Source organism: Kitasatospora sp. NPDC056731 (assembly GCF_040687675.1).
GTDB lineage: Bacteria > Actinomycetota > Actinomycetes > Streptomycetales > Streptomycetaceae > Kitasatospora.
In genome coordinates this window covers 1-56,669 of the sequence record NZ_JBFBNR010000045.1, presented here as the reverse complement: position 1 = coordinate 56,669, position 56,669 = coordinate 1, and the positions used below count along the sequence as shown (strand labels likewise).

Annotated in this window: 47 protein-coding genes and 1 pseudogene (1 of these 48 running past the window's edge); 18 read left to right on the top strand and 30 right to left on the bottom strand. The window is 73.9% G+C overall.

The window, feature by feature from the left end; genetic code table 11:
• Positions 1-943, bottom strand: the 5' portion of a protein-coding gene (locus tag AB0R04_RS32060) for a DUF885 domain-containing protein (RefSeq protein ID WP_363377152.1). It extends 749 nt beyond the left edge of the window; the window shows 943 of its 1,692 coding nt (coding positions 1-943); its start codon is at positions 941-943; its stop codon lies beyond the left edge, outside the window.
• A 411-nt stretch (positions 944-1,354) separates the two neighbouring features.
• Between AB0R04_RS32060 and AB0R04_RS32055 the strand changes: the two genes are divergently transcribed.
• Both AB0R04_RS32055 and AB0R04_RS32050 read left to right on the top strand, forming a co-directional pair.
• On the top strand, positions 1,355-2,482 hold the full coding sequence (locus AB0R04_RS32055) for an NADH:flavin oxidoreductase (protein ID WP_363377151.1): 1,128 nt from the start codon (positions 1,355-1,357) through the stop codon (positions 2,480-2,482).
• Between the two features lie 312 nt (positions 2,483-2,794).
• The gene (locus AB0R04_RS32050; protein ID WP_363377150.1) at positions 2,795-3,820 is read left to right on the top strand and encodes an alcohol dehydrogenase catalytic domain-containing protein; all 1,026 of its coding nucleotides are present in this window, start codon (positions 2,795-2,797) and stop codon (positions 3,818-3,820) included.
• Positions 3,821-3,881: 61 nt separating this feature from the next.
• Here the strand turns inward: AB0R04_RS32050 and AB0R04_RS32045 are convergent, their stop codons facing one another.
• From AB0R04_RS32045 to AB0R04_RS32035, 3 genes are all read right to left on the bottom strand, one after another.
• A complete protein-coding gene (locus tag AB0R04_RS32045; protein WP_363377149.1) occupies positions 3,882-6,539 on the bottom strand; it encodes a SpoIIE family protein phosphatase in 2,658 nt (885 codons plus the stop codon).
• 300 nt (positions 6,540-6,839) lie between these two features.
• Positions 6,840-7,823: an alpha/beta hydrolase gene (locus tag AB0R04_RS32040; RefSeq protein WP_363377148.1), complete on the bottom strand. Its 984-nt coding sequence runs from the start codon at positions 7,821-7,823 to the stop codon at positions 6,840-6,842.
• A gap of 53 nt (positions 7,824-7,876) precedes the next feature.
• Positions 7,877-8,944 (bottom strand): alcohol dehydrogenase catalytic domain-containing protein, encoded by a 1,068-nt coding sequence (locus AB0R04_RS32035; RefSeq protein WP_363377147.1) that lies wholly within the window; start codon positions 8,942-8,944, stop codon positions 7,877-7,879.
• A 128-nt stretch (positions 8,945-9,072) separates the two neighbouring features.
• Between AB0R04_RS32035 and AB0R04_RS32030 the strand changes: the two genes are divergently transcribed.
• Together AB0R04_RS32030 and AB0R04_RS32025 are read left to right on the top strand one after the other, a co-directional pair.
• Entirely contained in the window at positions 9,073-9,693 is a 621-nt protein-coding gene (locus tag AB0R04_RS32030; protein WP_363377146.1) for an ABATE domain-containing protein, read from the top strand.
• A gap of 93 nt (positions 9,694-9,786) precedes the next feature.
• Positions 9,787-9,975: a hypothetical protein gene (locus AB0R04_RS32025; protein WP_363377145.1), complete on the top strand. Its 189-nt coding sequence runs from the start codon at positions 9,787-9,789 to the stop codon at positions 9,973-9,975.
• 196 nt (positions 9,976-10,171) lie between these two features.
• On the opposite strand, the gene AB0R04_RS32020 is transcribed toward AB0R04_RS32025, so the two are convergent.
• Both AB0R04_RS32020 and AB0R04_RS32015 read right to left on the bottom strand, forming a co-directional pair.
• Positions 10,172-10,663 (bottom strand): hypothetical protein, encoded by a 492-nt coding sequence (locus AB0R04_RS32020; protein ID WP_363377144.1) that lies wholly within the window; start codon positions 10,661-10,663, stop codon positions 10,172-10,174.
• Positions 10,664-10,993: 330 nt separating this feature from the next.
• Complete coding sequence (locus AB0R04_RS32015; RefSeq protein ID WP_363377143.1) at positions 10,994-12,334, bottom strand: GH1 family beta-glucosidase; 1,341 nt, start codon at positions 12,332-12,334, stop codon at positions 10,994-10,996.
• A gap of 210 nt (positions 12,335-12,544) precedes the next feature.
• Here AB0R04_RS32015 and AB0R04_RS32010 point away from each other — a divergent pair, with 210 nt between their 5' ends.
• Entirely contained in the window at positions 12,545-12,769 is a 225-nt protein-coding gene (locus tag AB0R04_RS32010; RefSeq protein WP_363377142.1) for a hypothetical protein, read from the top strand.
• Positions 12,770-12,934: 165 nt separating this feature from the next.
• On the opposite strand, the gene AB0R04_RS32005 is transcribed toward AB0R04_RS32010, so the two are convergent.
• From AB0R04_RS32005 to AB0R04_RS31995, 3 genes are read right to left on the bottom strand one after another with little or no spacing between them, the layout of a single operon-like run.
• Entirely contained in the window at positions 12,935-14,332 is a 1,398-nt protein-coding gene (locus AB0R04_RS32005) for an FAD-binding protein (RefSeq protein WP_063350413.1), read from the bottom strand.
• Positions 14,329-15,744 (bottom strand): cytochrome P450, encoded by a 1,416-nt coding sequence (locus AB0R04_RS32000; RefSeq protein WP_363377141.1) that lies wholly within the window; start codon positions 15,742-15,744, stop codon positions 14,329-14,331. Before AB0R04_RS32000 ends, AB0R04_RS32005 begins: the two co-directional genes overlap by 4 nt.
• Complete coding sequence (locus AB0R04_RS31995; RefSeq protein ID WP_363377140.1) at positions 15,741-16,907, bottom strand: terpene synthase family protein; 1,167 nt, start codon at positions 16,905-16,907, stop codon at positions 15,741-15,743. The genes AB0R04_RS32000 and AB0R04_RS31995 overlap by 4 nt, the downstream gene beginning before the upstream one ends.
• A 262-nt stretch (positions 16,908-17,169) precedes the next feature.
• Between AB0R04_RS31995 and cpt the strand changes: the two genes are divergently transcribed.
• Complete coding sequence (gene cpt, locus AB0R04_RS31990; protein ID WP_363377139.1) at positions 17,170-17,736, top strand: chloramphenicol phosphotransferase CPT; 567 nt, start codon at positions 17,170-17,172, stop codon at positions 17,734-17,736.
• Positions 17,737-17,812: 76 nt separating this feature from the next.
• Here the strand turns inward: cpt and AB0R04_RS31985 are convergent, their stop codons facing one another.
• From AB0R04_RS31985 to AB0R04_RS31955, 7 genes are all read right to left on the bottom strand, one after another.
• Positions 17,813-18,577, bottom strand: coding sequence for a methyltransferase domain-containing protein (locus AB0R04_RS31985; protein WP_363377138.1), 765 nt, complete (start codon positions 18,575-18,577; stop codon positions 17,813-17,815).
• A 3-nt stretch (positions 18,578-18,580) separates the two neighbouring features.
• On the bottom strand, positions 18,581-19,351 hold the full coding sequence (locus AB0R04_RS31980) for an SDR family oxidoreductase (protein ID WP_363377137.1): 771 nt from the start codon (positions 19,349-19,351) through the stop codon (positions 18,581-18,583).
• Entirely contained in the window at positions 19,348-20,208 is an 861-nt protein-coding gene (locus AB0R04_RS31975) for a TauD/TfdA family dioxygenase (RefSeq protein WP_363377136.1), read from the bottom strand. The genes AB0R04_RS31980 and AB0R04_RS31975 overlap by 4 nt, the downstream gene beginning before the upstream one ends.
• A gap of 18 nt (positions 20,209-20,226) precedes the next feature.
• Entirely contained in the window at positions 20,227-21,501 is a 1,275-nt protein-coding gene (locus AB0R04_RS31970) for an aminotransferase class III-fold pyridoxal phosphate-dependent enzyme (protein ID WP_363377135.1), read from the bottom strand.
• Positions 21,502-21,629: 128 nt separating this feature from the next.
• On the bottom strand, positions 21,630-25,964 hold the full coding sequence (locus AB0R04_RS31965; protein WP_363377134.1) for an amino acid adenylation domain-containing protein: 4,335 nt from the start codon (positions 25,962-25,964) through the stop codon (positions 21,630-21,632).
• On the bottom strand, positions 25,961-26,551 hold the full coding sequence (locus AB0R04_RS31960; protein ID WP_363377133.1) for a DUF6309 family protein: 591 nt from the start codon (positions 26,549-26,551) through the stop codon (positions 25,961-25,963). Before AB0R04_RS31960 ends, AB0R04_RS31965 begins: the two co-directional genes overlap by 4 nt.
• Before the next feature lie 80 nt (positions 26,552-26,631).
• Positions 26,632-27,429 carry a phytanoyl-CoA dioxygenase gene (locus AB0R04_RS31955; RefSeq protein ID WP_363377132.1) on the bottom strand — a complete coding sequence of 266 codons (798 nt, stop codon included), beginning with the start codon at positions 27,427-27,429 and terminating at the stop codon, positions 26,632-26,634.
• Between the two features lie 369 nt (positions 27,430-27,798).
• Between AB0R04_RS31955 and AB0R04_RS31950 the strand changes: the two genes are divergently transcribed.
• Positions 27,799-28,476 (top strand): TetR/AcrR family transcriptional regulator, encoded by a 678-nt coding sequence (locus AB0R04_RS31950; RefSeq protein WP_363377131.1) that lies wholly within the window; start codon positions 27,799-27,801, stop codon positions 28,474-28,476.
• Positions 28,477-28,616: 140 nt separating this feature from the next.
• The gene (locus AB0R04_RS31945) at positions 28,617-28,811 is read left to right on the top strand and encodes a DUF1918 domain-containing protein (RefSeq protein WP_363377130.1); all 195 of its coding nucleotides are present in this window, start codon (positions 28,617-28,619) and stop codon (positions 28,809-28,811) included.
• A 283-nt stretch (positions 28,812-29,094) separates the two neighbouring features.
• Here AB0R04_RS31945 and AB0R04_RS31940 read toward each other — a convergent pair whose 3' ends face one another.
• Positions 29,095-29,835 (bottom strand): PIG-L family deacetylase, encoded by a 741-nt coding sequence (locus AB0R04_RS31940; protein ID WP_363377129.1) that lies wholly within the window; start codon positions 29,833-29,835, stop codon positions 29,095-29,097.
• Positions 29,836-30,036: 201 nt separating this feature from the next.
• Between AB0R04_RS31940 and AB0R04_RS31935 the strand changes: the two genes are divergently transcribed.
• Together AB0R04_RS31935 and AB0R04_RS31930 are read left to right on the top strand one after the other, a co-directional pair.
• On the top strand, positions 30,037-31,059 hold the full coding sequence (locus AB0R04_RS31935) for an NADP-dependent oxidoreductase (protein WP_363377128.1): 1,023 nt from the start codon (positions 30,037-30,039) through the stop codon (positions 31,057-31,059).
• A 182-nt stretch (positions 31,060-31,241) separates the two neighbouring features.
• Positions 31,242-31,628 carry a MerR family transcriptional regulator gene (locus tag AB0R04_RS31930; protein WP_063350400.1) on the top strand — a complete coding sequence of 129 codons (387 nt, stop codon included), beginning with the start codon at positions 31,242-31,244 and terminating at the stop codon, positions 31,626-31,628.
• An 83-nt stretch (positions 31,629-31,711) separates the two neighbouring features.
• On the opposite strand, the gene AB0R04_RS31925 is transcribed toward AB0R04_RS31930, so the two are convergent.
• From AB0R04_RS31925 to AB0R04_RS31905, 5 genes are all read right to left on the bottom strand, one after another.
• Entirely contained in the window at positions 31,712-32,986 is a 1,275-nt protein-coding gene (locus AB0R04_RS31925) for an MFS transporter (protein ID WP_363377127.1), read from the bottom strand.
• A gap of 5 nt (positions 32,987-32,991) precedes the next feature.
• Positions 32,992-33,606, bottom strand: coding sequence for a GNAT family N-acetyltransferase (locus tag AB0R04_RS31920; protein WP_363377126.1), 615 nt, complete (start codon positions 33,604-33,606; stop codon positions 32,992-32,994).
• On the bottom strand, positions 33,603-34,745 hold the full coding sequence (locus tag AB0R04_RS31915; protein ID WP_363377154.1) for a type III PLP-dependent enzyme: 1,143 nt from the start codon (positions 34,743-34,745) through the stop codon (positions 33,603-33,605). Before AB0R04_RS31915 ends, AB0R04_RS31920 begins: the two co-directional genes overlap by 4 nt.
• A 150-nt stretch (positions 34,746-34,895) precedes the next feature.
• Entirely contained in the window at positions 34,896-36,272 is a 1,377-nt protein-coding gene (locus AB0R04_RS31910; protein ID WP_363377125.1) for a DUF6271 family protein, read from the bottom strand.
• The gene (locus AB0R04_RS31905; protein ID WP_363377124.1) at positions 36,254-37,345 is read right to left on the bottom strand and encodes a YbiU family protein; all 1,092 of its coding nucleotides are present in this window, start codon (positions 37,343-37,345) and stop codon (positions 36,254-36,256) included. The genes AB0R04_RS31910 and AB0R04_RS31905 overlap by 19 nt, the downstream gene beginning before the upstream one ends.
• A gap of 453 nt (positions 37,346-37,798) precedes the next feature.
• Between AB0R04_RS31905 and AB0R04_RS31900 the strand changes: the two genes are divergently transcribed.
• Positions 37,799-39,748 carry an FUSC family protein gene (locus tag AB0R04_RS31900; RefSeq protein ID WP_363377123.1) on the top strand — a complete coding sequence of 650 codons (1,950 nt, stop codon included), beginning with the start codon at positions 37,799-37,801 and terminating at the stop codon, positions 39,746-39,748.
• 91 nt (positions 39,749-39,839) lie between these two features.
• On the opposite strand, the gene AB0R04_RS31895 is transcribed toward AB0R04_RS31900, so the two are convergent.
• Positions 39,840-41,243, bottom strand: coding sequence for an amidase (locus AB0R04_RS31895; protein ID WP_363377122.1), 1,404 nt, complete (start codon positions 41,241-41,243; stop codon positions 39,840-39,842).
• Positions 41,244-41,483: 240 nt separating this feature from the next.
• Here AB0R04_RS31895 and AB0R04_RS31890 point away from each other — a divergent pair, with 240 nt between their 5' ends.
• Entirely contained in the window at positions 41,484-42,815 is a 1,332-nt protein-coding gene (locus tag AB0R04_RS31890) for a cytochrome P450 (protein ID WP_363377121.1), read from the top strand.
• A 53-nt stretch (positions 42,816-42,868) separates the two neighbouring features.
• On the opposite strand, the gene AB0R04_RS31885 is transcribed toward AB0R04_RS31890, so the two are convergent.
• The 3 genes from AB0R04_RS31885 to AB0R04_RS31875 form a co-directional block, all read right to left on the bottom strand.
• Positions 42,869-43,327, bottom strand: coding sequence for a hypothetical protein (locus tag AB0R04_RS31885; RefSeq protein WP_363377120.1), 459 nt, complete (start codon positions 43,325-43,327; stop codon positions 42,869-42,871).
• Positions 43,328-43,440: 113 nt separating this feature from the next.
• The gene (locus AB0R04_RS31880) at positions 43,441-44,022 is read right to left on the bottom strand and encodes a YetF domain-containing protein (protein ID WP_363377119.1); all 582 of its coding nucleotides are present in this window, start codon (positions 44,020-44,022) and stop codon (positions 43,441-43,443) included.
• 311 nt (positions 44,023-44,333) lie between these two features.
• Positions 44,334-45,128, bottom strand: a complete 795-nt coding sequence (locus AB0R04_RS31875) for a LysR family substrate-binding domain-containing protein (RefSeq protein ID WP_363377118.1) — start codon at positions 45,126-45,128, stop codon at positions 44,334-44,336.
• Positions 45,129-45,186: 58 nt separating this feature from the next.
• Between AB0R04_RS31875 and AB0R04_RS31870 the strand changes: the two genes are divergently transcribed.
• From AB0R04_RS31870 to AB0R04_RS31860, 3 genes and pseudogenes are all read left to right on the top strand, one after another.
• Complete coding sequence (locus AB0R04_RS31870; protein WP_363377117.1) at positions 45,187-45,615, top strand: DUF5997 family protein; 429 nt, start codon at positions 45,187-45,189, stop codon at positions 45,613-45,615.
• A gap of 137 nt (positions 45,616-45,752) precedes the next feature.
• Positions 45,753-45,872 (top strand): annotated as a pseudogene (locus AB0R04_RS31865) (short-chain dehydrogenase); the annotation flags it as partial.
• Between the two features lie 154 nt (positions 45,873-46,026).
• Entirely contained in the window at positions 46,027-47,727 is a 1,701-nt protein-coding gene (locus tag AB0R04_RS31860) for a DUF885 domain-containing protein (RefSeq protein ID WP_363377116.1), read from the top strand.
• A 62-nt stretch (positions 47,728-47,789) separates the two neighbouring features.
• Here the strand turns inward: AB0R04_RS31860 and nadE are convergent, their stop codons facing one another.
• The 4 genes from nadE to AB0R04_RS31840 all read right to left on the bottom strand — a co-directional run bounded on the left by nadE (position 47,790) and on the right by AB0R04_RS31840 (position 53,028).
• Positions 47,790-48,623 (bottom strand): ammonia-dependent NAD(+) synthetase, encoded by an 834-nt coding sequence (gene nadE / locus AB0R04_RS31855; RefSeq protein WP_363377115.1) that lies wholly within the window; start codon positions 48,621-48,623, stop codon positions 47,790-47,792.
• Between the two features lie 110 nt (positions 48,624-48,733).
• Positions 48,734-50,650 carry an ATP-dependent zinc metalloprotease FtsH gene (gene ftsH / locus AB0R04_RS31850; RefSeq protein WP_363377114.1) on the bottom strand — a complete coding sequence of 639 codons (1,917 nt, stop codon included), beginning with the start codon at positions 50,648-50,650 and terminating at the stop codon, positions 48,734-48,736.
• 115 nt (positions 50,651-50,765) lie between these two features.
• Positions 50,766-51,425 carry a DsbA family protein gene (locus AB0R04_RS31845; protein WP_063350385.1) on the bottom strand — a complete coding sequence of 220 codons (660 nt, stop codon included), beginning with the start codon at positions 51,423-51,425 and terminating at the stop codon, positions 50,766-50,768.
• 16 nt (positions 51,426-51,441) lie between these two features.
• Complete coding sequence (locus AB0R04_RS31840) at positions 51,442-53,028, bottom strand: alpha/beta hydrolase (protein WP_363377113.1); 1,587 nt, start codon at positions 53,026-53,028, stop codon at positions 51,442-51,444.
• Between the two features lie 215 nt (positions 53,029-53,243).
• Between AB0R04_RS31840 and AB0R04_RS31835 the strand changes: the two genes are divergently transcribed.
• The 3 genes from AB0R04_RS31835 to AB0R04_RS31825 all read left to right on the top strand — a co-directional run bounded on the left by AB0R04_RS31835 (position 53,244) and on the right by AB0R04_RS31825 (position 56,541).
• Entirely contained in the window at positions 53,244-53,624 is a 381-nt protein-coding gene (locus tag AB0R04_RS31835; RefSeq protein WP_363377112.1) for a PadR family transcriptional regulator, read from the top strand.
• Positions 53,621-54,226, top strand: coding sequence for a hypothetical protein (locus AB0R04_RS31830; protein ID WP_063350383.1), 606 nt, complete (start codon positions 53,621-53,623; stop codon positions 54,224-54,226). Before AB0R04_RS31835 ends, AB0R04_RS31830 begins: the two co-directional genes overlap by 4 nt.
• A 488-nt stretch (positions 54,227-54,714) precedes the next feature.
• Complete coding sequence (locus AB0R04_RS31825; RefSeq protein ID WP_363377111.1) at positions 54,715-56,541, top strand: putative Ig domain-containing protein; 1,827 nt, start codon at positions 54,715-54,717, stop codon at positions 56,539-56,541.
• The last annotated feature ends 128 nt before the right edge of the window (positions 56,542-56,669 follow it).

Below are 56,669 nucleotides of genomic sequence, written 5' to 3'. Positions count from 1 at the left end.
CCTCGATCGCGTCGTCCGTGATCTGCTGCAGCCAGCCGCGCATCCGCTCGGCGCCGTGCACGGTGTGTCCGTGCTCGTCCAGGTGGGCCCGGGCTTCCCGGACGGTGGCGCCGGGCAGCACCCGTTCGGCCTCTGTGCGCAGCTCGGCCCAGACCCGGTGGAACTCCTCCCAGGCCCAGTCGTAGGTCTCGTCCAGGTCCAGGTCGGCGCCGGTGTACCGGCGGGCCCCGAGCAGGTAGCGCTCGCGGCCGACGGCGTCCGGCGTGCCTTTCGCAGCGGACCGGTAGCTGTCGCGGAGCCAGTCCCGGAACGCGGCCACGGCGGCCGTCGCCTCGTTCGCGGCGGTGTCCAGTTCGGGGCGGAGCCGCTGCGGCGCGGGGGCGACGAACTCGGCGAACCAGCCGGGGCCCCCGGCCGTCTCGCCGGTCCACGCGGTGAGCTGCGCGCACAGCACGTCGGCCTGGCGGGGCGCGGCGAGCAGTTTGCGGGCGACGCCCTCCGCCAGCGTGGCCCGGTAACCGTCCAGCGCGGCGGGCAGGTTGCGCAGTCGGCCCAGGACCGGGGCCCAGTCGTCGTCGGTGGCGGTGGGCATCATCGTGAAGATGCCCCGGAGCTGGTGCACCGGTGTGTGCAGGTTCCGCACGGCGCGGAAGTTCTCGCCGGCCTCGTGCACCCGCACCTCGGCGTGGAGCCGCTCGCGCAGCAGCCGCGCGCACACGAGCTCCGCCGGATCCCCGTCGGGCCCGGCCTCGGGGACGGTCTCGGGGACGGCGTCCAGACGCGCCAGCGCCTCCCGCGCGAGCCGGACCGTCTCCTCGACGCCGTCCGGCGACAGGTCGGGCATCCGGTCGTCGCCCGGAGCCAGTCCCAGGGACGTGGAGGTGACGGGATCGTGTGCGGCGACCCGGGCCACGTAGTCGTCGGCGATCTGTCGTGGAGTCATCGTCAGCTCCTTCGGTCGGCGATCGGTCGCGGTACCAGGCGTAGGAGGCCTTCGGGGTGCGCCGCTGCGCCGCGAAGTCGCTACGCCGGAAAGCCGCTACGCCGCGAAGTCACTGCGCCGCGAAGTCGACGTGGACGATTCCGGAGCGCCGGCGGAAGCCCTCAGGCCGTCGAACACGTCGTGATTGTAGCCAGGGTCCGCCGGCCCGTCCCGGACGGCCGCCAAGTCCGCACCGCAGCAGACGGGTTGGGCCACGGCCGGGCGCGACGAGCCGGCCGCCCCCTCCGGCGCGCAGTGGCGCTGATCACAGCAGGTTTCGCGCAGTCGGCGAAATGCGGGGGCCACCCGGGTTGTTTGCACAGGCAACCAATTCCGCCCCGGCGCACACCACCGGCACCCCCGAGGGATCCCATGACCGTCACCGAGCCCGCAGCCTCCCGCGCGGCCGAAATCCTGTCCCGGCCCGTCACGCTCAACGGGCTGACCGTTCCCAACCGCATCGCGATGGCGCCGATGACGCGCAGGTTCTCCCCGGGCGGCGTGCCCGGCGAGGACGTGCGCTCGTACTACGCCCGCCGGGCCGCCGCGGGCGTCGGCCTGATCATCACCGAGGGGACGTACGTCGGCCACGAGTCCGCCGGCCAGAGTGACGACATCCCGCGCTTCCACGGCGAGGAGCAGCTGGCCGGGTGGGCCCGCGTCGCCGAGGACGTCCACGCGGCGGGCGGCACCATCGTGCCGCAGCTCTGGCACATCGGCATGGTGCGCCAGCAGGGCGACCCGCCGTTCGCCGACGCGCCCGCCGTCGGCCCGTCCGGGATCCGCCTGGACGGCACCGAGGGGACGGGCCGGGCGATGACCCGGACCGATCTGGACGCCGTCATCGGCGCGTTCGCCGAGGCCGCCGCGGCCGCCGAGCGGATCGGCTTCGACGGCGTCGAGCTGCACGGCGCCCACGGCTACCTGCTCGACCAGTTCCTGTGGGCGGGCACCAACCGCCGCACCGACGCCTACGGCGGCGACCCGGCGGCCCGGACGAAGTTCACGGCCGAGCTCGTCGCCGCGGTGCGAGCGGCCGTCTCCCCGGAATTCCCGGTGATCTTCCGCTACTCGCAGTGGAAGTCGGAGAACTACGAGGCCCGCCTCGCCGAGACCCCCCAGGAGCTGGAGGCGATCCTCACCCCGCTCGCCGAGGCCGGCGTCGACGCCTTCCACGCCTCGACCCGCCGCTACTGGGTCCCCGAGTTCGACGGCTCGGACCTCAACCTGGCCGGCTGGACCAAGAAGCTCACCGGCCGGCCCGCCATCACCGTCGGCTCGGTCGGCCTCGACGGCGACTTCGTCGGCGCCTTCAGGGGCGAGGGCTCCCCGGTCCAGGCCATCGACAACCTGCTCGACCGGCTGGAGCGCGACGAGTTCGACCTGGTCGCCGTCGGCCGCGCCCTCCTCCAGGACCCGCAGTGGGCCGCCAAGGTCCTCTCCGGCCGCCACGCCGACCTGCGCCCCTACGACGCCGACGCGCTCCGCACCCTCAGCTGACCACCAACCCCGAGGACCCGGCCGCGCGGCGAGCACGGCGGGGCCGGGTCCCTTCGGACTCCCGCAGGACCGCTCCGGCCGAACGAGGTGTCAACAAGCTTGCGTGAGCGGTGATTTCGGACGAAGTCGACACGGACGAGGCCGTGACGCCGGTGGTGGTCCTCGGCCTGCTGCCCCCACTGCCCTGCGCAGTGGCCCGTGCGGCCTTATGGTGAAGAAAACGCCCCCCGGATGAACCCCTGAGCAGCCTGCCGACGCACGGCGACGACTTCCCGGAGGAGCGCCGATCATCTTCCCGGAGGAGCGCTGACCATGAGTACCTATCGAGTGGCACAGGCGACCGCCCCGGGCGGTGCGCTCCACCCGGCCGAGCGAGAGGTGCCGCAGCCAGGACCCGGCCACGTGCGGATCGCCGTGGAGGCGTGCGGCGTCTGCCACTCCGACACACTCTTCGTGAACGCGGCGCTACCGGGTGTGTCGTTCCCCGTGGTGCCCGGACACGAGATCGCCGGGCACATCGAGGAGTTCGGCGAGGGCACTCGGGACCGTGGATGGCAGATCGGCGACCGGGTGGCGGTCGGCTGGTTCGGCGGCAGCTGCGGCCACTGCAAGCCGTGCCGCCAGGGCGACTTCATCGTGTGCCGGAACCTGAAGGTCCCGGGATGGACGTATGACGGAGGCTTCGCCGAGAAGGTGATCGCGCCCGCCGACGCACTGGCCCGGATCCCCGACGAACTGGCGGCGGGCGATGCCGGGCCGATGGCCTGCGCGGGCGTGACCACGTACAACGGGCTGCGGCGCAGCACCGCCCGGCCCGGCGATCTGGTCGCAGTGCTCGGGCTCGGCGGACTCGGGCACCTCGGGGTTCAGTACGCGGTCGCGATGGGATTCGAGACGGTGGCGATCGCCCGGGGAGCCGAGAAGGCCGGCTTCGCCGAGCAACTGGGCGCCCACCACTACGTCGACAGCACCGCCGGCACCCCGGTCGCCGAGGCGCTGCAGTCCTTCGGCGGTGCCAGGGCCGTGCTGGCCACTGCCGGGAACTCCGAGGCCATCGCGTCCACCCTGGACGGCCTGGCCCCGCGCGGGGAGCTGGTGGTGATCGGGGCGGACGCCGCTCCGATGGCGATCAGTCCGGCCGGACTGCTCATGGGTGCCAACGTCGTCCGGGGCCACCCCTCCGGCACCGCGCAGGATGTGGAGGACACGATGGCGTTCAGCGCCCTGCACGGCATCCGCCCGATGACCGAGACCGTGCCGCTGGACCACGCCGAGGAGGCGTACCAGAAGATGCTCGCCGGGAAAGCCCGCTTCCGGATGGTGCTCACCACCGGCTGACCCGGATCGACCACCACGGGCCTGCCCCGGCTACGCGGTCCCACCCGCGGGCCTCCCCCGGCTACTCGAGCATGGGCCAGGCCATCGAGGCGCTCGGCTGCAGCGACTGCTCGGCCCAGATGATCTTTCCCCAGGGGGTGTAGCGCACGCCCCAGCGCTCGGCGAGCCGGGCGACGAGGAACAGGCCGCGGCCACCCTCGTCCTCGGCGGCCGCGTAGCGCAGGTGCGGGGCGGTGCTGCTGGTGTCGGCGACCTCGCAGATCAGCGTGCGGTCGTACAGCAGCCGCACCTTGATCGGTTCGGTCCCGTGGCGAATGGCATTGGTCACCAGCTCGCTGAGCACCAGTTCGGTGACGAACACGGCCTCCTCAAGGCCCCACTCGGTGAGCTGTCGGGTCGCCTCGGCCCTCGCCCGGCCCACGGCCTCGGGGGTCGCGGTCACTTCCCACTCGCTGGTCCGATCGGGTGCCAGCACCCGGGTGCGGGCGACGAGCAGGGCGATGTCGTCGGTCTGGCGGACGGGCAGCAGGGCGTCGAGCACGGCGTCGCAGACCTCCTGGGGCGACCGGTCGGCGCGGCCCAGGGTGGCGGTGAGGACGTCCAGGCCGACACCGATGTCGCGGGTGCGGTCCTCGATGAGGCCGTCGGTGTAGAGGACCAGGTTGCTGCCCTGTGGCACCCGTACCTCCGTGGCCTCGAAGGGCATCCCGCCCAGGCCGAGCGGCGGACCGGCGGGAAGGCTGAGGACCTCCACCGTGCCGTCCGGGTGGACGAGGGCGGGCGGCGGGTGGCCCGCCCGGGCCAGGGCGCAGGTGGCGGTGGTGGGGTCGTAGATGGCGTAGAGGCAGGTGGCGCCGGTGATCGCGAGCTCGTCCTCGGCTGCCGCCGTCTCCTGGTCGATGTGGGCGACCAGTTCGTCCAGGTGCCCGAGGAGCTCGTCCGGCGGCAGGTCGAGGGTGGAGAAGTTCTGGACCGCGGTGCGCAGGCGGCCCATGGTCGCGGCCGCGTGCAGGCCGTGGCCGACCACGTCCCCGACGACGAGCGCGACCCGGGTGCCCGACAGCGGGATGACGTCGAACCAGTCGCCGCCGACCCCCGCCTGGGCGGGGAGGTAGCGGTAGGCGATGTCGAGGGCGCTCTGCTCGGGCAGCGCGCGCGGCAACAGGCTGTGCTGAAGGGTGACGGCCATCATGTGCTCGCGCGTGTAGCGGCGGGCGTTGTCGATGGACACGGCGGCCCGGGCCGCCAGCTCCTCGGCCAGGGACAGGTCCTCCTCCTCGAAGGGACCTCTGTCACGGCTGCGCCAGAAGCAGGCGATGCCCATCAGCACACCCCGCGCCGACAGCGGAACGGCGATCAGCGATGCCAGGCCGAACTCCAGCACCGCCTGCGTACGCTCGGTGTCCTGCATGCGCCAGCCGGCGTCGGTCGCCAGCTCGGTGACCAGCGTGGGACGCCCCCCGACGAAACCCGCCGCCTGCGGGGTGCCCCGGTCCCACCTGACCAGTTCCCCTCGGGGGTACAGCGGCGAATCGTCCCGGGCGCCCGCGACCGCCACCCGCCGCAGCTCCACCGGGGCATCGACCACCAGGACCCGTGGTTCCTCGCCGTCCAGGACCGCCTCGGCGAGGTCGACAGTGGCGTAGTCGCAGAATTCGTGGGCGGCCGTCCGGACGAGCTCCTCCGCGGTGCGCCGGACGTCCAGGGTCGTGCCGATGGCCAGGCTCGCTTCGTACAGCAGCCTGAGCCGGCTGCGGGCGACCTCCGCCCTCCCCGCGAGGGCGCGCAGCTCGGTGGAGTCGCGCAGGGTGGTGACGCTGCCCGACGGGCCTCCCCCGCTGTCGGTGGGGCGGCTGTTGACGGCCAGCAGGCGGTCTCCGACGGGGAGCACCTCGTCGGTGACCGCACGGTCGGAGAGCAGCAGTTCGGCCGTGCGGGGGGCGAGGCCGAGGTCGGCGACGGTGCACCCCTCCACGTCGGGCGGCAGGTCGAGCAGGCGGCGCGCCTCGTCGTTGGCGAGCAGGACCCGGCCGTCGCCGCTGACGATGGCCACGCCCTCGCGCACCGCGTGCAGCACCGCGTCGTGGTGCTCGTACATCCGGGTCATCTCTTCCGGCCCCAGGCCGCGCGTCTGCCGCAGCAGACGCCTGCCCACCAGCGCCGTGCCGGCCGTGGCCAGGCCCAGCGCCAAGGCGCCGACGCCCAGGACGACCGGCAGCTGGCGGTTGAACGCGCTGCTCACGTTGGAGACCTTCATCCCGGACGAGACGATGCCCACGACCGCCCCGTGGGAGTCCTCCACCGGGACGACCACCTGGTACTCGGAGCCGAGTGGGCCGTTCACGTCCTCGATGGTGACCTGTCCGTGCAGCGACGGCCCGATGGTGCCGATGAACATCTTGCCGATCAGCTCCGGATCGGGGTGGGTGTAGCGGATGCCGTTGCGGTCGGTCACCACGATGAAGTCGACCCCGGCAGCCGTGCGGGCCGCTTCGGTCAGCGGCTGGAGCACCGCGCTGGGGTCGGGGCCCTGCATCGTCGCCACCAGACCGGGACCGTGGGCGAACGCCTGGGCCGCGGCGAGCGTGCGGCCGTGCGCCGCTTCGAACCGGTCGCTGCGGGACTGGACCAGCAGCACGACGACGGCCGTCACCACGAGCAACAGCACGATCAGCACCTGCAGGACGAACATCTGACCGGCGACACTCCGGATGCTCATCACCGACCACAGGCGATGCGCCGACTGCTCCCGCGGGGCTGAGCGTGGGTGTCGCCGCTCACGACGGCTACCCGATCGACGCAGGGGCAGCCAGGAGGAGCGGCCCGTGTCTCTGGCCATACACCCATGATCCACCGCACCCCGGTCACGAGCGGGCCACACTACGCTGATGGGGGCGAAGCGCAGGTGGCAGCGTGTCCCACCGCAGCACCGAACGGCTCACCCGCCCCGCGGCCGGCCGCCCCTCACCGTTCATCTCCTCTCCTCTCCTCCACGGCCGAACAGTCCTCGGCGCGGATGTCAGGCAGGGGACGGGGAGGTGTGGAACTGGCGGGTGAGGTAGTTGGACCAGGTCTGGTGGAAGGTGGTGGCGAGTCGGGAGTGGGGGGCGATGAGGTCGAAGGCGTGGTAGGCGCCGGGGTAGAGGTGGAATTCGACCGGGACGCCGTGGGCCCGCAGGCGGGTGGCGTAGTCGAGGTTCTCGTCGCGGAAGCAGTCGAGGTCGCCGACGGTGATGAAGGTGGGTGGCAGGGCGCTGAGGTCGGTGGTGCGGGAGGGGGCGGAGTAGGGGCAGACGTCGTCGGTGCCGGCGCGGTCGCCCAGGATCGCCTGCCAGGCGAGGAGGTTGGTCGAGCGGTCCCAGATGCCGATGTCGGTGATCTCGTGGCTCGATGCGGTGCGGTTGCGGTCGTCGAGCATCGGATACGTGAGGGATTGGAACAGGGGTGTCACGCCGCCGCGGTCGCGGATCAGGAGGGTCGTGGCCGCCGCGACGCCTCCGCCGCCGCTCTGGCCCGCGATGCCGATGCGGGTGCCGTCCAGGCCCAGCGCGTCCGCCTCGCGGCCGAGCCACTGGTAGGCGGTGAAGCCGTCCTCGGCGGCACCGGGAGCGGGTGTCTCGGGGGCGAGCCGGTAGTCGACCACGGCGACGGCGCAACCGAGGCTCGCGCCCAGCCGGGTGAGCCACGGGTCGTCCTGGGCGGCGAAGCCGAGGACCTGTCCGCCGCCGTGGAACCAGAGCAGGACCGGCAGAGGTCCGGGCGCTTCGGTGGGGCGCAGAAGGCGGATCGGTACGTCGGGGCCGTCCGTTCGGCGCGCGAGGTGCGTCTCGATGGTGACCGACGGATCGCCGGGCTGGGCGTCGGCGGCGGCCTCGGCCTGGGCGCGGAACGCCGCGCGGGTTGCGGCGAGGTCTGTCAGGTCGAACGCGCCGTTGGGGGTCATGGGGACCGCGTCGAGGGCCAGGCTCAGTTCCTGGTCCATCAGTTGACGGGATGCGGGCATGGCCGTTCCTGCTTTCGGGGGGAGGTGTTTCGAGGGGGTCGGGGGGAGACGCTTCAGGGGCGGAACGAGTCGATGACGACCACGCCGGTGGGTCCGTACGTCTCCAGGGACTCCAGGACCTCGCTCGCCTCGTGGAGGCCGACGGTGCGCGAGACGATGCGGCCGGGGTCGAGGCGGCCGGCGGCGATCATGTTCAGCATCGTGCCGAAGCGCTGGCCCTGCATGCCGAAGGCGCTCAGGAACTCCAGCTCCTTGACCATCATGACGTCGACCGGCAGCGCGACGTCCCCCTGTTCCGCGGCGGTGGTGTGTCCGAGCTGGAGGTGGCGGCCGCGGGTGCGCAGGGAGAGGACGGAGTTGCGGCAGGCGGCGGCGATGCCCACGGCGTCGACCGACACGTGGGCACCGCCACCGGTGAGGGTCTTCACCGCTTCGGCGGGGTCATCGGTCGCCGCGTTGACGGTGTGGACGGCGCCGAGCGCGCGGGCGGCGTCCAGCTTGTCGTCCGTGATGTCGATCGCGATGACGTTGGCGCCCGTCGCCGCGGCGATCTCGACCGTCGACAGTCCCATGCCGCCCCCGGCGCCGTACACCGCGACCCATTCGCCGCCGCGGACCTTCGCCTGGTCGACGACGCCGTGGAAGGCGGTCATGTAGCGGCAGGCCAGCGCGGCGACGTCCACGAAGCCGACACCCTCCGGCACTTCGACCAGGTTGACGTCGGCGAAGCGGACCATGACGTACTCGGCGAAGGCGCCCCAGTACGACACCCCGGGTACGAGCGAGTCCACGTGCTCGCAGACGTGCTGATTGCCGCTGCGGCACATCTCGCACGCGCCCTCGCCGGGGTTCATCGGGAAGATGACGCGGTCGCCCTCCTTCCACCCCCGCACCTCGCGGCCGACCTCCACGACGGTGCCGGCGAACTCGTGGCCGAGGACGAACGGGGCCTCGACACGCGGCCCGCCCGTCCAGAACTCCCCGGCCCACAGGGCCCAGTCGGTCCGGCAGATCCCGTTCGCCCCGACGCGCACGATCGCGCCGTCCGGCGGGCAGGAGGGATCGGGCACCTCGCGGATGACGAGCGGCTTGTGGAGTTCCTCGATGACTGCGGCGCGCATGGCGCGGCCTCCTCGTGCTTGGAGTCGACGGGAGCGGGGAGCAACCGCCTGAAGTCCACCGGTTCAAGTGGTGGACTTGGAAGCTAGCCGCTTGCCCGGAATCATGTCAACCGCATAAAGTGGTGGACATGGACGACAGGGACGACAGGGACGACAGCCGCGAGGGGCGCCAGCGCGCCAAGGCCGACTTCCGCTTCGACGACGCGCGACTGTGCTTCGCCTTCGCCGGCACCCTGGCCGACCGCGGCGCGGACACGCCCTTCGAACGGCTGGCCCGGCCCGAGGACTTGAGCCGCTGGGCCGTCGAAAGCAACTGCACGACAGCGGCGCCGCCCTGCACCGAGGCCGACCTCGGCCGCGCCAGGCAACTGCGTGAGGCGATCCAGCGGACCGGCCGCGCCCTGGCGGACGCCACGCCGCCCTCGCCCGAGGACATCGCGCTCGTCAACCGCGCCGCCGCCGAGCCCCCCTCGACACCCGAACTCGCCCCCGACGCGACCACCGTGCGCTGGCACGGCGACGCGCTCGCGGCAGTGCTCTCGATGGTCGCCCGGGATCTGATCGCCCTCTGCGCATCGGAGCACCGCACCCGCGTCCGCATCTGCGGGAACCCCGACTGCGGCGCCCCCTTCGTCGACACCTCCCGCGCGGGCGCCCGCCGCTGGTGCTCGATGAAGACCTGCGGCGCCCTCGTCAAAAAACGCGCCTACCGGGCCAGGCAACAGACACCCACCGACGGCGCCCGGTAGCGCATCGCCGCGCGCGGCGAAATCGGCACCTACTCCTACCAGGTCCACGGAGCAGGCTGCCTCTTCATCAGCGACAACGGCACCGAGATCGACGTGGACTTCGCAGCCGACGGCAGGGAGATCTTCGATCTCTGGCGGCTGCGCCGCTATGGCCGGAGTTTGCCCGCGCCTCACGACCCCACGGAGCAGGACCTGCGGTCCGCAGTGGAGTCACTGAAGCCACCGCTGGTCGAGGTGCGGCCAGGGTGGTTCAGCGTGGCCGAGGTCAAGACTTCAGCGTGAGACCGGCGCGGTCGACGACGAGCCCGCCATTCAGCGACTGATCACGAGGTCGTAGGTCGCGGGGCCACGAACCCCCGTGCTCGCGATTGCTTCGGATTCCTGGGGTATCGCTCTCACTACTGGCTCGTTCTGAGTAGGTGTTCGGGCCGCGGTACACGCGGACGGATCATGCGGCCGACCGCGCTGACGTCGAGAGTCAGGAGGGCCCGGTCTCTTCTGCCCCCGCCATCCCGCTCGCCTCTGCGATTCCCTCGACCGTCGCGCGGTCGCTCGCCCGCCGGCCCTCAGCGGCGTCAAGCCGGTCGCGCATTTCCCGCAGTCGGGCCGGGTCGGAGGCGACCTCCAGCGGTACGAGCGACATGACCTCCTTGGCCCACTCCCCGTCGCCGAGGTCGGCCACCACACGGTCGGCGCGGTCCTCGTGCCCGGGTGTCAGGGCACCGATGAGGCCGAGGAGAACGAGCAGTTCGCGCTGCACCGCAGGTGTGAACAGCTCCCGCTCCTCGTCGTCCAGCTTCATCGCGATCCGCCCACCGCCGAGCTCGGCATAGCCGCGCAGGACGTCCATCAGAAGCTTGAACTGCCGCTCGGGCATCAGGACCTGGAGCGACTCGACGTAGAGCTTCAGTCGCAGCGCCGGCAGTTCCGAGGGGTTCGCATCGCCGTCCTCGTGCTCGCTGTCCGCCATCAGGGCCCTCCCTGGTGTGTCGGTCGACCGGAATCCTCACCATTCGTAGTCACCCGATGGCACGGGTGGTGAGGACAAGCGACGGCGCCCGGAGGCGGGCGGAGTTCCCATTGCCGTCAAGGATCAGACGATACTCGGAGCCGGGACGGGCGCGATCGACGGGCCGGGGGCCGCCGCGGCCCCCGGCCGAACCGCTGGCGAAGACCGTCCGACCTATCGGACACCCTGTCATCACCGCCGAGCGCGGGGTACTCGGCTACGGGTTCGCATTTCGCCAGTCGCTTCCTTCCCAGTCGCGATCCTGACTCGCACCCCTCGCGCAGCTCGCAACTAACGTCCAAATTTCACCTGGTGACTGGCAATCAGGTCGCGGTACCAGGTGTAGGAGGCCTTCGGGGTGCGCTTCTGCGTCGCGAAGTCGACGTGGATGAGGCCGAAGCGCTGGTGGTAGCCCTCGGCCCATTCGTAGTTGTCGAGGAGGGACCAGGTGTAGTAGCCGCGGATGTCGAGGCCTTCGGCGGTGGCGGCGGCGAGGGCATCGAGGTGGGCGGACATGAAGTCGATGCGGGGTTGGTCGGGGGTGGTGGACTCGGTGACGGAGCAGCCGTTCTCGGTGATGGTGATGGGTGGGAGGGCTTTGCCGTAGGTGTCGCGGAGGTGAAGAAGGAGGGTGGTGAGGGCGTCGGGGACGACGGGCCAGCCGAAGGCGGTGTGGGGGACGTCGGGGATGTCGACGAGGGTGAAGGGGAGGCCCGGTTCGGTGGGGGCGGCGATGCGGGTGGGGTTGTAGAAGTTGAGGCCGAGGCCGTCGAGGCCGGGGGTGTGGATGAGGTCGGTGTCGCCGGGGTGGAGGGCGCCGTAGAGGTCGTCGGGGACGCCCAGGGCGGAGAGGTCGGGGTAGCGGCCGAGGAGGACGGGGTCGGTGAACAGGCGGTTGTGCAGGGCGTCGTAGGCCTGGGCGGCGGCGAGGTCGGCGTCGGAGGAGGTGGCCGGCTCGACGGGGGTGAGGTTGTTGGAGAGCATCACCTCCAGGCCGCGGTCGTGGAGCAGGGACGCGGCCAGGCCGTGGGCGAGGAGTTGGTGGTGGGCGGCCGGGAGGGCCTCCAGCATCAGGGTGCGGCCGGGGGCGTGGGTGCCGAGGGCGTAGCCGAAGACGGTGTGGACGAAGGGCTCGTTGAGGGTGATCCAGGCGGGGACGCGGTCGCCGAGGCGGTCGGCCATGACGGTGGCGTACTCGGCGAAGCGGTACGCGGTGTCGCGGTTCAGCCAGCCGCCGTTGTCTTCCAGGCCTTGCGGGAGGTCCCAGTGGAAGAGGGTGGGGAGCGGGGTGATGCCCGACTCCAACAACGCGTCCACCAGGCGGTCGTAGAAGGCGAGTCCGGCGGGGTTGACGGTGCCCGCGCCGGTGGGGAGCACGCGGGGCCAGGAGATGGAGAAGCGGTAGCCGTCCAGCCCGAGGTCCTTCATCAGCGCGATGTCCTCGGGGTACCGGTGGTAGTGGTCGCAGGCCACCGCGCCCGTGTGGCCGTCGCGGACGGCGCCGGGGCGGGCGGCGAAGGTGTCCCAGACGGAGGGCCCGCGGCCGTCCTCCGCCACCGCCCCCTCGATCTGGTAGGCGGCGGTGGCGGCGCCCCAGCGGAACCCCGTCGGCAGGTCGTAGCGGTCCGGCATGACTGCCTCCTGACGTGAACGTGAGGGGAACTCATGTTACTGGCGCGACACCGAAACGCCAGGGGCAACCGGCCACCACCACAAGGGAACAGCCGCCACCCGCACGCCCCGACCGTCCGCGCGCCATCCCACCGGGCCCCGTCCGGTGGCCGACCGCCGGGGAGGGGGGTTGCATGGGGTGACCGGGCCCCAGCGATTCGGGAGGCTACCGTGTACGAGATGTGGGCCGAGCACGACCCGGCGGTGTCACCGCCGGCCGTGGTGTGGCACGTGGTGACGAAGAACGACTCGTCGACGTCCCTGTGCGGACGCTTCCTCGAACCCGCCCAGCGCGTCGCGCCGGCTGCGGGCGTCGAGGAGTCGGCGGGCCCGGACCGTTACTGCGATCCATGCCTGATCACCGTTCGCGAGGCGATGGCCGCGGCCGCCCGGTGACCGAAGCCGTCAGGTCGCCCTGGGATCCACCTGAAGACGGGCCCCAGGTCTGTCCGACCGATCTTGGCGGGACAGGACCTGGGCGTTCGAGGGCCGCGTCGACGGCAACGGCGTGAACAGGAGCGCGGGAGCGGGAGGTTGGGCGGTTCCGGCCGGCCAGGCCGGTCAGTACGGCCCGGCCAGTGCGGCCACCCCCGGGAAGCGGGCGATCGCCTGGCCGGCGGTCGGCGGGTGGGCGCGCCGGGGTCGCAGTGCGCCGAGGGCCACCGCGGGTCTGGCCAGCCGGGCGGGTCTGGCGGCGAGGGAGAACACCTCGAAGTAGGCGGCCGAGACGGCGGGGTCGGTGAGGGCCGCGCCCAGCACCCGGCGGGTGTACCAGCGGGTGAACACCGCGGCGGGCCCGGCGGCGGTGGCGGGGTGGCTCGACAGCGCGTCCGGGAAGCCCTCGTCCTGGTCCTTGGCCATGTCCCAGGGCGTGTCGACGACCCTGGCGATCCGCCGTTGGATCAGTGCGCTCACCCCCGGGTGCAGGCCTTCGCTGTCGACGGCGGCGCGGATGGCGGCGGCGCACTGGGCGGCGACCGTCATGCCGTGCCCGTACACCGGGTTCAGCGCCGCCACCGCGTCGCCGGTGGCGGCGAACCCGGCCAACTGGCCGCCCTCGTAGCATTCGTAGCGGCGCCGGCGGTTCAGCGTCCCGTGGCAGGTGCGGATCGGGCCGAGCGGGCGGGCGGCGCGGGCGAGGTCGTGGACGACCGGGTGGTCCAGCGCCTTCAGGAAGTCGTGGAACTCCCGCTCGCCCCGGGCGGGTTCGCCGCCACGGGTGCCGGAGAGCGTGACGATCCAGCGCCCGTCCTCGATCGGGATGATGGTGGCGCCCCGACCGGGCCGGCCGCGCCCCGGGACGGGCACGATGCTCACCACCGGGAAGCCCTCGTTTCCGCCCGGCGTCTCGAACACCCGGGCGGCGTAGGCGAGTCCGGCGTCCACCGTCTCCTCGCACAGTCCCTCGACCCCCAGGGCGCGCAGCCACTCCGGGGCGCGGGAGCGGCGGCCGGTCGCGTCGACGACCAGGTCGGCCCGCAGGGTCTCCCGCGATCCGTCCGGGTTCTCGATGTGGACCCCGACGATCCGGCCCGGGCCGCCCACCAGGCCGAGGACGGAGGTGCGTTCGCGGACCGTCACGTTCGCCTGCTCGCGCAGCCGCCGCCGGACGACGTGGTCGAGCAGGTGCCGGCTGCACGCGATCAGGTAGGCCGGCGAGTCGAAGCCCTGGAGCCAGCCCGGCCCGAGGCGCATCAGCAGGCCGGCGGGGATCGAGCGGTAGTGGGCGCCGGCGGCGAGCAGGGCGTCGAGCGTTCCGGGCAGGACCTCCTCGACGGCGTCCGCGCCGCCGCCGAGCAGGATGTGGCTGAACTCGCCCTGCGGCAGGCCCCGGCGCGGGCCGGGCAGGACGGGCAGGACGTCCTGTTCGAGAACGGTGACGCTCCGGGCGTGCGGCGCCAGGGCGGCGGCCGCCAGCGTGCCGGCCAGGCCGCCGCCGAGGACGAGGGCCGTGCTCACCCGGCGGCCCCGGTGCGGACGAGGCCGTCACGGCGGGTCGCGCGCATCCATACCGGGCCGGGGCGCAGCGTGGCGAGCGGCATCTCGCGGACGGTCCGGCCGGGGACGTGCTCCAGGTGCCAGGCCCGCATGATCGTGGCGAGCAGCAGGACGGACTCGGTCATGCCGAACTGCTCGCCGACGCAGCGGCGCGGTCCCGCGCCGAAGCCGATGAACGGGCCGCGCTGCGGGTGGACGCCCACCCACCGCTCGGGGTCGAAGCGGTCGGGCTCGGGGAACAGGGCGGGCTGGCGGTGGAGCAGGTAGGGGCTGTAGATGACCGAGGTGCCCTCGGGCAGGCGGTGCGCGCCGAGTTCGGTGTCGGTGCTGGTGACGCGGGTGAGCAGCCAGCCCGGGGAGTACAGCCGGACGGCCTCGCGGACGACCCGGGTGGTGAGTTCCAGCCCGTCCACGCTCGGCGACGTGCCGGCCGCCGTGGTGGCGCCGGCCTCGGCCCTGTCCACTCCGAGCGCGTCAGCCTCGGGCGCGTTCGCCCCGGGCACGTTCACCCCGACCGCGTCCACGCGGGCCGCGTCCACCTCGGCCCGGACCCGATCGGCGATGTCCGGGTGCTGGGCGAGCAGGTGCAGGGCCCACACGGTGGAGTTGGCGATGGTGTCGAAGCCGGCGGCGAAGATCGTCATCACCTGGTCGGTGACCTCCGCGTTGGAGAGCGCCTGCCCGCCCGCGTCGGCGGCCACCAGCGTCGACACCAGGTCGCCCCGGTCCTCCGGATCCGCGCGGTAGGCGGTGACGACCTCGTCGACCAGGCGCACCAGCCGGGTGCGGGCGGCGTCGTAGCGGCGGTTGGCCGGCAGCGGGATCCGGTTGAGCCGGTGGGGCAGCAGCATGCGCCGGTAGGAGCCGCCGATCAGCAGCACGAAGTCGTCGACGGTCTCCTGGAGGCCGGTGAACGGCAGCCGGGTGAACAGGGTCGAGACCAGGCTGCGCCCGGCGGCCAGGCTCAACTCGGCGGTGATGTCGACCTCCTGCCCATCGTTCCAGGACCCGGCCAGCCGTCGGGCTTCCCGGGCCATCACCTCGGTGTACCGCGCGATCCGGTCGGCGCGGAAGGCGGGCTGGACGTAGCGGCGCTGGCGGCGGTGGTCGGCGTGGGGGCAGGTCACCAGGCCGTTGCCGGCGAAGTCGCGGACCCGTTCGAACAGGAACCCGCCCTTGTCGAAGACCCGGTCCTCGCGCAGGACGTGCCGGGTCAGCTCCAGGTCGCAGACCACCACCGCGGAGACCGGCCCCAGTCTGATCTGGACGAGGCCGCCGTACCGGGGCAGGGAACGCAGGAACGCCAGCGGGTCGCGCAGGAACGGCACCAGGTGCCCGAGCAGCGGCAGGCCGCCGGGCGGACGGGGGATCATCGCGGTGACTCCGTACGGTAGCGGGCGGCCGTCGCCGTCCAGTGGATGAGCGCGCGGGTGAAGCGGACCAGCCCGAGGGCGAAGGCCCGGACCTCGCCGGGCGACGACGGGTCGCGGGCGATGCCGTCCGCCAGGAACTCCAGCGTCGTCGACTCGGCCTCGCACAGCGCCCCGAGCCGGGCCGACGCCTCTTGGGGGGCCAGGCCCTCGTGGACGGTGAACGAGCGCAGCAGGTTCTTGCCGTTCCCGGCGGCGGACTCCCCCTCGGCGGAGTAGAGGTCGTTGACCCAGCAGACGACGTGGTTGAAGCGCATCAGCAGGTCCGCCACTCTCGGGTGCCGGAACACCTCGTCGGCGAGGTCCAGGCCGTGGGCGAGTTCGATCCACCCCGCCGCGCACGACACGGCGCCGTCCTGGTCCCGTCGGCGCAGGTACTCGGGGACCGTCTGCACGGCGCCGGCCGGGGCGGCGGCCCCGAGGTCGTGGAAAGGGGTGTCGCGGAAGGGCGCGTCGCGGAAGGCGGCGTCGCGGAAGGGCGCTTCGCGGAGCGAGGCCTCGTCGAGGTAGCCGAGCGAGGTGTCCAGGTACGCGCGGAAGTACGCCGCGTAGCGCGCCCGCCACTGCGGCGGCGTCAGCTCGACCGTCTCCCGCCACAGCACCGCGAACGCCTCGACGAGTGCGTCGCCGGGCGGCTCGACGCCATCCCAGCCGCCGTCCGAGGCACCATCCGAGCCACCGCCCGGAACGCCGTCCAGAAGACCACCCAGAACGCCATCCGAACCGCCGCCCGAACCACCGTCCAGGACGTCCGTGAGCGCCCGGACGGTCCGCCGGGCCGCCGTGACGGGCCGGCCGATCCACTGGTCGTCGAAGCGGTCGTCGAGGATCCAGGTGAGCACCAGCCACTTCGCCGCCGCGACCAGCCGCGGCCCCCGGGGGACGTCGCCCCACGCCTCCGCCACCAGGTCCAGGTGGCCCTGCGCCAGGAACCCTTGGACGTCACCGCCGAGCACCCCGCTCGCCACCAGCCACGCCCCGACGTCGCGGCGGAGGGCGCCGGCCTCGCCGTGGGGCGCCGGTCTGGCGACTCCCGCGAGGAGGTCCGGGCCTCCGGGGTGCTCGGCGGCGAGGCCACACATGCCGCGGTACGACGAAACGCCCATGCCCGTGCTCCCCCTCGCTCACCACCTCCGACCGGCCGGTCGGAGAAGGACCAGTCTGGCCAGCCACCGCGACTGTTCAAAGCGCAACCATCGCTTTTCCCCCGCACGAGTGATCGCGCCGTCACCACGTCGACACGGACCGTGACTGTTCCTCGCGTGCCGCCCGGCCCCTCCCGACGCGCCCCACCCGTCGGCGGCCAGGCTCTCGCCGGGCGTCCGATATCCGGTTGGGACATGGCGCCGGGGTCGCTACGGTGGCGGGATGGCGACTCAGGTGATTGTGCTGAACGGTGGTTCCAGCTCGGGCAAGTCCGGGATCGCCCGGTGTCTTCAGGCGGTGCTGCCGGAGCCCTGGCTGACGGTCGGGGTCGACACGCTGATCGAGGCGATGCCCGCGTCCCTGCACGATACGGACGGGGGCATCGGTTTCGCGGCCGACGGCGGGGTGAGCGTCGGGTCGAAGTTCCAGGCCTTGCAGGCGGCGTGGATCGCGGGGGTCGCGACCATGGCGGGGGCGGGCGCGCGGGTGATCGTCGACGAGGTCTTCCTCGGCCGGGCGGAGTCCCAACTCCGGTGGGAGAAGGCGCTCGTGGGACTGGAGGTGCTGTGGGTCGGGGTCCGCTGCGAGGTGGCGGTGGCCACCGGCCGGGAGCTCGCCCGGGGGAACCGGATCCTGGGGATGGCCGCTTCGCAGGCGGAGCTGGTCCACCAGGGCGTGCGCTACGACCTGGAGGTGGACACCTCGCGCACCGAGTCGCTGGAGTGCGCGCGGAGGATTGCCGCCCACCTCGGAGGCGACGCCGCCGGATCCGCCCCCGTCGGCGGGTGACCCGGGGCCGGGCCCTGGGCCTGGCCGACGCAGACTCGGCGTCGGTCAGGCTCAGGGCTGAGACTCGGGCCTGATGTCAGGAGTTCTCCCGGTGCCGCCACCGCACCGGGTCGGCGGCGCCCGGCACCGACGCATCGGCTCCCGGCGCCCCGGCCCGCGCCAGCGGCCGGTAGTCGGCGCACGACAGCACGAGCAACTCGTTGTCGCCGGGCTGGAATTCGTAGTCCACCCGCTCCACGTGGCTCGGGATCCCGAGGGCGTCCAGGTGGTGGCGCAGCCCGTCCAGCTCCCCGTAGCGGACGCCGGTGTCGTACACCATGACCGGGAAGAGCCGGACTTCGCGGCGGGCGATCCGGGCGAGTTCCAGGAGGGCCGCCAGGTGGAAGTCCCCGTCCAGCCGGTTGCCGTAGGAGAAGAGCAGGTGCGAGCTGAGCACCAGGTCGAAGGAGTCGTCGGCGAACGGGAGTTCGGGCAGTGAGCCGGCGACGTAGCGGTCCGGGCGGGCGGCGATGTCGGCCCGGAAGTCGCGGGCGCTGTCGATCCGCAGGCGGGTGAGACTGTCCGGGTCGCCGTGCCACGTCCAGACGAAGTCCGAGGCGTTCTCGACCAGTTGGTCGCGCTTGTGCCGGGTCTCCCGTTCGACGAGGGCGCCGAGGTCCTCCCGGTGGTGGGCGTACTCGCGGTCGACGGCCACCGCGTCGACGCCGCGCCGGCCGGCCTCGGCCGTGAAGGCGGCCGCGCCGCCCGGGCAGTCCAGGATGCGCCGGCCGGGGGCGAGGTCGCCGTCGGTGAGCGCGAACATCGCGCGGTACTCGTCGAAGGAACGTGCGCTGACCAGCACTGTTCAGCCCCTCCCGACGTACGGCATGGTGGTGGGCAGGACGGTCAGGGACTGGACGTTGGTGTCCGGCGGCATCGAGGCCATCAGCAGGACGGCCTCGGTGAAGCGTTCCACCGGGATGGTCGCCTCGACCGCCATCGTGCCGTCCGCCTGCATGGCGGCGGGCTGCGGGCCGCCGTCGACCGGGGTGACGTTGCCGACGTCGATCTGGCCGACCGCGATGCCGTGCGCGCGGCCGTCCAGGGAGAGCACCTTGGTGAGGCCGAGGACGGCGTGCTTGGCGGCCGTGTAGGCGATGGAGTTGGGCCGCGGGACGTGGGCGGACGGCGCGCCGTTGTTGATGATGCGCCCGCCCTGCGGGGACTGGGCGCTCATCACCCGGAAGGCCTCGCGGGCGCAGAGGAAGCCGCCGGTGACGATGGTGTCCAGGACGCGGTTCCAGTCCTCGAACGGGGTCTCGGTGATGGGTCGGCGCGGGGCGGCGGCGCCGGCGTTGTTGAACAGCAGGTCGACCCGGCCGAAGCGGTCGCGGACGGCGTCGAACAGGGCCGCGACCTCCTCCGGTTGGCGGATGTCGGTCGGGACGGCCAGCACCCGGGCGGGGTCGACGTCGGCGAGGGCGATGGTCTCCTGGAGGGCGCCCTTGCGCCGCCCGGCCAGTGCGACGGACCAGCCGGCGCCCAGCAGCGCCAGGGACACGGCCCGGCCGAGCCCGCTGCCGCCGCCGGTGACGACGGCGGTCCGCCCGTGCGGTGCCTGCACGCTCCCGGTCACATGTCCTCCGTGTTCATCCAGATCCGCAGCATCCGCCGGGAGTTGGGCGCCGGCTCGTCCACGTAGGCCGAACGCCCGTGCAGGACCCGGCTGTTGCGGATGATCAGCAGGTCTCCGGCGGCCATCGGGAGGCCGAAGGCGATCTCGGGCCGGTAGAGCACCTCGTCGAGCACGCCGAGCGCGTCCCACTGACGGTCCGTCAGCGGCGGGCCGCCGCGGTCCGGGGACGAGCGGACGGTGCGCGTCTGGTAGTAGCAGGCGATGGTCCCGTCCTTCTGGGTGTAGAAGATCGGGGAGACCACGACCTGGGGCCCGGCCCGTCCGGTCCGGTCGAAGGTCCACTCCTCGGTGAGGGTGGCGAGGGCGTCCGGCCGCTCCCGCTTGATCAGGTCGTAGACGTGCCGCGCGCTCGCCAGCTTGGTCAACCCCCCACCGTTGTAGGCGGGTTGGATGCAGAGCAGGACGAGCAGGTCGCAGGTGTCGCAGTGGAAGCCGAGCTCGGTGTTGCCGTCGCCGTCCTGGTCGCGCAGCACCTGGGTGAGGTCGCCACGCCCGTTCTGCGGGACGATCTCGCCGAAGTCCCGCAGCAGGAAGGACAGGGCGGCCGCGACCTCCTCCTCCGGGGCGGTCGGATCCATCAGCCCGGTGACGTGGGCGACGCCGACGGAGCGGGCGCCGCCCTGGACGAGCGCGCGCAGCTTCGCCCGGACCGGCTCGGCCGCGCCCCACCGCTCGGCCCGCGCGTCCGCCCAGAGCAGTTGTCGCTCACCCTCGTCGAGCGGGAGCGACCACTGCTCCCGCCGCGCCTCCAACTCCTCGCTGCTCCAGCCGATTTCGGACACCGTGTCGTCGTACATGTGCGGAACCACTCCTCTCTACCGCTGGGCGGCGGCCGCCGCCACCGCCTTGGACCAGAGCGCCAGCGCCTCGTCGACCTGCCCGGCCGTGACGGTCAGCGCCGGAATCATCCTGACCACGTTCAGGTGGACGCCGCAGATCAGCAGCAGCAGGCCGAGGTCGGCCGCCGCCTGCTGGGCGCGCTTGGCGGTGTCCGGGTCCGGGGAGCCGTCCGGGTGGCAGAACTCGTTGCCGATCATCAGCCCGAGGCCCCGGACGTCGGCGACGCCCGGCGCTCCGGCGGCGACCGCCCGCAGGCCGTCCAACAGCCGCGACCCCTGCTCGGCGGCGTTGTCGACCAGCTGCTCGTCCCGGATGACGTCCAGCGTGGCCAGCGCGGCGGCGCAGGCCACCGGGTTGCCGCCGTAGGTGCCGCCCTGCGAGCCGGGCCAGGCCCGCCGCATCAGGTCGGTCGGCGCGGCGATCGCGGACAGCGGGAAGCCGCTGGCCAGGCCCTTGGCGGTGATCAGGACGTCGGGCACCACGCCCTCGTGGTGCAGGTGGGCCCAGAACCGGCCGGTGCGGCCGAAGCCGGTCTGGATCTCGTCGACGACCAGCAGGATGCCGTGCCGGTCGGCGCGCTCGCGCAGCCCGGCGAGGAACCCGGCGGGCGCGGGCACGTAGCCGCCCTCGCCGAGCACCGGTTCGACGAACATCGCGGCGGTCTCGGCGGGGGCGCTGACGGTCGCGAGCACCTGGTCGAGCCCGCGCAGGGCGTGCTCCACGGCCTGCGCCTCGCTCAGCCCGAGGCTCAGGCCGAGCCGGAAGGCGTCGGGGAACGGCGCCACCGCGACACCGGGCATCACCGGGCCGATGCCCGCGCGGAAGCGGCTGCCGGCCGTGGTGAGCGCGGCCGCGCCCATGGTGCGGCCGTGGAAGGAGCCCTCGAAGACGATCACGTTCTGCCGGCCGGTGGCGTGCCGGGCGAGCCGCAGAGCCGCCTCCACCGCCTCGGTGCCGGCGGTGGCGTAGAACAGCGAGTCCAGGCCGGGCGGCAGCACCTCGCCGAGCCGCTCGGTGAGGGTGAGCAGGGGGTCGTGCAGCACGGTGGTGTACTGGCCGTGGATCAGCCGGCCGGCCTGCTCGCGCACCGCCTCGACCACGCGCGGGTGGCAGTGGCCGGTGCTGGTCACCCCCACGCCGGAGGTGAAGTCGAGGTAGCGGCGGCCGTCGGCGTCGAAGAGGTGGAGCCCTTCGCCGCGGGTGGCGACGACGGAGGTGGCCTGCTTGAGCACCGGGGACAGCTGGGACACGAGGTCCGCCTTCCATGGGTCTGGGGGTACGGGTCGGTGGGGGCTCGGCTCACGGGGCGCGGCTCACGGGGCGCCGGCGCGGCGGACGGATCGGTACGGCGGACGGGGGTCGGTGCGGCGGGCGGGGGTCAGTGCGGCGGCGCGACGGGCGGCAGGTAGCCGGCCTCGGCGGCCCGGGTGAGCGCGGCCGACCACCACTGCGGGGTGGGCTCGGCGAACCGGACGCCCAGCCGGTCCAGCACGGAGGCGGTGTACGCGCGGTCCACGAGGACGTTGCGCTCCTCCTGGAGGGACCACGCGGCGGCCAGCCCCGCCGCCGTCGGGTGGTCGCGTTCGGCCCGGGCGATCGCCGCCGCGAAGGCCTCGTCGTCGGTGAGCCGGACGGGGTGGCCGTGGCCGGCGAGCCAGCGGACGAGTTCGTCGTGCGGCGTCTCGTGCGGGCTCTCGACGTGGTAGGCGCCGGGCGCGGCGTACGGGTCCAGCGCGATCGCGGCGATCCCGGCGGCCACGGTGTCGACGTAGGAGAACGCGTAGGTGGTGCGCGGCCGGCGCGGGGCGGCGCCGGCCAGCAGGTAGCCGCGGATCAGCTGGTAGATCCGGTTGTCGCCGATGTTGGCCTGGAAGGCGCCGGTCCGGCTGTGCGCCGCGATGTGGCCGCTGCGGTACAGGTAGGCGGCCCGCCCGGTGGCCGCCCAGGCGCGGACGGTCTGCTCGGCGGCGAACTTGGTCCGCTCGTACGGGGTGCGGAAGTGCTGGCCGATCCGCAGGTCGGCCTCGCTGAAGCGGCGGGGCGGGCCGTCCACGCCGCCCGCGACGGCGAGCGTGGAGACGTGGTGGACGCGGGCCGCCGGGGCGTGCTCGTCGATCCAGCCGAGCAGCCGCCGCACCGCGGTGTGGTTGGTCCGCTCCAGGTCGTCGGGCGAGGCCACCAGCCGGACGTCCGCGGCGGCGTGCACGACGAGCTGCGCGCCCCGGGCCCACGCCAGTCCGGCCGGGGACAGGCCCAGCCCCTCCCGGTCGATGTCCCCGGCGACGACCTGGATCCGGCCGTCGTCTGCGCCCGCGCCCGCGCCGACGCCCGCGCCCAATCGCCGGACGGCGCCGGCGTCGTGCTCGGCCCGGACCAGGCAGGTGACGTGGGCGCCCCGCTGGACGAAGGCGTCGAGCAGGTGCCGCCCCAGGTAGCCGGTGGCGCCGGTGAGCAGCACCCGGGCGGGTTCGCGCACCGTGGTGCGGGCTGCCGGTACGGCGGGTGCCCGGGTGCCGGGGTGGAGCAGTTGGCCGGAGGTCGACAGCGGCGCCCGGACGGGCCGGGTGCCGGTACCGGCACCGACACCGGCCTCGGCACCGGCCTCGGTGGCCACCGTCTCGGCGAACGCGGCGACGATCCGCTCGGCGGCGGGGTGCGGCAGGCCGGGCCACCCGTACACCAGGTCGGCGACCAGCCGGTTCTCCACGATGCGGGCGGTGAGCCGCAGGTCGTACAGCGGGTCTCCGCCGGTGCAACGGGCCACTCCGGCCTGCTCGTCCGCGACGGTCCAGTCCAGTGCGGGCTCGTCGGGCAGCCGGAAGGTGCCGAGGAAGTTGAACCCGGCGGCGGGGCGGGTGCCGGGTGCGTCCATCGCCTGGACGGGGGCCTCGCGCAGGCGCTGCGCGGCCCCCTCGGGACCGGCCGACGCCTCGACCACCAGCCGCTTGACGGCGGTGAACCAGCCGACGGTGTCCAGGAATTCGCCCGGATCGCCGGCGGTGTCCCGGCCGTGGGTCTCCACCTCGACGGGCAGCCGCGGGTGGCCGCTCCAGCCGGTCACGGCGTCGGCGAAGGCGGCCAGCAGGAAGGCCTCCAGGCCCGTCCCGCCGCCGTGGCGGCCGACCAGCCGGGCGGTGCCGTCCTCGTCGAGCGTCCAGCCGACGGCCACCGGCTGCGCGCGGACCACGGACTCCGGCGCGGATTCCGGAGAAGCGGATTCCGGCGCGGGCTCCGGAGAAGGCGACACCGACGCCGAGGGCGGCGGCGCGGCGGCGGCCCACTGGTAGAAGTCCGGGGTCGGCGGCAGGTCGGCCGGCTTCTGGTCGAGCACCGCCCGGTAGGCGTGGGCGAGGTCGTCCAGCAGGATGCGCCAGGACAGCCCGTCGACCACCAGGTGGTGCGCGATCAGGGCGAGCCGGTCGTCGGTGCCGGGCGGGCCGGTGAACAGGTGGGCGCGCAGCAGCCGGCCGGCCAACGGGTCGAGGCTGCGGTGGAGTTCGGTGCAGACCCCGGCGACGGTCTCGGCGATAGGAGCCGTCCCGCGCGGGATCCGGGAGAAGGACAGCGGGTCGAGGTCGGCCACCGGCCGGGGTGCGTCGTAGCCCTCCGGCGAGACGGGCCGCCGCAGCGCCGGGTGGCGTTCCAGGACGGCCGCGAGGGCGGCCGAGAGCGCGGCCGGGTCGACGGCCGTCCGGCAGCGCAGCAGGACGGACTGGTTCCAGTGCCGCAGGTCGTCGACGGCCTTCTGGCGGTACAACCACCGTTGGGCGGGGGCGAGTTGACTCCCCCGATCGCCGCCTCCGGTCCGCCCGGCCGGAGCGGCGGCCGGAACCGGTACGGCTGCGGCGGCAGCGGCCAGGCCGTGCGCGGTCGGGTGCCGGTAGAAGTCGTCGTAGTGGACGCGCAGGCCCGACCGGCGCAGGAAGGCGACGGTGCGCATGGCGAGGATGGAGTCCCCGCCGAGGTCCAGCACGTCGGTGTGCGGCCCGACCCCGGGCAGGCCCAGCGCGGCCGCCCAGAACCCGGCGATCGACCGGGCCAGCGCGTCCCCGTCCGAGGGCGGCCCCGACTCCGCCCGGGCCTCGACCAGCTCGGCGACCAGCTCGGCCAGCCGCTCCCGGTCGAGCTTGCCGTTCGGCCCGACCGGGAACTCCGGCAGGGTCAGGATCGGCTGCGGCACGGAGTAGCCGGGCAGCCGGTCGCGCAGGTAGGAGCCGATCCCGGCCAGCCCGGCGCCGTCGGCCGACAACCGTACGGCGGCCAGGAGTTGGTTCCCCACGGCGGTCTCCCGGACCAGCACCGCGGACCGGGCGACGCCCGGGAAGTCGTCCATCGCCCGCTCGATCTCGGCGAGGTCGACCCGGTAGCCCCGGATCTTGACCTGGCGGTCCACCCGGCCGAGGAAGACCAGGCTCCCGTCCGCCCGGCGGCGGCACAAGTCGCCGGTGCGGTACATGCGTTCACCGTCGTGGCGGACGAAGCCGCGCGCCGTCTCGGCGGGCCGGCCGAAGTAGCCGGCGCTGACGCCCCGGCCGCCGATCAGCAGCTCCCCCACCGTACCGTCGGGCACCGGCCGCCCGTCGCCGTCCAGCAGGGCGAGCCGCACCTCGCCGATCCCGGTGCCGATCGGGACGGTCGGCTCCTCGGCCGGCAGCTGGCGGGCGGTGGCGGCGAGGAAGCAGGTGGCGCCGACGGTCGTCTCGGTCGGGCCGTAGTGGTTGACCAGCCGGGCGGTGACGCCGGTGTCGAGCAGGGCGGCCGCGAGCGGGCGCGGCAGCGCCTCACCCCCGAGCAGCACGGTGTGCAGGGGCGGGGCGTCGCCGGGCCGGCCCTCCAGCAGGACGGTCAGGTGCGAGGGGGTGGTCTTCAGCACGGACACCCCGGCGCGCCGCAGCGACGCCCAGAACGCCTCCGGGTCCCGCACCTCGCCGTCCGGCACCACGTGCACCGAACCGCCGACCGCGAGGGCCAGCAGCCAGGCGGTGTGGCCGAGGTCGGCGGCCAGCGTGGTGACGTGCGCGACGCACGGGGCGTCGGCCTCGGTGAAGCCCAGCCGGTCGGCCAGCGCCCGCGCGTAGTGCACCGCGTTGGCGTGGGTGACGGCCACCGCCTTGGGCTCACCGCTGGACCCCGAGGTGAAGGACAGGTATGCGGGGTCCTCGGCCGCACCGAGCATCAGCTCCTCGGCCCCGCAGAGCATGAGGTCACCGGTCGTACCGAGCGCGCCGCCCGGTGCGTCGGGCAGGCCCTCGGGCCCGGCCAGCCGGTCGACGTCCACCACCTCGGCCGGATGGCCCTCCGGCCCGGGGAAGGCCGCCTCTGTGCTGAGCACCCGGCCGATCCGGACGGCCGCCAGCCGCCGGGCGAGATCGGCCGGCGACCAGTCCGGGTCGGCCATCACCGCCGCCGCGCCCGAGCGCAGCACGCCGTGCAGCAGCACCAGCATGCGGGCGTCCCGGGGCCCGAGCAGGGCGACCCGGTCGCCCGGGCCGGTGCCGGACGCGGCCAGCCGGGCCGCGATCCGGCCCGCCGCGGCGTCGAGGGTGCGGTAGTCGAGGGTGCGGTCGCCGTCGGTCAGGGCGGTCCGGTCCGGGTGCTCCCGGGCGAGCCGTAACAGGAACCCGGACAGCGACCGGGCGGACGATGCGGCCTGGTTTGGCAGCGTCGACGGCGTGGACGGTGTGGACCGGACGTGCTGCGTCGCGAAGGTCACTCCGGCTCGCCTCCCGTCCGGGCCGCCCGCCCGGCGCGGACCGACCCGGTCGCGTGCGGGTCCACGAGCCGGGGGTCACCCGCGAGGAACGCGTCCAGGCGGGGCCGGTCGGGCAGGCGTCCGGCCAGCTCCCAGGCCAGCATGCGGTGCAGGCCGTCGATGTGGATCAGTCCCTCCCGGACCAGCAGGTCCGTGTAGTCGGAGTGGTCGACCGCGCCGGTGCTCAGGTAGACGGGGGTGAACGGGGCCCACCGCAGCAACCGGAGCTTGGCGGCGCAGACCGGGTTCGCGGCCGACCAGGCGGCCTCGTCGGAGCGGATGCGCACGGCCGCCTCGGCCACCGTCAGGCCGGAGCGGGGCACGAGTTCGCGCGCGCCGCCCTCGCTCAGGTGCCAGGGCAGGACGACGCCGAGGACGTCCGAGCGCGAGAGCCGGACGCGCCACCAGCCGCCGGGGATCCGGCCGGCGCGTTCGACGTTCTCCTCGCCGTCCCGGTTGCTGTTCGCCTCGTGGGTGCGCTCCGCCGGGTGGTCCCGCAGGTAGGCGTGGTGGACCTCGGCGTAGGCGACGGCGGTGACGATCTCCACGCGGTGCTCCTCAGACAGTTCCGATCAGGCTGTTCCGATCAGACGGTTCTCGCCGGACAGTTCTCGCCGGACAGTTCCGGTCAGGCGGTTCCGACGTACTCGGTGAAGTGCCGTTCCGCGAACAGCTCCGGCCACCGGCCCTCCGCCAGGCCGAGTTCACGGGCCCGGGCGAGCATCAGCCGCCAGTGCGGCTTCACCGGGCGCCAGCGCGCCCCCACCTGGCAGTAGGACGCGTCGATGAAGTACCGGGGCCTGCCCGGGCCGTCCGGCGCCGGTCTGCGGGTGTGGAACAGCGCCGAGTTGAGCAGCACCGTGGAGCCGGGCGGCAGCCGGTCGATGACCACCTCGCCGGGCAGTTCGGCGGTGCCGTGGTGGGCGTACGCCGTCTTCCCGACGGTACGACGGTGCGAGCCGGGCAGGACGGCCAGGCTGCCGACCTTCTCGTCCAGGCCGCCGAGGTAGTGCAGCGCGTGGACCATCAGCAGCGACGGGTCGGCGCGGTCGTTGGGCTCGCAGTCGTGGTGCCAGGCCTTGCCGGGGATCCCCGGGGCCTGGCGGTCGCTGTGCAGGTGGTGGAAGACGAAGGACGGCCCCATCAGACCGGACAGCGTCCGTAACAGCGGTGGGTGGGTGAGGAGTTCGCCGTGGGCCGGCAGTTCCAGCTCCAGCACCGGGGGCGGGCCGTGCCGGGCGGGGTCGGTGCAGGCGGCGATCGAGCGGGCCCGTAGGCCCTCGTCCACCCAGCGGTCCACCTCGGGGGCGAGCCTGGCCCCGAGCGGCTCCGGCACCAGGCCGGGCAGGACCAGGTATCCGGACTCCAGGAACTGGCGGTGTTGCTCGGTGTCTAGGGCCTTACGCCCTCCGGAAGTCTGCGTCACCGAACCGGCCCCCTCCTTCCGGATGACGGGTCGCACAGTCGGGCACGGCGGATCGGACCTGAACAGGTTCGGGTTCTATGAAACGCACGGGATCATCCAGACCTCGGGTGGCGCCGGGTTCGTCCGTCGTCGCCACAGCTGACACACGTTCACCACGAAAGGGCACGAGTTGATCACGCAAGGTAGTCCGCTGAGGAGTATGAACCGTTGATCGTGTCCACCACAAGACCACCGCCGACTCCTGGACACCTTCCCGCCACCGTGACGTTCAGCTCCAGCCACCAATCGACCCGTTCCCCACCCGAAACTCCGGACCCGTTGCGCCCCGGTGATTCGCCGCTGACACAGCGGATGCGGCACAGTGACGTCATGAGCGGCGACACCAGGAGTCACGAGAGCGCCGGGCGGGGCCCCGTGACCAGGCGCCGTCCGGTCCAGCAGCGCAGCCAGGAGCGGTACGGCCGGATCCTCGACGCCTGCGCCGGGCTGCTCGACGAGGTCGGCGCCACCGCGCTCACCACCAAGGAGGTCGCCCAGCGCGCCCAGGTGCCGATCGGCACCCTGTACCAGTTCTTCGCCGGCAAGGAGGACCTGCTGGCCGCCCTCGCCGGCCGCAACCTCGACCGCTACCTCCAGCGGCTCGACCAGCGGCTGGCGACCGCCGCGCCCCTCGGCCCGGCCGGGTTCACCGACCTCGCGGTGGAGGAGTTCGTCGCGATGAAGCGCGCGGTGCCCGGCTTCGGCCAGCTCGACTTCGGCCTCGCCGACGCGGCCGCCCCCGCCGGGCTGCGGGACGACCGGCACCTGCTCGACCCGGGCGTGGACAACAACACCGCCGTCGCGCTGCGCCTCCAGGCGCTCGGCGGCGAGGTGTTCGCCACCGGCGACCCGGCGGCGCTCACCCTCGCCCTGCGGGTCGCCCTGGAGGCCGCCGACGCGGTGCTCAAGCTGGCCTTCCGCGGCGATCCGCAGGGCGATCCGGCGCTGATCGCCGAGTGCAAGCGGCTGGTCCGCGGCTACCTCGCGGAGCAGCCGCCCGCCGGCTGAGACCGGTCCCCGCACACCCCTCGGGTCCCGCCCCTCCCCCGCGTCCCGCCCGCCCGCGCCGTTGCGAGCCCGCCGCCGCCGCAGCACAGTGGAAGGCGGAACGGCCGCAGAGGCGGCCGCCACGACCCGAGGAGCAGACCATGCACGCAGCGGTAGGTGACCAGCTCCACATCCACAGCAGGTCGGTGGGCATGACGGACCAGAAGGGCGAGATCGTCGAGGTGCGCGGCACCGACGGCGAACCGCCGTACATGGTCCGCTTCGAGGACGGCCACGAGGGCCTGGTCTACCCCGGCCCCGACTGCGCCATCGAGCACCGCCCGGCGGACCGCTGACCGACTCCCCCGCCGCCCCGCCCCCCACCCGGGCGAGGTGGTGAGCAGCGGTGTCCGCCCCCGCGGCCCCCGCTGCCCGGAGCGCTCGCCGGGCTCGCGCCACTGCTGGACCACTACGGGTACCTCGCGGTGGCGCTGCTCGTGCTGCTCGACAACTGCGGCATCCCGGTGCCCGGGCAGACCGTCCTGGTGCTCGCCTCCGTGTACGCAGGCAGCGACACCGAGTAACCGGGCAGCCAGGCCGGGCAGCCGGCCCAGCCGGGTGGCCGGGTGGCCGTGCGGCTCAGCGCAGCGGGAACACCTCGAACGACACCGCGAACCGCACCCCGAGCCGGCCGCCCGCTCCCCGCCCGGCCCCCTCCAGGAACTCGCGCGCGTCCGCCATCGCCCCGCCCAGCCCGGCCAGGTACGCCTTGTGCTCCTCCAGCGAGGCCACGCCCAGGTCGAAGTGCTCGGTGGTGTCCACCGCGTGACCCGACTCCGGCGAGGCCGCCGCCCACACCTGCCGGACGCCGTTCCACGGCTCGTGGCCCTCGGCCAGCAGCTCCCGGAACACCCACCGGTTGCCGGCGTCCCGAGCCGCGTCCAGGGCGGCCCGCCCGACCGCGATGTGGTCGGCCTGGTTGGGGACGGTCCCGCCGTACGTCTCGCGGAAGTTGCTGGTGATCACGATGTCCGGCCGGTGCCGGCGCACCGCCCGGGCGATGTCGCGGCGCAGCGGCAGCCCGTACTCCACCGTCCCGTCCGGGTGCCCGAGGAACTCGACCACGTCGACGCCGACCACCCGCGCCGAGGCGATCTGTTCCGTCTCCCGCAGCGGCCCGCACTCCTCGGGGTTCATCGAGTCGATCCCGGCCTCGCCGCTGGTGACCATCACGTAGACGACCTTCTTGCCCTGCGACGTCCACCGCGCGACGGCCGCGGCGGCGCCGTACTCCATGTCGTCCGGGTGGGCGACGACGGCCAGCGCGGTCTGCCAGTCCTCGTCGACAGGCTGGTAGGGCTCGACGGCCTGCTCACTCATGGTGCTCGTCCCTCTCGGTGCAGCTCACAGTCGCATGGTCATACGGTCGTTCCGCAGGCGACTCTAGAAGACCCCCCACACCCACACCCCGTCGGACACCCTCCCGGGCCGGCGGGGTTGCCCCTGACGCACGGGTCAGGGGTTAGCGTCCGGGCACCCGCGGCGGATCGGCCGCCGCGTCGGTTCTGGAGGAGTGCTGCGATGACGCTGCCCACGACGGCCCGGGTCGTCCGGTTGGTCACCGAGCCGGGCGGGTTGCCCGGGCCCGGGGACTTCGCGGTGGTGGAGGAGCCGTTGCCGGCGCCGGGAACGGGCGAGGTGGTCGTCCGCAATCGGGCCTTCCTGGTCTTCCCGGGCCTGCGCACGCTGATCGGAGGCGAGCTCACGGGAGCGCCGTTGCCGGCGATCGGGCCCGGGGACGCGCTGTACGGGCCGGCCCTCGGGGAGGTGCTGGCCGCTCCGGCGGGCGGGCCCCTTCGGCCGGGCGACCTGGTCACCCACCTGCGGGGGTGGCGGGACCTCGTGGTCGCGGACGCCGCAGGGTTCACCCCGGTCGACCCGGGGTTCCCGGACCCGGTGGCGCTGCTCTCCCCCGGCACGGCCGCCTACGGCGGGCTGACCCGCAGCGCCGGGGTGCGCCCGGGGGACGTGGTGCTGGTGACCGGCGCGGCGGGCGCGGTCGGCACGCTGGCCGGGCAGGTCGCCCGGCTGCTGGGCGCCTCCCGGGTGATCGGCACCACCGGCTCCCCCGCCAAGGCGAAGCGGCTCACCGCCGAACTCGGCTACGACGCGGTACTGGTGCGCGGCGAGCGGCCGTTCGCCGCGCAGCTGGCCGAGGCCGCGCCCGAGGGCGTCGACGTGCTGCTGGACCTGGTCGGCGGGGAGCAGCTGACGGCCGCCGTCGACGCGGCCCGGCCGGGGGCCCGGTTCGCCCTGGTCGGCGCGCTGTCCGGGCAGTTGGCGCCGGAGCGGCGGGGCGGCAGTTCGCCGGCTCTGGTGGACAGCTTCCGGGTGATCATGCTGGGCCTGACCCTGCGCGGCTTCACCGGCGTGGACCACCCGGACCTGGAGGCCGAGTGGCGGCAGCGGTTCGGCGGCTGGCTGCGCACCGGCGAGATCGTCTTCCCGTCGACGCGGGTGGCGGGCATCGACCAGGCGCCGCAGGCGTTGCGGAGGTTGTTCGACGGGGACACCTTCGGGGCGACGATCGTCGACCTCGCATAGGCCCTGTCCGGCCGATCTTGCCGGGCCCGCGACGCCGGGCATCCCGGCTGGACGCACGCCCGAATCGCCCAAGTACGTCCAGTACGAGGACGATTCGGGCGCACGCCCAGCCGGGCGCCCAACGCCGCGGGCTGATCCGCCAAGATCGACCGGACAGGACCTAGCACCGAGGAGGAACGGCCATGCGGATCGGGGACGCGGCGGCAGCGGCGGGCACCACGCCCAGGGCACTGCGCTTCTACGAGCAGCGGGGGCTGCTGCCGCCGCCGCCCCGGTCCGCCTCGGGCCAGCGCGAGTACGGGCCGACCGAGGTCGCCCGGGTGCGGGCGATCCGCCGGCTGCTGGCCGTCGGGCTGACCGTCGACGACCTGGCCAGCCGCCCGCACCGCCTGGACCTGCTCACCGAGGAGCCGCCGCGCCGCTGCTCGGACTCCCCCGGCCTGGAGACCTTCGCCCCGGTGGTCACCGCCCGGCTCGCCGCCCTGGACGCCGAGATCGCCCGGCTGACCGCCCTGCGCGAGCGCCTCGCCCGGCACGTCGCCGCCGGGGGCGCGGACCTGCCGGGCTGACCCGGTCCACCATCCGGAACACGGCTCGCCCGGAACGCCGCGACGGGGGAGGCGCGGCGTTCCGGGCGAGGACTGTGGGGAGGCTAGCTCGCGTCCGGGGCGAGTCGGCCGTCGAGGGGCTCGGGGTGGGACTCGGGGAGGGGCTCGGGGAAGGGCTCCGGGGCGGGCCAGCCGATCCGGGTGGCGCAGAGCGAGACGACCGCGGCGGAGACGGCGACGGCGGCCATGCCCCACACCAGGCTGGTGGCGTCGGCGATGAAGCCGATCACGGCGGGCCCGGCGAGCAGCCCGGTGGTGCCCATCGCGGCGACCAGGGAGAGCGCGTCCGAGCCCTGGCGGGCCGCGGCGACGTAGACGCACGGGGTGACCGCCGCGACGCCGAGGCCGACGCAGGCGAAGCCGATCAGGGTCGGCACGACGCCGCCGACGAGCAGGGCGAGGGCCAGTCCGGCGCCGGCCAGCAGGCTGCCGGTCCGCACGATCCGGCCGTCGCCGAAGCGGGTGCGCCAGCCGTCCGCGAAGATCCGGGCGAGCACCATCATCACCGAGACGACGGCGATGCCCAGCGGGGCGAGCCCGGCACCGGCGTTCACGACGTCCTTGAGGTAGAGCGCGGACCAGTCGTTCATGGCGCCCTCGGTGACGGTGCCGAACACCATCGCCAGGCCCATCCAGAGGACCGCCGCGGCCGGGAGGGCGAAGCGGCGGCGGTCCTTCTTCGCGGCCGGCGCCTGCTCCGGGTCCGGCCCGTCCTGCTCCTGGTCCGGCTCGTCCTGCGCCGCGGCCGGCGCGTCGTCCGTGAGCAGACCGGGCCGGGCGGCCGCGACCAGCACCGCGAGCAGCGCGGCGGCCAGCCCGAAGTGCACGGCGAGCGTGCCGGTGAAGGCGGTGACGCCGGAGGCGAGCAGCGCGGCGAGCAGCGAGCCGGCGCTGAAGGTGGCGTGCAGGCGGGACATGGTGGTCCGCGCGTAGCGGGCCTCCAGCGCCGCGCCCTGGGCGTTCATCGCGACGTTCAGGCAGCCCACGGCGACGCCGTCGCAGAACAGCACCAGCAGGGTGAGCGGGTAGTTGGGCACCACGGACAGGGCGACCAGGACGACGCCGAGGGCGAGCGCGGAGAGCACGGACAGCAGGCGGGAGCCGAACCGCCGCATCAGCACCGCGACCAGCGGGAAGGACACCGCCGCGCCGACCCCGCAGGTCATCAGCAGCAGGCCGATCTGGGCCTCGCCGAGGTCGAGCCGGGCCTTCAGCGCGGGGATCCGGGAGACCCAGGTCGCGTACTGGAATCCGAGCAGGAAGAACAGTGCGGCGATGGCCAGTTGGGACCGGCGGAAGTCGTCGCGAACGGGGGACATGTGCATCAGCCCACTTCGGCTCTGGGTGGGAACCCGAGGGACGGGTCGGTGGAGGGGGTCATCGCCTGGACCACGGCCGAGACGGCGACCGGGGCCGGGACGGCGATGGCGGCCGGGGCGGCGGCCGGGCTCAGCGGCATCGCCATGTAGAGCGCCTCGGGGCCGTAGCTCCCGGGCAGTCCGATCTCGGGGCGGGCGCGGTAGCCCAGCGGGGCCCACACCACCTGCGAGCCGCGGACGGCGACCAGGGACATGGTGCGGTAGCCGCGGGCCCGGGCGGTCTCCTCCAGGCCGCGCAGCATCCGGTGGGCCAGGCCGCGGCCGCGCAGGCCCTCGGCGACGACCAGGTCGTGGAGGTGCATGTTGGTCGCGCGGACGCCGCCGGCCTCGACCCGGCTGAGGTCGGGGCACTGGAACAGCGGGTAGGGCAGGGCCAGCAGGTAGCCGCCGAGGCCGCCGGCGTGCTCCAGGACGAAGCAGGTGTCGGGCGAGGCGCGGTGGCGGGAGCGCAGCGCCTCGCGGCCTTCGGACAGGCCGCTGGCGGCGTAGGCGCGTTCCTCCAGTGCGACGACGCCGTCCCAGTCCTCCTCCTGGAGCAGCCGGATGTGCAGGCCGGTCATCTGCCGGTGCCTCCGTCCGGGCCGCCGGCTCCGCCGATGCAGGTGTAGGGCAGCGGCTCGAAGCCGTTGAACCCCTGGGTGGTGTAGGCGGTGGCGTAGGCGCCGCAGGAGTGGATCCAGACCGGTTCGCCGGAGGCGATCGCGCGCGGGACGCGGACCAGGCCGTCCTCCTGGGCGTACGCGTCGTCGCTGTCGCAGGTCGGGCCGGCGACGACGGCGTTGACGAACTGGCCGCCGGGGTGGGTGGGGAATTCGAGCCGGTACTGGAGCTCGTCCATCTCGTACAGGCCGTTGAACTTGCCGCAGCTCAGGAAGAGCCAGTCCTCGCGGGTGCCGTCGAGCTGGTGCCGGGAGGAGAGCCGGGCGACGTGGGCGCGGATCGCGCCGTGGTCGGCGACGAGGTGCCGGCCGGGCTCCAGCAGGAACTCCAGCGGCGCGGCGTTGACGGTGCGCAGCCGGTCCATGCCCTCGCGGATGACCGCGAACATCTTGTCCAGCGGCGGGTCGAGCGGGCGGCCGTGCCGGTCCAGGACGCCGAGGGCGGGCAGGCCGCCGCCGAGGTTGATCCGCTGCGGGGTGATGCCGCGCCAGTTGAGCGCCTCCAGGACGGCGGCGAGCGAGTCCACGGCGGCGCCCCAGGCTTCGGCGGTCATCTGCTGGGAGCCGACGTGCACGGAGAGTCCGGACGGGGTGAGGCCGGCCGAGCGGGCGGCGTCCAGGACGCGCAGGGCGTCCTCGGGCGAGCAGCCGAACTTGCGGCTCAGGCCCCACAGGGCGCCGTCGCCCGAGGTGGCGACCCGGCAGAACACCCGGGAGCCGGGGGCGTGTTCGGCGATGGCGGCGACGTCCTCCAGGCTGTCGGTGGCGAAGTCGCGCACGCCCAGCCGGTAGGCCTCGGCGATGTTGCGGTCGGACTTGATGGTGTTGCCGTAGTGGATGCGGTCGGGGCTCACCCCGGTGCGCAGGGCCTGGGCGATCTCCTGGGGGCTGGCCGCGTCGAAGCCGGAGCCGAGGGCGGCGAGGCGGCTGAGCACCTCGTCCACCGGGCAGGCCTTCATGGCGAACCGGACGGTGACGTCGGGCAGTTCGCCGATCAGGTCGGTGTACTGGCGCTCGATGCCGTCGAGGTCGTAGATGATCCGGTCGTCGGTGGCGGCGGCGAGGGCGGCGCGGAGCGCAGTCCGGTCGTGCGCGGCCGGGTCGGGCGCGACGCCGGTGTGGGCGGTGGTGTGGTGCGCCGGGGCGCGGTGGGCGATGGTCTGACGTATCACGAATGGCTCCCGGTGCGGCTACCGCGGCAGCCGGTCGGCGGGCGTGGCCTTGCTCGCCCGCATGAGCGGACCCCACGCGTCGATCAGCAGCGCGAAGTCCTCGATGTCCGCCTGCGCTTCGTCGAGCAGACGCGCCCGCTGGGGCGCCAGGTGGTCGGCGAACTCGGCGTACTTCCCGCCGAGTTGCCGGTAGCAGTGGTTCAGCGCGTCGAGCCGTCGATGGTTCTCCGCGCGGTCCGTCGCGGCGCTGCGGCGGGCGGAGTCGGCGATGACGTCGGCGCGGATGTGGTGGGCCTCGTCGAGGAGGGCCCCGCGGGCCGCCTCCATCTCGGAGTAGACCGGGTAGAGGTAGAGCATGGAGAGCAGGAACTTGGCGTAGCGCAGCTGGTAGGCGGTGAAGCCCGCGCCGGTGCGCCGTTCCGGGGTGTAGTAGTTGACGAGGTGCCGGTTGTGGACGACGCCGGGCAGGGTGGCGTCGCGGACGAGGTGCAGCAGGAAGTAGTCGCTGCCGATGGTGGCGGTGGCGGGCGGCAGCGGGACGCGGTCGTAGACCTCGTGGTCGAGGGCGACGTTGCACATGTCGATCCGCCAGATGTCGGGCAGGTCGAGCACGGCGCGGTCGTGGCGGAACGGGTCGGTGCCGCCGCCGGTGAAGGAGTCGGCGACGAGTTCGCGGCGTTCCTGCTCGCTCGCGCCGGTGGGCGCCCAGAGCGCGACGACCTGGCGGTAGGCGTCCGGGTCGAGTTCGCGGATCTCGCCGATGTCGACGGAGAGTTCACCGATGAAGGAGCCGCCGACCAGGGCGACGGGCTTGTCGGCGTGCGCCGGGTCGAGGGTGACCTCGGTGACGGCGGCGGCCGCGTCGGCCGCCTTGAGGCCGAGCGTGGCGAGTTCGTGCTCGATCGGGAACACCGGTTCGCCGTCGAGCAGTTGGTACGCGCTGTCGGAGTCGCGGCGGTGCACGGAGGCGCAGCCGAGCGCACCGGCGAGCAGGAACGCCCGGTTGGTGCAGGCGCCGTAGGAGACGGCGTCGGGGAGCATCAGGTCGAGCAGTTTGTCGCCGAGCGGCCCGTCGGGGCCGGCGGCGCCGGAGCGCTCGATCACGTCGCGCAGGAAGGCGCGTTGGGCGGCCTCGTCGAGGTGGTGAACGACCACCTCCCCGGCCTCGGAAGCGGCACCAGAGCCGACACCGAGCGCAGCACCGGACCCGGCGGCGGGCAGCGCGGCGACGGCCTCCGCATGCCGCCGGTAGGTGGCCGGATCGGCGGAGTCCAGGATCAGCAGGTGCACCCGGACGCCGAACCGCCGTGCGGCGTAGGCGGCTTCGGCGCCGATCGCCGCGATGGTGGCCGCGCACTCGCGGTTGGTGGGCAGGGTCAGGCAGACGGCGCGCATGCCGGCTCCCCCGTGGACTCGGCGGGCTGCGGGGCGGGCCGGTCGTCCGTGGACTCCGGGCCGTGCCAGGAGCGCAGGCCGAGCAACCGCTCGCCGAGTTCGGTGAGTTCGGCGGGCCCGTAGCGCAGCGACTCGTGGCGGGTCGCGTCGCCGACCAGGGTGCGGTTCCAGTCCGGGGTGGCGAGGGTGCGCCAGGACTCCACCCGGGAGCGGCGCAGCTGTGCGGCCTCCTCCAGCGCGGGCATCATCGACAGGTACTGCACGGCGCGGACGCCGTTCTCGGAGGTGTTGCGGGCGACGCCGTGGGCGAGCAGGCCGTTCCAGATCAGCAGGTCGCCGGCCTTCAACTCGGGCCGAACCACCGGGAACTCGGTGCGGTCGACGTCCGGACGGATCGGGTCGCGGTCGGCGGCCTGGGCGGCCTGCCACTCGTTGAAGCGGCGGAACAGCTCCGGATTGCACTGGAAGCCGCCGTGGTCGGGTCGGGTGTCGTCGAGCGCGATGATGCCCTGGACGCGCTGGGGCAGCATGCCCTGGGTGGTGTCGACGTCCCAGTGCAGTTCGATGTCGAAGCCCCGGTCGGTGGGCTCGATCAGCGCGCGGTCACGGTTGCGGATGTTCGGCGGGTTGAGGTTGAGCCGGTCGAGGGTGACCCAGAGCTCCTCGCAGTCCCAGACGTCGACGAACGCGTCGTAGACCCGTCGGGCCTGTCTGCTGTCCCAGATCAGCTGGTGGTGGTAGGCCTCGACGAAGCCGTAGATGTGCAGTTCCCGGTCGAGTTCGTCGCGGTGGTCGCGTTCGCGGTACCAGTCCTCGGGGCGGTCGGGCGAGAGGCCCTGGAAGTCCCAGGCGAAGTCGAGCAGGCGCCGTGCGGCCTCGGCCGGGATGGCCTCCTTGACCACGACGTAGCCGTAGGTCTGCCAGAACGCGAAGTCCTCCTCGGAGAGCACCCGCAGCGGACGCTCCTTGCGGACCTCGCGCAGCGCCGTGCGCGCGAGGTAGCTCTCCCCGTCCTCGCTGAAGTAGGGGCGCGCCGAGGCGGCTCGGTGCAGATATCCGTCAGGGCTCGGCATGGGCAGTCACTCCATGGTTCGTAGTCGACGCAGCGCTTCCTGGACGCACAGTGCGGGCACGGCGAGCCGACGGCCCGTCACCGGCCGTGCGTGGAATTCAGTCCGCGGACCGCATGCCGTCCGCATGCGCTCCGCCTCGCCCGGGCCCCGACCGTGCAAGGTTCCGCCACGTCAGGGGGCCAACTCGGCGGTCCGGCACGGCCCCTCACCCCGCCTCAGCCCTGGCCGAACCGCGCCCCTCATACGTTGGACTAGACCATCTAATGGTGTCAACCCTCGACGGCTGGTTACCAATAGGGAAATCCCCGCAGTTCAGATGGCCCCTTGGGGTTCGCTTTATGTTTCGGAGAGTGACATAAGTCGGAGTATGTTTCGGGAATTGACATACCCGGACGTGAACCAAAACGAGTTCCCCAGCGTTGCGCCCCGTCCTTCGCGCCGTACGTTGGGCCTATGGCACACCGCCCCGCCACCACCCGGCTCACCCCGCCCGGCTGGCTGACCGCGAGCCTGCGCCCCAAGGCCGCACCGGTCCCCTGGGCCGCCGCCGCCCGGGCCTCGGTGGCGCTGGCCGCGCCGCTCGCGGTCGGCACGGCCACCGGCCGGCCCGGGTACGGCGCGCTGGTGTCGATGGGCGCGCTGTCCGGGGTCATCGGGGACACTGCGGACGCCTACCGGATGCGGGTGTTCAACATCGCCGTGCCGCAGCTGTTCGGCGCCCTCGGGGTCCTGCTCGGCACCCTGGTGTACGGTGCGGGCTGGACGGCCGTCGCCGTGCTGACCGCCGTCGCCCTGGTCTCCGGCATGATCTCCTCGATCGGCGCGGTCGCCTCGGTGTCCGGACTGCTCCTGCTGCTCAACGCGGTGGTCGGCGCCGGACTGCCGCTGCCCTCCCCCTGGTGGGCGCCGCCCGGACTGCTGCTGCTCGGCGGCCTGTTGGTGCTCGGCCTCACCCTGCTCGCCTGGCCGCTGCGCGGCGGCACGCCGGAGCGCTCCGCCGTGGCCGGCACCTACCGGTCGGTCGCCGCCTTCCTGGAGGCCACCGGCACCCCCGGAGCCGACGACGCGCGACAGGCGCTCACCCAGTCGCTGAACCAGTCCTACGACCTGCTGCTCGCCCGCCGGGCCCGCCGGCACGGCCGCTCCCCCACCCTCGTCCGGCTGCTCGCCCAGCTCAACGCCGCCATCCCGGTGGTGGAGGCCGCCTCGGCGGCGCAGCTGCGCCCGCGCGAGTACGGTCCGCTGCCGCCCGCCTACCCGGCGGCGGTGCGCGAGCTGGCCGCGGCCGTCGAGCGGGGCCGCGCCGGGTCGACCCCGCCGCCCGGACTGCCCGATCCGGCCGGGCCGTCCACCCGCGCCCTGGTCGCCGCGATCGGCCACGCCCGGGCCGTCGCGCACGAGCCCGCACCCGACCCGTACGCCGACGACGACCCGCTCGGCCGGCCCGCCGCGCTGCGGGTCCGCACCCGCCGGGCCGCCCACGCGCTGCTGCTGTCCGGCGCGTCCTGGCGGTACGGGCTGCGGCTGGCCCTGTGCATCGGCCTCGCCCAGATCCTGGTGTCGGTGATCGCGGTGCCTCGCTCGTACTGGGTGTCGCTGACCGTCACCTTCGTGCTGAAGCCCGACTTCGGCTCGGTGTTCTCCCGGGCGGTGCTGCGCGCGCTCGGCACCGCCGCCGGGCTGCTGATCGCCATCCCGGTGCTGGCCGAGGTGCCGCACGGCTGGTGGGACGTGCCGGTGATGGCGGCGCTGGCGGCCCTGATCCCGGTGCTGTCGGCGAAGGGGTACGCGTTCCAGACCGCGGCGATCACCCCGGTGATCCTGCTGCTCTCCGACCTGCTCAACCACCGGGGCTTCCACCTGGTACTGCCCCGGCTGTACGACTCGCTGATCGGCTGCGGCATCGCGCTGCTGACCGGCTACCTGCTGTGGCCGGAGTCCTGGCACACCCGGATCGGGGAGCGGCTGGCCGACGCCGTCGCGGACTCCGCCGCGTACGTCTCGCTGGCCTTCACCACCGGGCCCGGGGCCGACCAGCCGGCCCGCGCCCGGTACCGGCGGCGGCTCTACCGGGACCTGTCCGCCGTGCGCAGCGAGTTCCAGCGGGCGCTCACCGAACCGCCGCCGGTCGGGGCCCGGGCCGAGGCCTGGTGGCCGCTGGTGATCGCGGTCGAGCGGATCGTGGACACCACGACCGCCACCCGGGTCCGGGTCGAGCACGGCGCTCCGGCGCCGTCCCCGGCCGAGGTCGGCGCCGTCGTCCGGGAGCTGGCCGACCTGGCCGGGGCGCTGCGCAGCGGCGGGCCGCTGCCCGAGGCCGGGCCGGACGACCTCCGGCCCGACTGCGCGCTGGGCCGGCTGCACCGCGAGGTGCAGGCGGCGCGGGCGGTGGTGCCCGTCTGAGGGCCGGGCCGGCCGGGGGCCGGCCAGTCCTGGAGCGGCCGCTCGGGCATCCGCCCCGTCGAAGGCCGGGCCAGTCCCGTCGAAGGCCCGGTCAGTCCTGGATCCGCCGCCAGGGCCGGTCCGCCTCCAGTTCGAAGGCCAGCTCCAGCAGCAGCCGCTCCTGCCCGTGCGCGGCCGAGAGGTGCACGCCGATCGGCAGGCCGCTCGGCGCGGCGCCGGTGGGCAGGGCGATGCCGGGGCCGCCGGTCACGTTGTTGACCGGGGTGAAGGCCACGTAGCGCTGGAGGCGCTCGATCAGCTCGTCGAAGGCCACGTTCGGGCTGAGGTGGCCGATCGGCGGGGCGGCGTGCGCGAGGACCGGCGAGAGGATCACGTCGTGGGTGCGGAAGAGGCCCGCGTACGCGGCTTCGGCGCCGCGCAGCCGGCGCAGCACGGCCGGGGTGTGCAGGAACTCCCGCTGGTAGAGCCGGCGCAGCCCGGTGGTCAGGCCGTCGAGCCGGTTGATCCGGAAGCTGCGGTCCAGCGTCAGCCGGCCGCTGACCGCGATGGCGAAGGCGATGTAGCCCCAGTAGAGGACGAAGTCGCGGGAGAACTCCTCGCCGAACGGCAGGGTGGTCTCCTCGACGTGGTGGCCCAGTGCGGCCAGCCGGGCGGCGGTCTGCTCGACGGCGGTGCGGGTGGGCTCGTCGGTGGTGGCGAGCGGCGAGTCCACGACCAGTCCGATCCGCAGCCGGCGCCGCCCCGGGCCTTCGACCAGGCCGAGCGGGGGCAGCGCGGGGTTGCGGTGGTGGCGCTCGGCGGCGGCGTAGAAGGCGGCGGTGTCGCGGACGGAGCGGGTGAGCACGCCGTCGGTGACGAGGTCGATCGGCAGTTTGCCGCCCTGGGCGTTGGTGACCAGGCGGCCCCGGGTGGGCTTGAGTCCGACCAGTCCGCAGCAGGCGGCCGGGATGCGGATCGATCCGCCGCCGTCGTTGGCGTGCGCGATCGGCACCACTCCGGCGGCGACCAGCGCGGCCGAGCCGCCGGAGGAGGCGCCGGCCGAGTGCGAGGGCTTCCACGGGTTGCGCACCGGCTGGGCGGTGGCGAACTCGGTGGAGGCGTTGAGGCCGAACTCGGGCAGCCGGGTCTTGCCGAGGACGGCCAGGCCGGTGGCGAGGAACTGGTCGGTGAAGCGGGAGTTGCGTCGGGCCGGGCGGGCCTGGAAGGCCTCGCTGCCCATGCCGGTCGGCAGGCCGCGCAGGTCGACGTTGTCCTTGAGGAAGGTGGGGACGCCGTACAGCGGGCCGTCGGTGCCGTCCGGGCCGAGCCGGGGCCGGTCGTAGGACGGGTGGGCGACGGGGGTGAGCGTCCGGTCGACCCGGGCGGCGCGGGCGGCGGCGGCCGCGGCCAGTTCGGCGGGGGCCACCTCGCTGGCGCGGACGAGGGCGGCCAGGGCCACGGCGTCGTGCGCGCCGAGGGCGTCGTCGGTGAACCCGTGGGCCCGCTCGTCGGTCATCCGAACTCCCCAATCCCTACTGACCGGTAGTCGCGCAAGAGTTCGCAGTGTAGGCGCGGGGCTGCGCCGAGGGATACCCCACCCCCGGCGCCCGCCGCCGAACCCCGACGGCGCACGGGCGTTCGGCATGCGCCCCCGCGTTCACCCCACCCGCCGGTCGGAGATCGTTTCGCCGACGGCCCCGGGGAAAGGCCGGATCACGAACCGATCCGGTCCACCCCCCACCCCAAGGTGACGCCCGTGCCCACCCAGTACACCTCGGCCACCGCCCCCGGCTCCCTCCCCCTGCTCGGCCACGTCCCCGCCTTCGTCCGCCGGCCGCTGGAGTTCGTCGCCGGCCTGCCCGCCCACGGCGACCTCGTCCGGCTGCGGCTCGGTCCGCTGGACGCGTACGTCGCCTGCCACCCCGAGCTGGTCCGCCAACTGCTCACCGAGGACCGCACCTACGACAAGGGCGGGCTCGTCCTCGACAAGGCCCGCGAGGTCTTCGGCGACGGCCTGGCCACCTGCCCGGCCGCCGCGCACCGGCGCCAACGCCGCATGCTGCAACCCGCGTTCCACCGCGACCGGCTGCCCGGCTACGCCGCGATGATGGCCGAGGAGATCGCCGGCACCACCGCCTCCTGGAGCGACGGCGACGTGGTCGACGTCCCCGCCGCGATGTACCGCCTCACCACCGCCGTGACCGCCCGCTGCCTGTTCGCCGCCCACGAGCGGGCCGGCTCGCTGCCCGTCCACGACAGCATGGACGTCATCACCCGCGGCGTCGGCCGGCGCGTCATGATGCCGCTGCCCGGCACCGACCTCATCCCCACCCCGGGCAACCGCCGCTTCCGCCGCGCCCAACAGGACCTGAAGGAGGTCACCCGGCGGCTGATCGCCGACTACCGCGCCGCCGGCACCGACCACAACGACCTGCTGTCCACCCTGCTCAGCGCCCGCGACGAGGACGGGCAGGGGCTCACCGACGCCGAGATCCACGACCAGGTGGTCACCTTCCTGCTCGCCGGCATGGAGACCACCGCCGCCACCCTCTCCTGGGCCTGGACCCTGCTCGCCGCCCACCCGGCCATCCGCGACCGCCTGCACGCCGAGCTGGACACCGTGCTCGACGGCCGCCCCGCCCGCCACGAGGACCTGCCCGCCCTGCCGCTCACCGCCCGCATCGTCACCGAGACGCTGCGGCTCTACCCGCCGGTGTGGATCCTCAGCCGCGTCGCCGCCGCCGACGCCGAACTCGGCGGCCACCGCGTCCCGGCCGGCGCGACCATCCTGTTCAGCCCGTACCTGCTGCACCGCCGCGCCGACGTCTTCGCCTGCCCCGCCCGCTTCGACCCCGACCGCTGGCTCACCATCACCCGCCCCTCCCCCGGCACCTACGCCCCCTTCGGCCTCGGCGCCCGCCGCTGCATCGGCGACGTGTTCGGCACCACCGAGGCCGCCCTCGCCATCGCCACCATCGCGGCCCGCTGGACCGTCACCCCCACCCCCGGCCGCCCGGTCCGCCCCGCCCGCAGCTCCTCGCTGTCCCCCCGCCCCTTCACGGCCACCCTCGCCCGCCGGGCCTGGTGACCGGGGCTCCCGCCCCGCGCCGGCGACGGACGGGAGCCTCATCTGACGATGCGTCACATGGTGCGCGGCGGGCGGGGGATGCCCTGCCAGCGGTAGAGCATGGAGTCCCACGTGTAGGTGTAGGTGAAGGTGACGTCGAAGCTGGTGGTCCGCTCCAGGTGCGGCTGGCCGGGGGTCTCCGGGTCGAGCCAGGTCGTCGCGCCGTAGACGGACGCCCGCGGGTACACACAGATCGTCCAACGGAACCAGCCCGAGGAGAGCTGGACGTCCTGGGACGGCACGTTGCCGCCCGGCGTACTGAAGCTCCAGGCGTACGTGCCGGCGTCCAGGAACAGTCGCCGCTCGACGCACTGCTGCGCCGGCGTCACCGGAGCCGGCAGCGGCACCAACTGCCCGTAGCCCTGGAGGAATTCGCGTTCGGTCGCGGCGGATGCCGTCCCGGCCGTCGGCCCGGCCACCAGGGCGAGCAGGACGGCCGTCAGGGCCGGGATCCAGGAGAGTCTGCGCAGCATTCGATCCTCCGGCCGGACGGAGGCCCGGCGAGTGTGGACGGAAGTGGTCTACGCCAATCCTGCCGGGCCGGGTGCGGCCGTTCCCATCCCAGACCTCTGGGGTGGCCGCCGGGTCAGTCCTCGCCGCGCCGGTCGGCCGCCAGAGTGGTGAGCAGCCGCTCGATGGCCTCCAGCCGCCGGTGCAGGTCCTCGACGTCGCCGCGGGTGGCGCTCTGCTCGGCGGGCTTGAGGGTGATCACCAGCTGGCCGTCGGGCTCCAGCCGCCCGACCGCGACGTCGCGGATCGTGTCGCCGTTCTGGACGCGGACGGCGTGCTCGATCTCGGACGCGCGCAGCGCCAGCCCGCGCAGCGCGCCCGGGACGAGCTTGCCGTCGCGCACCACGGTGGTCGGGGTGCCCTCCAACAGCTGGGCGGCACGCGGGTCGTGGGCCAGCCAGCGGGTGACGGCGGCATTCACCGCGATCAGGGTGACCGCACCGATGGCGCCGCCGAGCAGGCTGTTGTCATTGCCGATGATCGCGTTCTGCACCACGTTGGACAGCAGGAAGATGACCACCATGTCGAAGGTGTTCAGGCCCGCCAGCCCGCGCTTCCCCGCGATCCGGAACAGGATCAGGATCAGCGCGTAGACCGCGATCGTGCGGAGGATCTTCTCCACGATCGGAATCTGGACGATCACCAGGTCGTGCCACATGGCCCCGCTCCTTCAACCCCTCGGCCGGACGGGGCGGGCAGCGCCCGGGCCCGACGGTACGCGCCCCGCCGGGCCCCGGCCAGCACCCGGACGAACCGGGGCCTCCGGCGAGGGCGTGTCTTCGAACTCCCGTCGTCCGCCCGGAGGGCGGGCGTGGCGGCGTTGGGGTGCGTGCATCGCAAGGCGGAGGAGGGAGTCCATGCGGTGGGGGCACCTCCCGGCCGGAGGCTGGGGGCCATCGGCGACTGACGACAACGCGGCGAGGTGCGTGCCCCGGCGTCGGCGCGCAGGCGGGGGTTCGAAGACACGCCCTATGAGCGGCGCTTCGGCTTGCCGCGCTTGGCCGCGGCCGCACCCCGGCCGCCCGCCGCGGGCTTCGGCCGGCCCTTCTGCTGGCCGCCCTTCTGCTGACCCGCCTTCTGCTGGCCGCCCTTCTGCGGCTGGGACTTGCGCGGCGCCGCGGCCTTCTGGGGCTCGGCCGCCGGCTGGGCGCCGCGCCCGCGCGAGCTGTTGACCGTGCGGCCCCGGACGATGCCGATGAACTCCTCGACCAGGTCCGTCGTACGGTCCTCCGGCCAGGCCAGCGCCACCTGGGACTGCGGCGCCTCGGCGACCGGCCGGAAGGTGAGGTCCTTGCGGTGGTGCAGCCGGGCCAGCGACTGCGGCACCAGCAGCACGCCGACGTTGGCCGCGACCAGCTCGATGGCGTCGGCGGTGCTGGCCGGGCGCTCGATCGCCGGGCGGCCGGGCAGCTCGCCCGGCCAGCCGAGGGTGTCGTCGAGCGGGTGGAACACCACCTCCTCGGCGAGGTCGCCGAGCGCGACCTCCTCGGCGGCCGCGAGCCAGTGGTCCTTGGGGAAGACCACGACGGTGGTCTCGGCGTAGAGCGGGATCGCGCTGAGCACGTCCCGGTCGACGGGCAGCCGGACGAGCCCGGCGTCCGCGGTGCCCTCGCGCAGCGTCCCCTCGCCGTCCCCGGCCGGGACGGCGAGGAGGTCGAGCCGCACGTCCGGGAGCCGCTCGGACCACACCCGGACCCATTTGCCGGGGGTCACGCCCGGGACGTACGCGAGCCGGAAGGACGGGTTCACCTGCATGTCTGTCACAGGGCAAGGCTACCGACCGTGACCGGGAGCGCCCGCGCACTCCCTTACCCTTGTCACCATGACATCGCTCAAGCAGAAGACCAGCCAGACCATGAAGCCGGCCACCGCCGCCAAGAAGCTGGGGATCTACCTCGACGCGGCGCCGACCGGCTTCCAGGAGGGTGTGGTCTCCCGCGAGGAGCTCAGCGCGCTTCAGGCCGACCCGCCGCAGTGGCTCCAGGAGCTGCGCCAGAACGGCCCGCACCCTCGCCCGGTGGTCGCCGCCAAGCTCGGCGTCTCCATCGCCGGCCTGGCCCGCGGCGGCGTGACCGAGGCGCTCACCACCGAGCAGATCGAGGCCGTCAAGGCCGAGAACCCGCTCTGGCTGCAGCACGAGCGCGCCAACCAGGTGGACGTCCGCAAGGAGGCCGTCCGGATCAAGGAGAAGCAGGAGAAGGACGCCGCGGCGCTTGCCGCCAAGGCTGCCAAGGCCGCCAAGGCCGGCTGACCCGCGCGCTCCGGCCGCCGGCCGGGCCCGATTGTCAGACCCCTGCGCAAGGCTGGTGCCGACGTCCGTTCCACGGGCGTCGGCACAGTCGTCGGCGGACATCCGGACAGGGAGCGTGCGGATGGCACAGGCAGCAGGGGCGGCCGGCCCTGGAGTACGGCTTCACCGACCGCGACGGCAGCCGGCCGGACTGCTGGCGCTACCTGGTCGAGGTGCAGGACGCGGGCAAGCCGGCCGCGCCGGAGGGCTACCGCTGACGGGGTGGCGGCGGCGGCGCCACCGGGCGCCGGGGAGAACCCCCTTTCCCCGCTCCGCGTATTGACCGCGCCGCCGCCGACTCCGAATAATCGGCGCCACCGGGGCGCCCAGGCAACCCTCGTCACTCTGACCACACCGGACCGGGGAGCGCCCATGACCGACCACCCGCACCACGACGAACCCGCCGCGCTCGCCGCCACCACCGCACTCGCCGCCCTGGCCGAGGAGTACTTCGCCGCCGAGAACGCCCACGCCCCGTTCGACGCGACGCTGAGCGGGGTCGAGGGCTACGCCCACGAGGTGCCCGACCCGTCCCGCGCGGCCGCGCTGCGCCACCGGGACGCGCTGGCGGGCTTCGGGGCGCGACTGGCCGCGATCCCGGTGGACGCGCTGGCCGGCGAGGACCTGGTCACCCACCGCGTGCTCGGGCGGCTGATCGACAACGGCACCGGCCGGATCACCCACGGACTGGGCGACTTCAGCATCTCGGCGACCATCACCGCACCGCAGAACGAGGCCTTCACCTCGCTCGCCATGACCTCCGTCGACCAGGAGGGCGCCGACGCCTACCTGGAGCGGCTGGCCGGCCTGCCGGGCTACTTCGACGCCGCCCTGCAGCTCCACCTGGACGCCGCCGCCGAGGGCCGCACGCCCCTGCGCAGCGGCGTCGACGCCGCCCTCGACCAGCTCGACGCCTACCTGGTCGCCAACCCGGACGACGACCAGCTGCTGCGCGCGCTGCAGGGCCGCCCGGAGTTCGACCGGGGCCGGGTGATCGTCCGCGACGGCGTGCGCCCGGCCGTGGCCCGCTACCGGGCCGGCCTGGCCCAGCGGCTGGCCGCGGACGCCCGGCCGGACGACCGGGCCGGGGTCTGCCACGTGCCCGGCGGCACCGAGGGCTACGCCGACGCCGTCACGCGCTACACCCGGCCCGGGCTCACCCCGGAGGAGGTCCACCGGATCGGCCTGGACACCCTGGCGGGGCTGCGCGAGGAGTTCGCCGAGCTGGGCGGCAAGGTGCTCGGCATCACCGGCCCCGACGCCGTGCTGGCCGCGCTGCGGGAGGACCGCGCGCTGCGCTTCGGCAGCGCCGAGGAGATCATCGCCCTGGTCGACGAGGCGCTGGAGCGCGCCCGCCGCGCCTCGGCCGACTACTTCCGGGCCTACCCGATCGCCGACTGCGTGACCCGGGAGATCGACCCGATCGAGGCGGAGACCGGGCCGCTGGCCTACTACCAGCCGCCGGGCCCGGGCGGCCTGCCCGGCACCCACTGGATCAACACGCTGCGCCCGCAGACCAGGTTCAGGTACGAGTACGAGGCGATCGCCTTCCACGAGAGCGTGCCCGGGCACCACCTGCAGATCGCCGTCGCCCAGACGCTGCACCACCTGCCGGAGTTCCGGCGCCGGCCGAGCGGCCAGCTGACCGCCCACGTCGAGGGCTGGGGCCTGTACACCGAGCGGCTCGCGGACGAGATGGGGCTGTACAGCTCGGACCTCTCCCGCTTCGGCATGCTGTCGCTCGACGCGCTGCGGGCCGTGCGTCTGGTCGTGGACACCGGGCTGCACCACTACGGCTGGTCCCGGGAGCGGGCGATCGCCTTCATGCGGGACAACACGGCCACCACCGAGGCCAACGTCCGCAACGAGATCGACCGCTACCTGGCCTGGCCGGGCCAGGCGACCGCGTACCTGATCGGCCGCCGGGAGATCGTCCGGCACCGCGAGCGCGCGCAGGCGGCGCTGGGCGGCCGGTTCGACATCCGGGAGTTCCACCACGAGCTGATCGGGCACGGCAGCCTGCCGCTGGGAGTGCTGGACACGCTGGTCACGGACTGGATCGCGGCGCAGTAGGGCCCGCCGCTCCGACGGTGCGCGGTGCACACGCACCGCGCACCGTCGGGCCGGTTCGGCTGCTACGCCGGGGTGACGGGCGGGCGGCGCTTGTGCTCGGTGCGGCGGTAGTGGCCGAGGACGGTGCGGAAGACGTCCTCGCTCACCGGCCGCTCCTCCAGGAAGTCGTCCAGGGCCTCGTAGGGGACGCCGAGGGCGTCCTCGTCGGGGCGGCCGGGGGCGAGGGTCTCCAGGTCGGCGGTGGGGGTCTTGTGGACGAGGTCCACTGGGGCCCCCAAGGCCTCGGCCAGCGAGCGGACCTGACGCTTCGTCAGCCCGTCCAGCGGCATCACGTCGGCGGCGCCGTCACCGTACTTGGTGAAGAAGCCGACGGCCGCCTCGGCGGCGTGGTCGGTGCCGACGACCAGGCCGCCGGTGGCGCCCGCGACCGCGTACTGGGCCACCATCCGCTGGCGGGCCTTGACGTTGCCGCGGACGAAGTCCTCGTGGGAGCGGTCGGCGAAGGTGAGGCCGGCGGAGGTCAGCGCGTCGAGGGCGGCGTCGGTCGCGGGCCTGATGTCGACGGTCAGGGTCCGGTCCGGCTGGATGAAGTCGAGTGCGCGGCGGGCGTCCGCCTCGTCCGCCTGGGTGCCGTAGGGCAGCCGCATGGCGCAGAACTCGGCCTGGTGTCCGGCCGCGCGCAGCCGGTCGACGGCGAGCTGGCAGAGCCGCCCGGCGGTGGTGGAGTCGACGCCGCCGCTGATGCCGAGCACCAGCGTGCGGGCGCCGGCCGCCCGGAGCTGGTCGGCGAGGAAGTCGGCCCGGCGCTTCGCCTCCTGCTCGGGGCTGGGGACGGGGGCCACCCGCAGGGTGCGGGCGATCTCCCGCTGGAGGTCGGCGGACAGGGGTTCGGTCATATCGACTCCCGGGTGAAGGTGACACGGTGGGTGCCCGCCCTGGACGCTACCAGCGGGTTCCGCGCGTTCGACGAGGTGGTGGCGGTGCTGCGGCAGGCCGGGGCGAGCGCCTACGCGGGGTGCCGCAGGATGTCGAGGACGACGGCGCCGTCGACGGTCTCCTGGGCGACCAGCAGGGCGGCCAGTTCGTCGAGGTGGTGGCGGTGTTCGCGGAGCAGGTCGACGGCGCGGCGTTCGGCGCGGCGCAGCAGGCGGGCCACCGCCTCGTCGACGGCGCGCTGGGTCTGCTCGGAGTACGGGCGGCGGAACAGGTCCTCGGGGCCGTCGCCGAGGTAGTTCGGGGAGCCGCTGGAGTAGCCGACCGGGCCGAGTTCCGGGGAGAGGCCGAATTCGCGGACCATCCGGGTGGCGACGCCGGTGGCGTGGGCGAGGTCGTTGGCGGCGCCGGTGGAGCCCTCCCCGAAGACCACCAGCTCGGCCGCCCGCCCGCCGAGCTGGACGGTGATCAGGTCGATCAGGTAGCCCTCGGTGTACAGGTGGCGTTCCGCTTCGGGGAGTTGTTCGGTCGCGCCGAGGGAGACGCCGGCCGGGAGGATGGTCACCTTGGCGACGGGGTCGGCGTGTTCGCACAGCGCGGCGGTCAGGGCGTGCCCGGACTCGTGGACGGCGACGGCGTGGCGCTCCTCGGGCAGCAGCGCGTTGGAGGAGTCCCGGCGGCCGAGCAGGACGCGGTCGCGGGCGGTGTCGAGGTCGTCGGCGGTGAGGGTGGCGCGGTCGGCGCGGACGGCGTTGATGGCGGCCTCGTTGACCAGGTTGGCGAGGTCGGCGCCGGAGAAGCCGGGTGTGCCTCGGGCGATGCGGTTGAGGTCGGCATCGGGGGCGAGGGTCTTGCCGCGGACGTGGACGGCGAGGATCGCGGCCCGTTCCGCCTGGTTGGGCAGCGGGACGGTGACCTGGCGGTCGAACCGGCCGGGGCGCAGCAGGGCCGGGTCGAGGGCGTCCGGGCGGTTGGTGGCCGCGATGACGACGATGCCGGTGGTCGGGTCGAAGCCGTCCATCTCGGAGAGCAGCTGGTTGAGGGTCTGCTCGCGTTCGTCGTTGCCGCCGAGCCGGGTGCCGCCCGCGCGGCGGCCGCCGACGGCGTCGATCTCGTCGATGAAGATGATGGACGGCGCGCGTTTGCGGGCCTCGTCGAAGAGGTCGCGGACGCGGGAGGCGCCGACGCCGACGAACATCTCGACGAAGCCGGAGCCGGTCACGGAGAGGAAGGGCACCTCGGCCTCTCCGGCGACGGCCCGGGCGAGCAGGGTCTTTCCGGTGCCGGGAGGGCCGACCATGATCACCCCGCGCGGGCCCTTGGCGCCGGCGGCGGCGTAGCGTTCGGGGCTGCGCAGGAAGTCGACCACCTCGCTGACCTCCTGCTTGACGCCCTCGTACCCGGCGACGTCGGCGAAGCGGGTGGCGGGCCGCTCGGCCTCGATGATCTTGGCGCGGGAGCGGCCGATGGCGCTCAGGCCGCCGCCGAGCGAGCGGGCGGCCATCCGGCCGGACCAGAGGAACAGCCCGCCGAAGAGCAGCAGCGGCAGGAACAGCAGCAGCGTCGACCAGATCGAGCTGCCGCCGCTGCGGCTGGCGGTGATGTCGACGTGTTGGCCGGCCAGCTCGCCGCTGAGCTGGGAGGTGTCCAGGGCGGTCGGGATCTGGCTGGTGAAGTGCGTGCCGTCCTTGAGGGTGCCGGTGACCCCGCCGGTGTCGGTGATGTCCACGGTCTGCACCTGGCCGGCGCCGACCCGGTTGAGGAAGTCGGTGTAGCCGTAGGTGGCGCCGGTCGAGCCGGAGCGCGAGAACAGGATGAGCAGCAGCAGGGTCACCAGGACGGCGACGGGCAGCAGCCAGCGGCGCATCGCGGGCGGGGGCGGCTTGGGCGGCGGCGGGCCGCCGGGGGTGCGGGGCCGCTCGGGGCCCCCGCCCGGGGGCGGCGGGGTCGCGGGGTGGCGGGCGGCGCGCAGCCGGATTCGGGTGATCATCCGCGCCCACCACCTCTCCGCCGCCGGGCCTTCCTCTCCATGGTGGGGCGAGAAGGGCCCGGACGGGAGGTCCAGGACGAACCGGCCGGCCCCGGAACGGGGGCCGGCGGCGCCGTCAGGAGAAGTCGAGCGAGCCGGTCCGGGTCCGCTTGAGCTCGAAGAAGTTCGGGTAACCGGCCAGCAGCCGCACCCCGTCGAAGACCCGGACGGCGTCCTCGCCGCGCGGGATGGCGCTCAGCACCGGGCCGAAGAAGGCGACGCCGTCGACGTGGATGGTCGGCGTGCCGACCTCCTCGCCGACCGGGTCCATGCCCTCGTGGTGGCTCTTGCGCAGCGCGACGTCGTACGCCGTGCTGTCGGCCGCGGCGGCGAGCTCCTCCGGCAGTCCGGCCGCGACCAGGGCCTCCCGGATGACGGCGTCGTCGGCGGGCCGGTCCTGGTCGTGCAGGCGGGTGCCGAGTTCGGTGTACAGGTCGCGCAGCACGTGCTCGCCGTGCTGTTCGGCGGCGGCGATGCAGACCCGGACGGGGCCCCAGCCGGTGGTCATCAGGCGCTGGTAGCGCTCGGGCAGGTCGGTGCGGCCCTCGTTGAGGACGGACAGGCTCATCACCCGGAAGGTGAGGTCGAGCTCGCGGTGGCGCTCGACCTCACGGATCCACCGGGAGGTGATCCAGGCGAACGGGCAGATCGGATCGAAGTAGAAATCGACTTTGGTGGTCACGGTGAAGAGCCTAGACGCCGAGTGGACCGCTTTCCAGGGCCAATCGATCACCATTGCGGTGGGCCACTTCTCAGCTGCAGGTCTTCCCGTCGGCCGGCACGGTGCCGTCCAGCAGGTAGGCGTCCACGGCCTGCTTCAGGCACGGGTCGCCGGTGTTGTAGCCGCCGTGGCCCTCGCCCTGGAGGGTGACGTTGACGCCGACGCCCGGGCCGAGCTGCTGCGCCATCGCGTGGGCGCCCTCGACCGGGGTGGCCGGGTCGCCGGTGGTGCCGACCACCACGATCGGGGCCGCGCCGGCGGCCGAGACGTCCGGGTGGTCGGCCTTGCCCGGCACCGGCCAGCCGGTGCAGCTCGTCAGGCCCCAGGCGGAGTAGGGGCCGAACACCGGGGAGGCGTCGCGGAACTGCGGCAGCTGCTGTTCGACGTCCTGGTCGGAGTAGCGCTGTCGGGCGTCCACGCAGTTGATCGCCCGGTTGGCGGCGCTCAGGTTGGTGTAGCGCCCCTGCGGGTCGCGCCCGAACATCGCGTCGGAGAGCTGGAGCAGTGTGTTGCCGGTGCCCTGCTGCATCGCCTCGGTGAGCCCGGCGGCCAGGACGGGCCAGGTCTCCTCGCTGTACAGGGCGGCGGCGATGCCGGTGACGGCCAGGGTCTCGGTGAGCTGCCGCCCGCTGGTGGTGGGCAGCGGGGACTGCTCCAGCTTCTGCAGCAGCGCCGTGACCGCCGCCGTGCCCTCGACGCCGCCGGCACCCGTCGGGCAGACGGCGGCCTCCTCGGCGGCGCAGGCCTTCATGAAGTTGTCGAAGGCGAGCTGGAAGCCCTTGGCCTGGCCGAGCGCGGACTGCTGCGGGTCCTTCGTCGGGTCGACGACCGAGTCCAGGACGATCCGGCCGACCTCCTGCGGGAACAGGTGCGCGTAGACGCCGCCGAGCTGGGTGCCGTAGCTGATGCCGAAGTAGAAGAGCTTCTGGTCGCCGAGCACCTGCCGCATCAGGTCGAGGTCGCGGGCGGCGCTCTCGGTGTCCACGTAGGGCAGCACCGGACCGGAGTTGTGCTCGCAGGCGGCGGTGAACTGCGCGTTGCTGGTGTCCAGCGCCTTCACCGCGTCGGGGGTCCCGGGGGTGTTGTCGAGTGCCAGGCTGACGTCCATCGCCTTGTCGTCCAGGCAGCTCACCCCGGCGCTGGCGCCGACCCCGCGGGGGTCGAAACTCACCAGGTCGTAGCGGGCGTTGAGGGAGGCGTAGTCGGCGGCGAGGGCGGGCAGCGTGGCGACGCCGGAGGCGCCGGGGCCACCGAAGTTGAACAGCAGCGAGCCGATCCGGTGCTTCTCGTCCTTCGCCCGGCTCCGGATCATGGCCAGGTCGATGGTCTGGCCGTCTGGCTTGCCGTGGTCCAGCGGCGCCTTGAGGGTGGCGCACTGCCAGTCACCGGCGGGCGCGGTGCCGCTGCCCTGCGCGGGGCTGGGGGCCGGGCAGGCCTGCCAGTCGAGATGCTGGGCCGCGAGTCCGGTCGCGGACGCAGCGGGTGAGCCGGGCGAGCCGACCGGGGAGGTCGGCGCGGGCTCGACGGCGGAGCGGGCGTCGCCCTGGCAACCGGCGGCACAGGCGAGCAGCAGCGCGGCCAGGCCGAAAGCGCCGGCGCCGCGGACGACGGTGTGCATGGAGCGGTCCACCTCTCGGGTTGCCGGGCGCGCCCCGGCACTCGGCACGGTCAACGCACCACAGACCCTAGGGGTGGTTGGGCGACTACGCCTGGTGGACGGCCTCCTCGGGGGGCGTGCGCCGGTCCGGCTGCCACCCGCCGTCCGGGTGAGGTACTCCTGCGACCCTCGTCCGGATTGCCCACTACCTGGCGTCGCATGCTATCTTGCATCACATGGTACCTGGCATCACACACCACGACGGCGACGCCGGTACGGCCGACGGACCGGTGGCGACGCAGTTGCGCAAGGGCGTGCTGGAGTACTGCGTCCTGGCACTGCTGCGGGACGGCCCCCGGTACGGGGTGGAGCTGCTGCAGGAGCTCGGCCGGTTCCCGATGCTGGCGACCAGCCAGGGCACCATCTACCCCCTGCTGTCCCGGCTGCGCCGGGCCGGCCTCGCCGACACCTTCCTGCGCGACTCGGCCAGCGGCCCGTCCCGCCGGTACTACACCCTCACCGACACCGGCCGCAGCGCACTGGAGGAGTTCGCCACGCTGTGGCCCGCCTTCCGCGAAACCGTCGACCACGTCCTGGCCCCGGGAGAGAACCCGTGAACAACCCCATCGAGCACCCCCTGGTCCGCACCCACCTGGCCGCGGTCGCCCGGTACACCGCTCCGCTGCCCGAGCCTCGCCGCCGCGAACTGCTCGCGGACCTGCGCGAGCACATCGAGGTCTCGCTCGCCGAGTGCGACCCCGCCGACGAGGCCGCCGTCCGGCGGGTCCTGGAGCAGCTGGGCAGCCCCCGGCGGATCGCCGACGCCGCGCTCGACGAGGAGGGCGGCACCCGACCGGAGCCGGAGAGCCGCGGCCGCACCGCCCGCACCCTGGTCTTCGCGGTGCTGCCGGTTCCGCTGTCGTTCGTCCCGGCCATCGGGCCCCCGCTCGCGCTGGCCGCCGCCGTCATCGCCGCGAGCAGGGTGTGGCGGTCCACGCAGTGGAGCCGCCGGGAGAAGCGGCTGGCAGCCCTGCTGCTGCTCTCCCCCGTCCTGGTCACTCCGCTGGCCGGCATCGCCGCCGCCGTCGTGTCCCCGTTCGGCCTGACCGCGACCGCCGTCCTCGCCGCCTGCGTGGTGGGCTTCTGCCCCGCCCTGCTCGCGGCGTTCCTCCTGGCCCGCTCCGCCGCCCGGCTGCGCAACGCCGCACTCACGGCCTGAACCGGCTTCACCAAAGAACACTGACGTTTCGCCGTCCCCCCCTGGTGATGCCGGAGGCCGCCCCCATGTACAAGGGGGGGCGGCCTCCGCACGTCGGAGGCTCGCGCTTGCGCGCGCCTCTGCCCGGCGGCTAATGTCTTACCTGTTTCTCACCATCAAACCCCTTTTCGGCCAAGGCCGTTCATACGGTTAACGAAAACCCGCATACAGTGTGCGGACCTGGGGAACCCGAACCGCCGCCCCCTCCGCCTGGGGGCTTTTCCATTACGTGGGAATCAAGGCAACTCACTTTACCGTCAGGCTCGTTGACCCCGTTCTCCGGCGGCTGCTTTGCTTCTCGGCGGCCGAGGCGGGCCTGTTTCCCCCCGGTGATCCGTTGTGCGGCGGGTCATCCAGGCGTTCCACCGCCTCCGGCCTCTCCCTGTCCTTCGCGACCACCCGTCACCCACCGGTGCCCGGGCGGTCGGCATGAGAGAGGCAACCCTCACATGGGCCGAACCCCCACGTTCCGTCTCGCCGGACGGGCGGCGCTCACCGGCGTCGCCGCGCTCGCCCTCGCGGCGGCCGGCTTCACCGCGGCACCCGCCCAGGCGCAGCCCGACGACGCCGCGCACCCCGCGGCGTCGGCGAACCACCCGTACCGGCACGGCGCCGTCCCGCTGCGCGGCCACCAGGCCGCACCGAACGCCACCTCCGCCAACAACCTCAACTACGGTGGCGGGGCGGGCAGTCCGAGCATCGGCGTGACCACCGGACCGGAGCACGTCTACCTGGTGTTCTGGGGCTCCCAGTGGGGCAGCTCCGGCACCGACACCAACGGCAACACCACGCTCAGCGGCGACGCCAAGGGCATGGCCCCGCGCCTCCAGCAGCTGTTCAAGGGCATCGGCGCGGGCAGCGAGCTCTGGTCCGGCGTCATGACGCAGTACTGCGAGGGCGTCGCCGCCGGCTCCCAGACCTGCCCGGGCAACTCCGCGCACGTCGCCTACCCCACCGGCGGCGCGCTCGCCGGCGTCTGGGTGGACACCTCCGCCGCGGCGCCCGCCTCCGCGACCGGCAACCAGATCGGCGCCGAGGCGGTCAAGGCGTCCGGCCACTTCGGCAACACCACGGCCGCGGCCAACCGGAACGACCAGTACGTCGTCGTCTCCCCCACCGGCACCACCCCCGACGGCTTCAACACCGCGTCCGGCAACTTCTGCGCCTGGCACGACTACACCGGCGACACCACGCTCACCGGCGGCGCCGTCTCCTCCCCGTACGGCGAACTGGCCTTCACCAACCTGCCGTACGTGACCGACGCGGGCTCCGGCTGCGGCCAGGGCTTCGTCAACGCGGGGACGGCCGGCACCCTGGACGGCGTCACCATCGTCGAGGGCCACGAGTACGCCGAGACCATCACCGACCAGAACCCGGCCGGCGGCTGGACCGACAGCAGCGGCGCCGAGAACGGCGACAAGTGCGCCTGGGTCAGCAGCGGCCAGGGCGCCTCGGCGAACGTCGGCTTCACCACCGGCAGCTTCGCCATGCAGTCGACCTGGGCGAACGACTTCAACAGCGGTGCGGGCGGCTGCGAGATGTCCCACCCGATCGTCGGCGGCACGACCGGCAACACCGTCACCGTCACCAACCCGGGCGCCCAGACCGGCACCACCGGCAAGGCCGTCAGCCTGCAGATCGCGGCGACCGACAGCGCCTCCGGCCAGACCCTCACCTACACGGCGAGCGGCCTGCCGGCCGGCCTGTCCATCTCCGCCTCCGGCCTGATCAGCGGCACCCCGACCACCGCCGGCACGGCGAACGTCACGGTCACCGCCAAGGACGCCACCGGCGCCTCCGGCTCCGCCGCCTTCGGCTGGACCGTCACCTCCGCGAGCGGCGGCGGCCTCACCAACGGCGGCTTCGAGACCGGCACCCTGAGCGGCTGGACCTCCGCCGGCAGCGCCGCCGCCTCCAGCGCCGCCAAGCACACCGGCAGCTACGGCGCCATGCTCGGCTCCACCGGCCCCACCACCACGTCCACGGCCAGCCAGACCTTCACCGCCCCGACCGGCAGCAGCAAGGTCGCCTTCTGGTACGACGTCACCTGCCCGGACACCGTCACCTACGACTGGGCGACCGCCACCCTCAAGGACAACACCACCAACACCACGACCACGGTGCTCGCCAAGACCTGCACCAGCGGCCTCGGCTGGAAGTCCGCCTCCGGCACCGTCACTCCGGGCCACAGCTACACGCTCACCCTCACCAACGTGGACGACAACTACCCGGGTGACCCGACCTACACCTACTACGACGACGTGACCGTCTCCTGACGGCCGCCCGTCCACGCCCCTGACGCCGCCGGGGCGCCCCCTGTGGACCGGACCCAACCCGCTCTGGGCCGTCGGGGACTGGCGTCCCGAGGAGATCCGCCTCGCCACCCTCCGCCCCGGCGCCCCCG

Excerpts from the sequence above, each read along its gene's own strand:
- AB0R04_RS31930 (WP_063350400.1), top strand. The coding sequence starts at position 31,242 with ATGCGGATCGGGGACGCGGCGGCAGCGGCGGGCACCACGCCCAGGGCA.
- AB0R04_RS32035 (WP_363377147.1), bottom strand. The coding sequence starts at position 8,944 with ATGCGCGCCGCAGTCATCGAGGAACTCCACAAGCCGCTCGTCATCCGC.
- AB0R04_RS31920 (WP_363377126.1), bottom strand. The coding sequence starts at position 33,606 with ATGACCGGCCTGCACATCCGGCTGCTCCAGGAGGAGGACTGGGACGGC.
- AB0R04_RS32030 (WP_363377146.1), top strand. The coding sequence starts at position 9,073 with ATGGACGACAGGGACGACAGGGACGACAGCCGCGAGGGGCGCCAGCGC.
- AB0R04_RS31870 (WP_363377117.1), top strand. The coding sequence starts at position 45,187 with ATGACATCGCTCAAGCAGAAGACCAGCCAGACCATGAAGCCGGCCACC.
- AB0R04_RS31840 (WP_363377113.1), bottom strand. The coding sequence starts at position 53,028 with ATGCACACCGTCGTCCGCGGCGCCGGCGCTTTCGGCCTGGCCGCGCTG.
- AB0R04_RS32055 (WP_363377151.1), top strand. The coding sequence starts at position 1,355 with ATGACCGTCACCGAGCCCGCAGCCTCCCGCGCGGCCGAAATCCTGTCC.
- ftsH (WP_363377114.1), bottom strand. The coding sequence starts at position 50,650 with ATGATCACCCGAATCCGGCTGCGCGCCGCCCGCCACCCCGCGACCCCG.
- AB0R04_RS32015 (WP_363377143.1), bottom strand. The coding sequence starts at position 12,334 with ATGCCGGACCGCTACGACCTGCCGACGGGGTTCCGCTGGGGCGCCGCC.
- cpt (WP_363377139.1), top strand. The coding sequence starts at position 17,170 with ATGGCGACTCAGGTGATTGTGCTGAACGGTGGTTCCAGCTCGGGCAAG.
- AB0R04_RS31825 (WP_363377111.1), top strand. The coding sequence starts at position 54,715 with ATGGGCCGAACCCCCACGTTCCGTCTCGCCGGACGGGCGGCGCTCACC.
- AB0R04_RS32020 (WP_363377144.1), bottom strand. The coding sequence starts at position 10,663 with ATGGCGGACAGCGAGCACGAGGACGGCGATGCGAACCCCTCGGAACTG.
- AB0R04_RS31860 (WP_363377116.1), top strand. The coding sequence starts at position 46,027 with ATGACCGACCACCCGCACCACGACGAACCCGCCGCGCTCGCCGCCACC.
- AB0R04_RS32040 (WP_363377148.1), bottom strand. The coding sequence starts at position 7,823 with ATGCCCGCATCCCGTCAACTGATGGACCAGGAACTGAGCCTGGCCCTC.
- AB0R04_RS32000 (WP_363377141.1), bottom strand. The coding sequence starts at position 15,744 with ATGATCCCCCGTCCGCCCGGCGGCCTGCCGCTGCTCGGGCACCTGGTG.
- AB0R04_RS31950 (WP_363377131.1), top strand. The coding sequence starts at position 27,799 with ATGAGCGGCGACACCAGGAGTCACGAGAGCGCCGGGCGGGGCCCCGTG.
- AB0R04_RS32045 (WP_363377149.1), bottom strand. The coding sequence starts at position 6,539 with ATGAGCATCCGGAGTGTCGCCGGTCAGATGTTCGTCCTGCAGGTGCTG.
- AB0R04_RS31910 (WP_363377125.1), bottom strand. The coding sequence starts at position 36,272 with ATGCGCGCCGTCTGCCTGACCCTGCCCACCAACCGCGAGTGCGCGGCC.
- AB0R04_RS31905 (WP_363377124.1), bottom strand. The coding sequence starts at position 37,345 with ATGCCGAGCCCTGACGGATATCTGCACCGAGCCGCCTCGGCGCGCCCC.
- nadE (WP_363377115.1), bottom strand. The coding sequence starts at position 48,623 with ATGACCGAACCCCTGTCCGCCGACCTCCAGCGGGAGATCGCCCGCACC.
- AB0R04_RS31900 (WP_363377123.1), top strand. The coding sequence starts at position 37,799 with ATGGCACACCGCCCCGCCACCACCCGGCTCACCCCGCCCGGCTGGCTG.
- AB0R04_RS31935 (WP_363377128.1), top strand. The coding sequence starts at position 30,037 with ATGACGCTGCCCACGACGGCCCGGGTCGTCCGGTTGGTCACCGAGCCG.
- AB0R04_RS31880 (WP_363377119.1), bottom strand. The coding sequence starts at position 44,022 with ATGTGGCACGACCTGGTGATCGTCCAGATTCCGATCGTGGAGAAGATC.
- AB0R04_RS31945 (WP_363377130.1), top strand. The coding sequence starts at position 28,617 with ATGCACGCAGCGGTAGGTGACCAGCTCCACATCCACAGCAGGTCGGTG.
- AB0R04_RS31975 (WP_363377136.1), bottom strand. The coding sequence starts at position 20,208 with ATGTACGACGACACGGTGTCCGAAATCGGCTGGAGCAGCGAGGAGTTG.
- AB0R04_RS31835 (WP_363377112.1), top strand. The coding sequence starts at position 53,244 with ATGGTACCTGGCATCACACACCACGACGGCGACGCCGGTACGGCCGAC.
- AB0R04_RS31925 (WP_363377127.1), bottom strand. The coding sequence starts at position 32,986 with ATGTCCCCCGTTCGCGACGACTTCCGCCGGTCCCAACTGGCCATCGCC.
- AB0R04_RS32050 (WP_363377150.1), top strand. The coding sequence starts at position 2,795 with ATGAGTACCTATCGAGTGGCACAGGCGACCGCCCCGGGCGGTGCGCTC.
- AB0R04_RS31885 (WP_363377120.1), bottom strand. The coding sequence starts at position 43,327 with ATGCTGCGCAGACTCTCCTGGATCCCGGCCCTGACGGCCGTCCTGCTC.
- AB0R04_RS31995 (WP_363377140.1), bottom strand. The coding sequence starts at position 16,907 with ATGGGCGTTTCGTCGTACCGCGGCATGTGTGGCCTCGCCGCCGAGCAC.
- AB0R04_RS31940 (WP_363377129.1), bottom strand. The coding sequence starts at position 29,835 with ATGAGTGAGCAGGCCGTCGAGCCCTACCAGCCTGTCGACGAGGACTGG.
- AB0R04_RS31895 (WP_363377122.1), bottom strand. The coding sequence starts at position 41,243 with ATGACCGACGAGCGGGCCCACGGGTTCACCGACGACGCCCTCGGCGCG.
- AB0R04_RS31845 (WP_063350385.1), bottom strand. The coding sequence starts at position 51,425 with ATGGTGATCGATTGGCCCTGGAAAGCGGTCCACTCGGCGTCTAGGCTC.